This is a genomic window from Sphingopyxis witflariensis (genome assembly GCF_002205635.1).
Classification (GTDB): Bacteria; Pseudomonadota; Alphaproteobacteria; order Sphingomonadales; family Sphingomonadaceae; genus Sphingopyxis; species Sphingopyxis witflariensis.
Window position 1 is genome coordinate 1 of the sequence record NZ_NISJ01000009.1, and the last position, 56,525, is coordinate 56,525.

Annotated in this window: 51 protein-coding genes, 2 tRNA genes and 1 pseudogene (1 of these 54 running past the window's edge); 27 read left to right on the plus strand and 27 right to left on the minus strand. The window is 64.2% G+C overall.

Going from position 1 to position 56,525, the window contains the following annotated elements:
- Positions 1-303 precede the first annotated feature (303 nt).
- Positions 304-657 carry a hypothetical protein gene (locus tag CDQ91_RS15060; protein WP_088473562.1) on the minus strand — a complete coding sequence of 118 codons (354 nt, stop codon included), beginning with the start codon at positions 655-657 and terminating at the stop codon, positions 304-306.
- A 125-nt stretch (positions 658-782) separates the two neighbouring features.
- On the opposite strand from CDQ91_RS15060, the gene CDQ91_RS15065 reads away from it, so the two are divergent.
- The 4 genes from CDQ91_RS15065 (at position 783) to CDQ91_RS15080 (ending at position 6,676) form a co-directional block, all read left to right on the plus strand.
- Entirely contained in the window at positions 783-3,761 is a 2,979-nt protein-coding gene (locus CDQ91_RS15065) for a hypothetical protein (protein ID WP_144036789.1), read from the plus strand.
- On the plus strand, positions 3,758-4,198 hold the full coding sequence (locus CDQ91_RS15070) for a response regulator (RefSeq protein WP_144036790.1): 441 nt from the start codon (positions 3,758-3,760) through the stop codon (positions 4,196-4,198). The genes CDQ91_RS15065 and CDQ91_RS15070 overlap by 4 nt, the downstream gene beginning before the upstream one ends.
- Positions 4,156-5,343 (plus strand): phosphorylase family protein, encoded by a 1,188-nt coding sequence (locus CDQ91_RS15075; protein WP_088473565.1) that lies wholly within the window; start codon positions 4,156-4,158, stop codon positions 5,341-5,343. The genes CDQ91_RS15070 and CDQ91_RS15075 overlap by 43 nt, the downstream gene beginning before the upstream one ends.
- Positions 5,344-5,755: 412 nt before the next feature.
- The gene (locus CDQ91_RS15080; RefSeq protein WP_088473566.1) at positions 5,756-6,676 is read left to right on the plus strand and encodes a HEPN domain-containing protein; all 921 of its coding nucleotides are present in this window, start codon (positions 5,756-5,758) and stop codon (positions 6,674-6,676) included.
- 458 nt (positions 6,677-7,134) lie between these two features.
- Here the strand turns inward: CDQ91_RS15080 and CDQ91_RS15085 are convergent, their stop codons facing one another.
- Entirely contained in the window at positions 7,135-7,458 is a 324-nt protein-coding gene (locus CDQ91_RS15085; protein ID WP_088473567.1) for a DUF736 domain-containing protein, read from the minus strand.
- A 306-nt stretch (positions 7,459-7,764) separates the two neighbouring features.
- Between CDQ91_RS15085 and CDQ91_RS15090 the strand changes: the two genes are divergently transcribed.
- The 6 genes from CDQ91_RS15090 (at position 7,765) to CDQ91_RS21050 (ending at position 15,548) form a co-directional block, all read left to right on the plus strand.
- Positions 7,765-8,427 (plus strand): thermonuclease family protein, encoded by a 663-nt coding sequence (locus CDQ91_RS15090; protein ID WP_088473568.1) that lies wholly within the window; start codon positions 7,765-7,767, stop codon positions 8,425-8,427.
- A gap of 63 nt (positions 8,428-8,490) precedes the next feature.
- Positions 8,491-8,694, plus strand: coding sequence for a hypothetical protein (locus tag CDQ91_RS15095; protein ID WP_088473569.1), 204 nt, complete (start codon positions 8,491-8,493; stop codon positions 8,692-8,694).
- Positions 8,695-9,025: 331 nt separating this feature from the next.
- The gene (locus tag CDQ91_RS15100) at positions 9,026-9,607 is read left to right on the plus strand and encodes an RNA polymerase sigma factor (protein WP_158213691.1); all 582 of its coding nucleotides are present in this window, start codon (positions 9,026-9,028) and stop codon (positions 9,605-9,607) included.
- Entirely contained in the window at positions 9,604-10,560 is a 957-nt protein-coding gene (locus CDQ91_RS15105; protein ID WP_158213692.1) for a FecR family protein, read from the plus strand. Before CDQ91_RS15100 ends, CDQ91_RS15105 begins: the two co-directional genes overlap by 4 nt.
- Before the next feature lie 60 nt (positions 10,561-10,620).
- On the plus strand, positions 10,621-13,578 hold the full coding sequence (locus tag CDQ91_RS15110) for a TonB-dependent receptor (RefSeq protein ID WP_088473572.1): 2,958 nt from the start codon (positions 10,621-10,623) through the stop codon (positions 13,576-13,578).
- The gene (locus CDQ91_RS21050) at positions 13,572-15,548 is read left to right on the plus strand and encodes an Atxe2 family lasso peptide isopeptidase (RefSeq protein WP_144036791.1); all 1,977 of its coding nucleotides are present in this window, start codon (positions 13,572-13,574) and stop codon (positions 15,546-15,548) included. Before CDQ91_RS15110 ends, CDQ91_RS21050 begins: the two co-directional genes overlap by 7 nt.
- Before the next feature lie 29 nt (positions 15,549-15,577).
- On the opposite strand, the pseudogene CDQ91_RS21975 reads toward CDQ91_RS21050, so the two are convergent.
- From CDQ91_RS21975 to CDQ91_RS15160, 11 genes and pseudogenes are all read right to left on the minus strand, one after another.
- Positions 15,578-17,164, minus strand: a pseudogene (locus CDQ91_RS21975) (asparagine synthase-related protein); the annotation flags it as partial.
- Positions 17,161-17,811 (minus strand): lasso peptide biosynthesis B2 protein, encoded by a 651-nt coding sequence (locus CDQ91_RS15120; RefSeq protein ID WP_088473574.1) that lies wholly within the window; start codon positions 17,809-17,811, stop codon positions 17,161-17,163. The gene CDQ91_RS15120 and the pseudogene CDQ91_RS21975, both read right to left, overlap by 4 nt.
- A 57-nt stretch (positions 17,812-17,868) precedes the next feature.
- On the minus strand, positions 17,869-17,988 hold the full coding sequence (locus CDQ91_RS21055) for a benenodin family lasso peptide (protein WP_144036792.1): 120 nt from the start codon (positions 17,986-17,988) through the stop codon (positions 17,869-17,871).
- A gap of 96 nt (positions 17,989-18,084) precedes the next feature.
- Positions 18,085-18,690, minus strand: coding sequence for a GntR family transcriptional regulator (locus tag CDQ91_RS15125; protein WP_158213694.1), 606 nt, complete (start codon positions 18,688-18,690; stop codon positions 18,085-18,087).
- A gap of 14 nt (positions 18,691-18,704) precedes the next feature.
- Positions 18,705-19,613 (minus strand): phytanoyl-CoA dioxygenase family protein, encoded by a 909-nt coding sequence (locus CDQ91_RS15130; protein ID WP_237246006.1) that lies wholly within the window; start codon positions 19,611-19,613, stop codon positions 18,705-18,707.
- Positions 19,614-19,623: 10 nt separating this feature from the next.
- Positions 19,624-20,238, minus strand: coding sequence for an acyl-homoserine-lactone synthase (locus CDQ91_RS15135; RefSeq protein WP_336579984.1), 615 nt, complete (start codon positions 20,236-20,238; stop codon positions 19,624-19,626).
- A 90-nt stretch (positions 20,239-20,328) separates the two neighbouring features.
- A complete protein-coding gene (locus CDQ91_RS15140) occupies positions 20,329-21,072 on the minus strand; it encodes an autoinducer binding domain-containing protein (protein ID WP_088473576.1) in 744 nt (247 codons plus the stop codon).
- 234 nt (positions 21,073-21,306) lie between these two features.
- Positions 21,307-22,242: a DUF2493 domain-containing protein gene (locus tag CDQ91_RS15145; protein ID WP_088473577.1), complete on the minus strand. Its 936-nt coding sequence runs from the start codon at positions 22,240-22,242 to the stop codon at positions 21,307-21,309.
- A gap of 320 nt (positions 22,243-22,562) precedes the next feature.
- Positions 22,563-23,597, minus strand: coding sequence for a DUF7146 domain-containing protein (locus tag CDQ91_RS15150; RefSeq protein ID WP_088473578.1), 1,035 nt, complete (start codon positions 23,595-23,597; stop codon positions 22,563-22,565).
- Between the two features lie 184 nt (positions 23,598-23,781).
- Positions 23,782-25,875 carry a ParB/RepB/Spo0J family partition protein gene (locus CDQ91_RS15155; RefSeq protein WP_088473579.1) on the minus strand — a complete coding sequence of 698 codons (2,094 nt, stop codon included), beginning with the start codon at positions 25,873-25,875 and terminating at the stop codon, positions 23,782-23,784.
- A 119-nt stretch (positions 25,876-25,994) separates the two neighbouring features.
- Positions 25,995-27,188 carry a DUF932 domain-containing protein gene (locus CDQ91_RS15160; RefSeq protein ID WP_088473580.1) on the minus strand — a complete coding sequence of 398 codons (1,194 nt, stop codon included), beginning with the start codon at positions 27,186-27,188 and terminating at the stop codon, positions 25,995-25,997.
- Between the two features lie 309 nt (positions 27,189-27,497).
- Between CDQ91_RS15160 and CDQ91_RS15165 the strand changes: the two genes are divergently transcribed.
- On the plus strand, positions 27,498-28,040 hold the full coding sequence (locus tag CDQ91_RS15165) for a ComF family protein (protein WP_088473581.1): 543 nt from the start codon (positions 27,498-27,500) through the stop codon (positions 28,038-28,040).
- On the opposite strand, the gene CDQ91_RS15170 is transcribed toward CDQ91_RS15165, so the two are convergent.
- The 3 genes from CDQ91_RS15170 to CDQ91_RS15180 all read right to left on the minus strand — a co-directional run bounded on the left by CDQ91_RS15170 (position 28,030) and on the right by CDQ91_RS15180 (position 29,361).
- Positions 28,030-28,725 carry a DNA-processing protein DprA gene (locus CDQ91_RS15170; RefSeq protein ID WP_237246018.1) on the minus strand — a complete coding sequence of 232 codons (696 nt, stop codon included), beginning with the start codon at positions 28,723-28,725 and terminating at the stop codon, positions 28,030-28,032. The genes CDQ91_RS15165 and CDQ91_RS15170 overlap by 11 nt on opposite strands.
- 265 nt (positions 28,726-28,990) lie before the next feature.
- Positions 28,991-29,067, minus strand: a tRNA-Arg gene (locus CDQ91_RS15175).
- Between the two features lie 202 nt (positions 29,068-29,269).
- Positions 29,270-29,361, minus strand: a tRNA-Arg gene (locus tag CDQ91_RS15180).
- A 153-nt stretch (positions 29,362-29,514) separates the two neighbouring features.
- Between CDQ91_RS15180 and CDQ91_RS15185 the strand changes: the two genes are divergently transcribed.
- Positions 29,515-30,552 carry a YeiH family protein gene (locus tag CDQ91_RS15185; RefSeq protein WP_088473716.1) on the plus strand — a complete coding sequence of 346 codons (1,038 nt, stop codon included), beginning with the start codon at positions 29,515-29,517 and terminating at the stop codon, positions 30,550-30,552.
- 141 nt (positions 30,553-30,693) lie between these two features.
- Here the strand turns inward: CDQ91_RS15185 and CDQ91_RS21890 are convergent, their stop codons facing one another.
- Positions 30,694-31,485, minus strand: a complete 792-nt coding sequence (locus tag CDQ91_RS21890; protein WP_088473582.1) for a zinc-ribbon domain-containing protein — start codon at positions 31,483-31,485, stop codon at positions 30,694-30,696.
- A gap of 171 nt (positions 31,486-31,656) precedes the next feature.
- On the opposite strand from CDQ91_RS21890, the gene ftsE reads away from it, so the two are divergent.
- Genes ftsE through CDQ91_RS15210 form a run of 4 tightly spaced genes read left to right on the plus strand, consistent with a single transcriptional unit; the run spans position 31,657 to position 34,556 of the window.
- Entirely contained in the window at positions 31,657-32,388 is a 732-nt protein-coding gene (gene ftsE, locus CDQ91_RS15195) for a cell division ATP-binding protein FtsE (protein ID WP_088473583.1), read from the plus strand.
- A gap of 7 nt (positions 32,389-32,395) precedes the next feature.
- Positions 32,396-33,301, plus strand: coding sequence for a cell division protein FtsX (locus CDQ91_RS15200; RefSeq protein WP_088473717.1), 906 nt, complete (start codon positions 32,396-32,398; stop codon positions 33,299-33,301).
- Complete coding sequence (locus CDQ91_RS15205) at positions 33,298-33,828, plus strand: YdcF family protein (protein WP_088473584.1); 531 nt, start codon at positions 33,298-33,300, stop codon at positions 33,826-33,828. The genes CDQ91_RS15200 and CDQ91_RS15205 overlap by 4 nt, the downstream gene beginning before the upstream one ends.
- Positions 33,825-34,556, plus strand: coding sequence for a lysophospholipid acyltransferase family protein (locus tag CDQ91_RS15210; protein WP_088473718.1), 732 nt, complete (start codon positions 33,825-33,827; stop codon positions 34,554-34,556). The genes CDQ91_RS15205 and CDQ91_RS15210 overlap by 4 nt, the downstream gene beginning before the upstream one ends.
- 103 nt (positions 34,557-34,659) lie before the next feature.
- Here the strand turns inward: CDQ91_RS15210 and CDQ91_RS15215 are convergent, their stop codons facing one another.
- Together CDQ91_RS15215 and hisC are read right to left on the minus strand one after the other, a co-directional pair.
- On the minus strand, positions 34,660-35,568 hold the full coding sequence (locus CDQ91_RS15215; protein WP_088473585.1) for a prephenate/arogenate dehydrogenase family protein: 909 nt from the start codon (positions 35,566-35,568) through the stop codon (positions 34,660-34,662).
- 4 nt (positions 35,569-35,572) lie between these two features.
- Positions 35,573-36,679 carry a histidinol-phosphate transaminase gene (gene hisC, locus CDQ91_RS15220; RefSeq protein WP_088473586.1) on the minus strand — a complete coding sequence of 369 codons (1,107 nt, stop codon included), beginning with the start codon at positions 36,677-36,679 and terminating at the stop codon, positions 35,573-35,575.
- Between the two features lie 78 nt (positions 36,680-36,757).
- Here hisC and metX point away from each other — a divergent pair, with 78 nt between their 5' ends.
- Together metX and metW are read left to right on the plus strand one after the other, a co-directional pair.
- Complete coding sequence (metX, locus tag CDQ91_RS15225; protein ID WP_088473587.1) at positions 36,758-37,879, plus strand: homoserine O-acetyltransferase MetX; 1,122 nt, start codon at positions 36,758-36,760, stop codon at positions 37,877-37,879.
- Positions 37,880-37,881: 2 nt separating this feature from the next.
- Positions 37,882-38,475, plus strand: a complete 594-nt coding sequence (gene metW, locus CDQ91_RS15230; RefSeq protein ID WP_088473588.1) for a methionine biosynthesis protein MetW — start codon at positions 37,882-37,884, stop codon at positions 38,473-38,475.
- On the opposite strand, the gene CDQ91_RS15235 is transcribed toward metW, so the two are convergent.
- A complete protein-coding gene (locus CDQ91_RS15235) occupies positions 38,456-39,088 on the minus strand; it encodes a TetR/AcrR family transcriptional regulator (protein ID WP_088473589.1) in 633 nt (210 codons plus the stop codon). The two genes, metW and CDQ91_RS15235, sit on opposite strands and share 20 nt — an antisense overlap.
- 208 nt (positions 39,089-39,296) lie before the next feature.
- Between CDQ91_RS15235 and CDQ91_RS15240 the strand changes: the two genes are divergently transcribed.
- Positions 39,297-41,699: a TonB-dependent receptor gene (locus CDQ91_RS15240; RefSeq protein ID WP_088473590.1), complete on the plus strand. Its 2,403-nt coding sequence runs from the start codon at positions 39,297-39,299 to the stop codon at positions 41,697-41,699.
- Positions 41,700-41,813: 114 nt separating this feature from the next.
- Here the strand turns inward: CDQ91_RS15240 and CDQ91_RS15245 are convergent, their stop codons facing one another.
- Genes CDQ91_RS15245 through hemC form a run of 5 tightly spaced genes read right to left on the minus strand, consistent with a single transcriptional unit; the run spans position 41,814 to position 46,749 of the window.
- A complete protein-coding gene (locus tag CDQ91_RS15245) occupies positions 41,814-42,959 on the minus strand; it encodes a CaiB/BaiF CoA transferase family protein (protein ID WP_237246007.1) in 1,146 nt (381 codons plus the stop codon).
- Entirely contained in the window at positions 42,952-44,154 is a 1,203-nt protein-coding gene (locus CDQ91_RS15250) for an acyl-CoA dehydrogenase (protein WP_088473591.1), read from the minus strand. Before CDQ91_RS15250 ends, CDQ91_RS15245 begins: the two co-directional genes overlap by 8 nt.
- A 45-nt stretch (positions 44,155-44,199) precedes the next feature.
- Positions 44,200-45,096, minus strand: a complete 897-nt coding sequence (locus tag CDQ91_RS15255) for a mitofilin family membrane protein (protein WP_088473592.1) — start codon at positions 45,094-45,096, stop codon at positions 44,200-44,202.
- Between the two features lie 19 nt (positions 45,097-45,115).
- Positions 45,116-45,793, minus strand: a complete 678-nt coding sequence (locus CDQ91_RS15260) for a uroporphyrinogen-III synthase (protein ID WP_237246008.1) — start codon at positions 45,791-45,793, stop codon at positions 45,116-45,118.
- 8 nt (positions 45,794-45,801) lie between these two features.
- Complete coding sequence (gene hemC / locus CDQ91_RS15265) at positions 45,802-46,749, minus strand: hydroxymethylbilane synthase (RefSeq protein ID WP_088473594.1); 948 nt, start codon at positions 46,747-46,749, stop codon at positions 45,802-45,804.
- Positions 46,750-46,992: 243 nt separating this feature from the next.
- On the opposite strand from hemC, the gene tsaD reads away from it, so the two are divergent.
- The 3 genes from tsaD (at position 46,993) to CDQ91_RS15280 (ending at position 50,634) form a co-directional block, all read left to right on the plus strand.
- On the plus strand, positions 46,993-48,027 hold the full coding sequence (tsaD, locus tag CDQ91_RS15270; RefSeq protein ID WP_088473595.1) for a tRNA (adenosine(37)-N6)-threonylcarbamoyltransferase complex transferase subunit TsaD: 1,035 nt from the start codon (positions 46,993-46,995) through the stop codon (positions 48,025-48,027).
- A complete protein-coding gene (locus CDQ91_RS15275) occupies positions 48,024-49,019 on the plus strand; it encodes an NAD(P)H-dependent glycerol-3-phosphate dehydrogenase (RefSeq protein ID WP_088473596.1) in 996 nt (331 codons plus the stop codon). The genes tsaD and CDQ91_RS15275 overlap by 4 nt, the downstream gene beginning before the upstream one ends.
- 91 nt (positions 49,020-49,110) lie before the next feature.
- Positions 49,111-50,634: a lipopolysaccharide biosynthesis protein gene (locus CDQ91_RS15280; RefSeq protein WP_174688513.1), complete on the plus strand. Its 1,524-nt coding sequence runs from the start codon at positions 49,111-49,113 to the stop codon at positions 50,632-50,634.
- A gap of 37 nt (positions 50,635-50,671) precedes the next feature.
- Here the strand turns inward: CDQ91_RS15280 and CDQ91_RS15285 are convergent, their stop codons facing one another.
- Positions 50,672-51,670 (minus strand): adenosine kinase, encoded by a 999-nt coding sequence (locus CDQ91_RS15285; protein ID WP_088473597.1) that lies wholly within the window; start codon positions 51,668-51,670, stop codon positions 50,672-50,674.
- Between the two features lie 110 nt (positions 51,671-51,780).
- Here CDQ91_RS15285 and CDQ91_RS15290 point away from each other — a divergent pair, with 110 nt between their 5' ends.
- Entirely contained in the window at positions 51,781-52,473 is a 693-nt protein-coding gene (locus CDQ91_RS15290; protein ID WP_088473598.1) for an EI24 domain-containing protein, read from the plus strand.
- Positions 52,470-52,859 (plus strand): hypothetical protein, encoded by a 390-nt coding sequence (locus CDQ91_RS15295; protein WP_237246009.1) that lies wholly within the window; start codon positions 52,470-52,472, stop codon positions 52,857-52,859. Before CDQ91_RS15290 ends, CDQ91_RS15295 begins: the two co-directional genes overlap by 4 nt.
- A gap of 6 nt (positions 52,860-52,865) precedes the next feature.
- On the opposite strand, the gene queG is transcribed toward CDQ91_RS15295, so the two are convergent.
- Positions 52,866-53,933 (minus strand): tRNA epoxyqueuosine(34) reductase QueG, encoded by a 1,068-nt coding sequence (queG, locus tag CDQ91_RS15300; protein WP_088473599.1) that lies wholly within the window; start codon positions 53,931-53,933, stop codon positions 52,866-52,868.
- A gap of 49 nt (positions 53,934-53,982) precedes the next feature.
- Between queG and CDQ91_RS15305 the strand changes: the two genes are divergently transcribed.
- From CDQ91_RS15305 to CDQ91_RS15315, 3 genes are all read left to right on the plus strand, one after another.
- The gene (locus CDQ91_RS15305) at positions 53,983-54,957 is read left to right on the plus strand and encodes an ABC transporter ATP-binding protein (RefSeq protein ID WP_088473600.1); all 975 of its coding nucleotides are present in this window, start codon (positions 53,983-53,985) and stop codon (positions 54,955-54,957) included.
- Entirely contained in the window at positions 54,954-56,234 is a 1,281-nt protein-coding gene (locus tag CDQ91_RS15310) for an ABC transporter permease (protein WP_088473601.1), read from the plus strand. Before CDQ91_RS15305 ends, CDQ91_RS15310 begins: the two co-directional genes overlap by 4 nt.
- Before the next feature lie 87 nt (positions 56,235-56,321).
- Positions 56,322-56,525, plus strand: partial view of a cytochrome P450 gene (locus CDQ91_RS15315; RefSeq protein WP_088473602.1) — the beginning only. The gene runs 1,032 nt beyond the window's last position; the window shows 204 of its 1,236 coding nt (coding positions 1-204); it begins with the start codon at positions 56,322-56,324; its stop codon lies beyond the right edge, outside the window.

The following is a 56,525-nucleotide window of genomic DNA, read 5'->3' on the forward strand; positions in this document are numbered from 1 at the left end:
GGGCCACCCACGGCCTCGGCCGTGCATGGAGAGCCGGATGCAGGGAAACTCGCACGTCCGGTTCGGCGAGAGGCGCGAAGAAACCGGCCACCGCGAGGTGGCACGGCGCTTCGCGCCTACTCTACCTTGGGTTGTTCGGGGACCGTCCCCGATGGCGCCAAAAGGAGGGGCCGCGAGCCGCCGTCACCGAGCGGAACGCGAGGGCGAACCCCCGCAGGGGGTTGACGGCCAGAGGCGAGCCGAGACCCGTAATCAGGCAGCCAATGAGGGGCGGACATCCGCAACCGCGGGGTCAGGCCATCGTCAGCAAAAGCCCATGGTTCTGGACTCATAGCGGCAGGTCGCGCGAACCGGACCACCCTTGCCCCATTTCCCCGTTCCGGGCCAAAGGTCAGGTCGGTGCGACATATCCGGTTGCATCGCATCATGGCCGACGATCCGCTCGCCGATGCTGGGAATGATCTTGCTCTCCTTTTGGAGCCGACCGCGCAGGGAGATCGTCGTCTTCGCGGACGGGGGCAGATATCGAGGCGATTGGGCAAGAGGATATGATCGGCCTATCGCTGCGCAAACCAACATCGCATATTTGTCGTTCTGCAGCGGCAGGCGGCACAGAAGATTGTCGAGCTGACTGTCTTCGAGGATCTCGCCGATCACATGAACTCGCGCATTTCGGGTCCCGATATGCCTTTGCTGCAACCCTTGGGGCCAGCCTAAGCTTAAGGCAAAAGCTTTTGCAAATTGATCCAAACTGATTGCAATCGGCCATAGAGCATTGACCGATGGCACTTTTGTTGCGAGCGGTCTTCGGGGCCGAGGGAATTCTAAAGCGGATGATGCAAAAGGCAGCGGTGACAGTCTCTCTTCGAGACGTCGGCATTCGAGATGTTCGCAGCATGAAGACACGAGCTTTGCTTCGCGGACTTCTGAACCGACATCTGGAGACTGGCGAAGCGCGATCCACATTATTCAAGCTATTGGACGGCGTGAACCGTTCAGACATGCGCGTGGTCGATGAGCTGATCCGCAAGGACCGGCTCTTCCAGCATCTCGTGATCCCTGCCGAATTCCCCGTTGCCAGCCCGTTCGATGGCATGCGCGACTTCCCGATGGTGCCCCATGACGAGGTTGCGCTCGACTATATCGCGTTCCGGATCGACCAGAACAAGGCGGAGGTCTGCGAAGCGTTTAACGGCCTGAGTGAACTCAATCGGGCGCTTGCGACCGATGACGACGCGCGCATGGCGAATGCGATTGAATATCTCATGTTGCGATCGGGCCATTCGCTCGCTCTGGCGCGAAAAATGGCGTTCATTATCGGCTATGCACCGAAGGAGACGCTGTCCTACCGGCTTTGCCTCGAGCTGGTCGAGACATATGGCATCAACCAGAAAAATTTTGGTGTCATGGCCATGATCGATTCCATCGGAAGCGATTTCAATTATCTCGATCTGAAATATCGGTTTCGCAAATTCGCGACGATCGCGCGTGGCGCGGGCATCTCGCCGAAGATTTCCTACCTTTGTTTTTCACCGATCGCGTTTCAGGAAGACGATGTTCGCGCGCTCGTGTCGGCTTCCTATGATGTTAGCCTGGTCGATGCGGCGATTGCCCTTCTTGCCCATCGCGATCTCGGCCTTATTCCAGACTCCGTGCCGATCTCCCCCGCAATCGAGGCGAGTTGGGCGGCGTTTGGCGCCTCCTTGGGCGATCAATTCGACTATTTCGACGCAAAGTCCGGCTATGGGGATACGCAGGCTTTTCGGGCCGCTCCAGCTTTCCTCGAGGATAAGCGTTTCCGGCGACTGCGTGCAGCCTTTCAGCCGCTCTACGACATACCCGCTCTTAGGAGCCGGGCGGCCTTTGCCGCCGACAGCTTCGCTGCGTGCTTCTTCGAAGGCGTGGCTCGTCTCGACGATCTGGTTCCAGCCACAGCGGGGCGGGGCGACCCTCTACCGGACGCGTTCGATACCGATAAAGCTGAGGTCCTGGCACGGAGCTGCGGCATCGTATGGGTATGCGAGAGAGACCCCGACTTTTCGCAACTGACGGCCGCCTCGATGGCGCTCCTGATGGGAAGCAGCTTCGAGATCGACCGACTCTTGTCGACAGACACTTTGCGCAAAGCCGCGGGAAGCGCCACGGACCCCTTTGTGAAGCTCCTGCTGCACACACTGCTGCGGGCCCACAGCTCCGCGACACGCGACAGTTACAATTTCAAAGAACAGTTCCAGACCTATGTTAGGCAATTTCATAACGGCGATATTCTTGCCTTTATGGAGAGCGCGCGGACGCTCAGCCCAGAGATTATTTCCTATTTCGTCGAGCTTCTCGACGAAACAATGCTTAGCCAGATGGCGTTCCTCATGGCATCGTCCAACTTGATTTATGAGACGCGCGCATCACTTCTCGAATGGTACGGCAACGCGACCAATGATGAGGCACCGAAGGAAAATGCACGCCAGCTCAGGCTGGACAGGAAGATTGCGGCGGTCCGGGGCGCGATCAATGAGACGCGCTTGAACATCGATGCGGTTCGCTTTCGTCAGTGGATCGACCAGAACAAACTCAGCAGCTTTTCGAATTTCATCCGGCAGAAAGCACCTAATCTCCCGAGCCTCGAAGAACTGACGGACAAATCGAAATATCAGTCGATGATTCTGTCTGAGCACCGTGTGCCCACGACGCGCGCCCTGCTCGCGATTATCGAATGTTATGAGCAATTTTGCAAAAATGCCGATTTCGGGATCGCGTCCTTTCTCGGGCGCCGCATTCGCCATGGCACGCTCCGCGGTACCCTCCTGACAGGCATCCCCGAAGTTTCTAGCTCGGCCTTGCCGCACGGCATCCTCGCCCAATACCAGAGCTGGACGAAGGAATTTTCCGGTTCGGTCAATTCGCTAGCCGCGCGTCTGCATTTCATCGACAAGACGTCACACAAGAACGGGCTCATCAGCGCTGAGATCGATACGCCGCAGAAATGGCAGACGTGCGTGGTATGTCTCAATGCGATTTTCGAGCAGTCGCAGAAAGATCATGGCGCTCTCAGCATCCCGATGCAGATCGAGCAATATTGCTGGCTCATTTTCGAGCAGGAGTTGGTCAACGTCCAGGCGTCGATTAGCGATGCGAGGAACCGGTGGGGCATGCTGAAGCTTCGCCACAATCCCAATGATACCGAGGTGATCGCATTCGAAAAATCAGTCAATCTCACCCTGGCCGATCAGTTCAACACGGTAATATCATGGTTCAAGAAGCCGCCCAACGTGTCCGCAATCGCGGACCTCTCGCATGTGATCGAAGTCGTGCTGCGCGAAGCATGCGACGAATATCCGACTTTCTCGCCTGACATTCAATTTTCGGGCGAGGAAGATCTCAAGCTGAGCGGCTCGAACTATTCCTTCGTGTACGACGGGCTGACAATCGCCGTTCGCAATGCTGCAAAACACGGCACATGTCCGGGGCGGCTCGCCGTTGGCGCGAATGTACAGCCCCAGGGGGAAAGCAAAGTTCTGAGGCTGTCGGTTACCAGCGACGTTCGAGCAGGCGACTCTCCCGATGTTGCTCTCCGACGCATGCGGGACGCTGGCGACGTGGGGGCGCAGGACGCCGACATCGTCGAGGGATTGAGCGGGATGCGAAAGCTCAAGAAGATGGTGGTAGACAGGCGAATTCTCGATTTCGAGCTTGAGAGTGAGGAAGAACCGCGCGGCAAGGTGTCCGTTGTGATGCGGTTTCCCTTCGAGGGTGTGGTCGAATGAGAGTCCTCGTTGTTGAAGACGACGCCTTCAAAATGAACGCGATCGTGCGACTTATCGGATCGAGAGCGACGACCTTGTCGAAGGCGACATCGCTGCGCGGCGCGATGACCGCGCTAGAATGCGAGGCATTCGATTTCGTCGTCCTAGACATGGCGATACCAAGCCACACGAGTGAAGTCGGGGCGATCGATACCTATTCGCAGCCGGTGGGCGGGCTCGACGTGCTGCTCTTCCTCTCGTCCAACGACCGGACAGAGAAGATAGTCATTCTGACGCAATATCCGACGGTGGAATATGACCGCAAGCATGTGCGTCTGCGCGATTTCGTCGAGGTGTTGAGACGGGACGATATTTACAATGTCGTGGATGTTTTGCGCTTTGGCGATGACGAGCCATGGAGCGAGGCGCTCCTCGAGGCAATTGGGGGGATCGAGTGAAGATCTTATTGGTTGAAGATGATGATGCGAAGGCAAAGCTGATCGAGGTCGTAGTCAAAGAAGAACTTGGCGCTTCGGAGGTCGAAATCGTCCGCGCCGCGACAGTGAACGACAGTTTCGTCAAACTCGGCGAGCGCTTCGATCTAGTCATTGTCGACCTTGTGTTGCCTCAATTTCACAACGCGGAACCGGCTGACGCCACGCAGCAATGGTGCGAGGTGATCGAGAATCATCTCGCGGGGAAAACCTCCTCCTGGATCGTGATGACGAGCTTCCCCGAAGTTGCCAAGGACGCCCGCGACAGCTTCGCGCGTCACGGCGTGGCAGTTATCCACTTCGACGGATCCGAAAATTGGGAAAAGCTGCTCTCCGTGAAACTGCACGAGAATAATGTCACGCGGCCGCTCGATTTCTTAATCATCTGCGCGCTCGAAAAGGAGCGCGAAGGATATGGCCACACGGACTGCGTCGCGGGCGAGCATGAGAATGTCGCCGGTCTCGATTGCCAAAGAGTTGAAATAGGAAAGTATCGTGGGGTGATCGTGGTGCAACCGGGCCCGGGCATGATTTCCGCTGCGATCGTCACCACCAAAGCTCTGTCCATTTTTCGACCGCGCGCGGTCGCTATGTCGGGGATTTGCGGCGGAAGGGAAGGCGAAACCGAGCTCGGCGCTCTCATCGTGCCTGAAGTCAGCTGGAACTATCAGAGTGGGAAGTTCGTCAACGGCAAATTGACCCCCGACCTCGTCCAAGTCTGGATCCCGCCATTAGTTAAGCCGACGCTGGCGCGACTCCTCAAGAAAGAGCGGGTCAAGAAGCTACGCAAAGGCTTGTTGAATTCCGAACTGGCGGATGCGCCTGCCGAGATGCCGCCGATGGTATCGGGATCGCAAGTCGTCGCCGATGTCGATGTGGGCGAGCAGATTGGCGAGCAGGGACGGAAGGTCGCCGCGATCGACATGGAGGTCGCGTCCGTCCTCTTCGCCGCGCGCGACTTCTATAATGGCGCCGGGATATTTTTTGCCGCCAAGACCGTCGTCGATCTTGCGAATCCGCACAAGGATGACCGGTATCACGAATATGGCTGCGCCTTGTCCGCGCGCTTCGTGACGACCGCTCTTGCCGAACTGCTCGCGGAAAGTTGATCGGATGGACTGTAGAACTGCGTTGAAGCGGGACCCTGTTCTTTCATTACCTATGACATTGAATATCCTTACAAAATCGACTTTGACCGGGGGATCTCATAGACGCCATTCGACATCCCTGCATGCGCCAATTTAGGCATAAAAATCAATGCAATGGCTTCCGTAAGAGCGGGGCCCCACGCCGATGCCGGTCCACGCCGCCAAGCCAATCGAGCTCATTCTCACTGATCCCATAGTGCTTCGAAGATGCCGAGCGTCAGACCATGCCGTGCCCGCACGGGATGCCGCTGTTTTCCAGCAACTTGGGGAAAATGGGCTCGGCATAGTTTTATGCATCCGGCCTGGGCCAATCGACGCTGGCTGGTTGCAATGAGGTCTTGCCACCGGGCGTGAAGATGGCGAGAATCCGATAATGAGAAAAGATGTTGATCATCTTCCGCCAGCGCAGCAGGAAGAACTGGCGCGCGCCACGCGGATTTTGCTGGACGAGTTTGCCGTCGCGACCTCGCGCGCAACGCAGCCGTGGAAGAAGAATGGCAAGGTCCAAAAGATCATCCTCTTCGGCAGCTACGGTCGGGACGACTGGGTCGATGACCCGGAAAATGGTTATCAGTCCGACTATGATCTGCTGATCATCGTCAACCACGCTAATCTCACCGATATTGCCGAATATTGGTATGTTGCCGAGGACAAGATCCTGCGCGATGCGGAGATCGCGCGGCCCGTGAACATTATCGTCCACACGCTCGAGGAGGTGAACCGCGGACTCACACGCGGCGAATACTTCTGGGTCGACATCGCGCAGGACGGTGTCGCTCTCTACGAGTTGCACGGCACGGCACTCGCCACACCGCAGCCGCTGACCGCGACGGATGCCTATGAAATGGCCAGCGGATATTTTACCGAGTGGCTGCCGAGCATCGACCGGGCTTTGGCCACGGCAGAGGAACAGGCGCTCAAGGGGGAGAATGATGTTGGCTGGCGCAAAGACGCCGCTTTCACGCTGCACCAGGCGGCGGAGCGCGCCTACACCTGCTTCCTGCTCGTCCGCAGTCATTATGTCCCACGCTCGCATAATCTGAAATTTTTGCGCTCGCTGACCGAGGACCGAGAGGCGCGCTTTGTCGAGGCCTGGCCGCGGGAAACCCGACTCGATCGTCGGCGCTTCGAGCTGGCGAAACGCGCCTATGTCGAGGCCCGCTACTCGGCGAGCTACGAGATCGACATGGAGGACCTGCAGGCCATCAGGACGGCGGTCAGCACGCTGCGCAACATCGTGGAATCGGTGTCGCGCGAATGGCTCGACGGCCTCCGCCAGAAGGCCGACCTCTGATCGTCGCGGCAGCCCTGGCTACAGGGCATCAAGAAAAGCCAGAAGCCGATCCTCCAGTTCGAACGGCGCGTACGGCTGCGGGGATGCGGTTGGAGCTTGGCGAGCGCGGCCGTCTTGAGCGCGATATGGGCTTGATGATGGGCGATGCTCGCGGGCCGATCTTGTGTGTTTGGCGAGAAGATACTGGATGGCGTCGGGGCTGATCGAGGCTGCTGCGCTTCGGGGTCACCCTAACAAGATGGCGACACCCTTGCACCCCGATATTGATCCGGATGCGAGGATGCCGCCGCGCGGTCGGGCAGGTCGCGTGCCCAGCCGACAGGAGTCAGAAGAGGAGAGATGATTGGCCCCTGTCGCCAGCCGGAGCCCCCGAGCTGGCGACGCACCGATAGGAGCTAGCGAACCGTATGGGAAACAAAGAATATTCCGTCCCGTAAATAGCATCGCTTTGTCCCCGGCTAATCCGCTGGATTCCAAAGCAGTGCATAGACTGTCGGATCGTCCTGCCCCGCCGCCCGACCGAGATTCGCATAGATGCGCCGCGGCCCGAACTCGGGCGCCGCGAGGGTCAGCGACACATAAAGATTGCCCGTTGCTTCGCTCCGCCGAAGCCAGCCCGCGCCAACCTCGACGCCGTCGGACCAGACCCGGTAATCAGGCTGCACGTCGCCGCTCTTGCTCGCGTTGTGGCGGATTTCGATGGGGGCTCGGATCGAAAGCGTTCGAAGCTGGCCGGCAAAGCCCTTCTCGATCGTTCCGCTGACAAGACCGATTGCGGCCATGATATCTGCTCCTGCATTGCCCGGGGCCATCCCCGGGGCACCGGCGAACAGGGAATGGCGAATGAGCCCGTGCGCGCACCCGAAGGGCCGGAGCGCGAGCGGAGGATGGCAGCGTGCCGCCTTTTTGAGCGCATAAGCGCGCCCGCGAGGAGGCCGCAAGGCGGCCGGGGAAAAAGGCGGCGCGGCGCCGTTGCGCGCGCGGGCGCGCCATTCATCCCGCCGCCCTGCCCCGATGGCCCAGGCCGAAGATCGGCAGTGGTCATGGCATCAAGGATTTGCTCACCACGATACGTCATGTGACCGGACATGAAATTGAAGATCGCCGCCCTGCTCCTCATCATCGCCTCTCCCACTTTCGCGCAGGACGTCAGTGGACCCGCGCGCGCGGCCGACGGGGACTCGCTCGATTTCGGCGGAATTGCGGTGCGCCTCCACGGCATCGATGCGCCCGCGCTGGCTCAAAGCTGTGAGCGCGCCGCTACCTCGTGGCCGTGCGGGAAACAGGCGGCCGAAAAGCTTGCGAGCCTCGTTGGCCAAGGATCTGTCGTGTGCGAACAAAAGGATGTCGACGACTATGGCCGGACGGTCGCGGCCTGCCGCGTCGGCCAGGTCGACCTCAGCCAAGCGATGGTGGACGCCGGACTTGCCGTGGCCCTCCCGCGCTTCAGCGACCGCTATGTCGGGGCCGAAGCCCGTGCCCGCGATGCAAAACGCGGCCTGTGGAGCGGCACCTTTCAGACGCCGGCCGACTATCGCGCCGCGCATCCGCGCCCGAAGCGGCGTCCTACCGATTTACCCCGTCCTGCGCCGTCAGCCCACGCGCAGCCGCCGTTGGGTGTCTATTACAGGAATTGCAAAGCCGCACGCGCGGCCGGAGTCGCGCCGCTGTACCGCGGCCAGCCCGGCTATCGGCCCGAGATGGATGGCGACGGCGACGGGATTGCGTGCGAGCCCTATCGCGGCCGGTGAAATATTCTCGTCCCGGCCAAGCGGGACTGGACATCCGGGACTCCGTCTCGCTACCGGCGCCCGATGAGCATCACCGCAACGATCATGAACAGCGCCACCGGCCAGCCCATCCAGAAGATGAAATTCAACCGCATGCCCAAGCCGTGGGCAAGCTTCACGCTCGAGACCGGTGAGATGGTGACGGCCGAGCGGATCGATGTCGGAAAGCTCGCGCCGGGCAAATTTGCCGCGCCGATCGACATCTGGGTTACCCCTAAAACCCAGTAACAGGTGTTCGAATGAGCTCGGTGCGACTCCATGCTCACAGCCTCCCGGACATAGATCGAGCGAAATCATCAGACTCGACAGGGGGCATTCCCCATCCAGAAAGCTTGCCCTGACGTAACGTCAGGCTATGCTATACCGGCATCGGGCAGAAAGGCGCCGCGGTGCCGAGACGTAAGAATCTTGTTCGGAGCCTTTGTGATTCCCATCCTGGCCGGGTGGCCGTCGCGTATGTCCAAGCCCTCGGGCCAAAGGCGACGGCGCATATTTTCCGAGTATGTTCTTACCGCCCGGCTTCCATCGCCGTTTCCGTCCGACCGGAAGGCGAAAAGGCATGGACTTCGACGACGAACATACGAGCAGGCGTGAATTGGGACCGGATGTTTCGGTGCCGCCCGAGGATTGGACGGGCTTCACCCGCAATGCGGGTATGGAGGCAATCTACAGCGCGCATCAACCAGCGCTTACCCGCTATTTACGACGCCGCGCACCCCGCCAAGACATAGGCGATCTGGTACAGGAATGTTTCCGCCGTCTCTTCACCCGCAAAGGTCCAGCGTCTGAAACGATCGCCGAACCGGGCGCGTATCTGGTTCGCATCGCGCGCAACCTCCTTATCGATCGCGCCCGCACCGCCGAGGCGCGCCAGCATGCGGCGCACCATAGCTTCGATGAGCAGGACGTCGCCGGTCCGGATCCGCATGCCGCGCTCGAGGCACGCGATGCCATGCGACGGATCCAACAGGCTATCGCCCGCCTGAAACCCCAAACGCGGGGCATATTCCTGATGCATCGCTTCGATGATCTCAGCTATGAAGAGATTGCCGCAGCGAAAGGAATCAGCGTGAAGGGCGTCGAATGGCATATCGCTCAGGCGATGATCGCGATCCGCAAGGCACGGACCGACCGCAAGTGAGCGACCGAGACACCGAAGCCGGCTACTGGTTCGCGCGCATGCGCGCAAGCGACCCCGATCAGGATCAGGCGGCCTTCGACGAATGGTGCGCCGACCCCGAAAATGCCGCAACCTATGCCGCGTTCAAGGAAAACTGGCTGCTTACCGGCGGAATTCCACCCGAGCAGATCGGTACCCTCGGCGAAGAACCAACTGCAGCAGCGCCCAATCGCGCGCGCTGGGCGCTCGCGGCTGCCCTTATCCTTGCGCTCTCAATCGGGTTCACCTGGGTCTCGCTCAGCAACCGCGATGCCGCCCCGATCATCGCGGGGAATGAAAGCGGCGAGATCATTCTCGAGGATGGCACCCGCGCCCTGCTGATGGATGGCGCCTCCCTCAAACCAGACTTCTCCGCGACCGAACGCCGCGTGCGCCTTACCGGTGGCCGCGCTCGCTTCACCGTCGCGCACGATGCCGCCCGACCATTTCGCGTCGAAGCCGCCGGCTCCGAGACGACCGCGCTCGGCACGATATTCGAGGTCGATCTCACCGGAACGCGCCCGGTCATCCATCTGATACAAGGATCGGTCGAAGTGCACGCCAAGGCCAAGCCGCAGGCCCCGCTCCGCCTCCGTCCCGGCCAACGCGCCGAGGTCGCGGACGACACACCCAGGCTGATCGGCACCGGCGAAACCGACGCCCCGCTCACCATGACAAGCCCAATCGACGAACCCGCACCGACCAGCTTTCTCGTGGCAGAGCGTCTACCGCTGGGCGCCGTCATCGACCGGGCAAACCGCGTCAATGCAACGCAAATCCGGGTCGAGAACCCATCGCTCGCGAACCGTCTCGTTAGCGGACGGTTCGACGTCGCTGACGCGGGCGCGCTGGCGCGCAAGCTTGCCGCCGCGCTCGACCTCAGCGTCGAAATCCGGGCCGACGGCTTCCTCCTGACACCGAAAATAAACCACTAGGAGAGTTTTACACCAACACGTCCTGCCCCCTCAGACGGTCATGGAGGCCGCTGGGAGGGAATGATGCGAAAGACTTTACTAGTCACGATCTTGGCAACGGGCTGTGCGACCGGCGCGCTCTGTTCGACCGCAGCACACGCGCAAACCGAGCAGCGTAGCTATGATATTGCCGCACAACCGCTTGCCGATGCACTCCGAGAATATTCGGAAGCCTCAGGCCGCGAGGTCATGTTCGACGACGGACTGGCGCGCGGCCTGCGCTCGGCAGGCGTGTCCGGAACGCTTTCGGCGGACGCCGCCCTGTCGCGCCTGCTTACCGGAACCGGTCTCATCGCCGAACTGATCGGCGCCACGCTGGTGATCCGCGCGGGAAACGTCGATGCGGGGACCACTGGCTCGATTGAGGCGCCGGGCGATATCGCGCGCGACACCCCGGATGGGGCGATCATCGTCACCGGTTCGCGCATCCGCGGCGCCGGTCCCGTCGGCTCGCCTGTGACAACGCTCGACCGCACCGCGATCGAACGGAGTGGGATGAGTTCGGCGCAGCAATTGCTCCAGGCGCTGCCGCAGGCCTTCGGCGGCGGCCCCAATGAGACCACGCTCGGCGCGACAACCCGCAATGGCGCGGGAACCGACGGCACCTACGCATCTAGCGTCAATCTGCGCGGGCTCGGCCCGTCCTCGACGCTGGTGCTGGTCGACGGCAGCCGCCCCGCGCTCGGCGGCCTCGGCGGCGTCTTCGCCGACATCTCGCTCATTCCGGTGAGCGCGATCGACCGGATCGAGGTGCTGACCGACGGCGCCTCGGCGATCTACGGCGCCGACGCGGTTGCGGGGGTAGTGAACATCCGGCTGCGAAATGATTTCGAGGGCGCCGAGACGATGCTTCGCGCCGGCACCGCCGATGGAGATCTCGGCGAGATGCAGTTCGGACAGCTTTTCGGCAAGCACTGGAGCCGCGGACATGTTGTTCTCGCCTATCAATTCAGCCAGCGCGGCGCGCTGGCGGCGGCGGAGCGCGCCTATGCAACCGAGGATTTGCGACCTTTTGGCGGCCCCGACTATCGCTCGCTCTTTGCCGTCCCGGGCACGATCACCGCAGCGAACGGGCAGACATTCGCCATTCCGGCAGGCCAGGACGGCACCGCGCTGGGCGCCGATCAGCTCACGCCGGGCACGCGCAACCCCGGCGACCGCCGCGCCGCGAGCGATCTCCTGCCGCGCCAGCGTATTCACAGCCTCTATGCGGCAGGATCGTTCGATATCAGCGACAGCCTGACGTTCCGCGCGAGCCTCCTCGCCGCCCAGCGAAGCTATCGCAAAATCGGACTCGGCGAATATCTGAGCCCGGTCCGGGTTGCTTCCTCAAACCCCTATTATGTCGATCCGATCGGCACCGGCTCACCGGTGACGGTGCGCTATAATTTCGCGAACGATCTGGGGGCGCCGACCGACGCCGGCCGGGTTCGCGGATTCACCGCCGCGGGCGGCTTCGAGAAACAACTCGGGCGGTGGCGCGTGCAGCTCGGCGGCGCCTATGGCCGTCAGAAGGGCCGCAGCGACAGCCTCAACATCCCCAATCGCCCGCGGCTCGCGGCGGCAATCGCCAACACCGATCCGGCAACCGCCTTCAACGTCTTTGGCGATGGCAGCGCGAACAATCCGGCGACGATCGCAGAGGTCCGCGGCAGCATCGGATCGCGCGACGATTATCGGAGCTGGTCGGCGGCGCTGCGCGCAGATGGCCCGCTCGTAGGTCTCCCCGGCGGCGATGTTCGGCTGGCGATCGGTGCCGAATATCGGCGCGAGCGCTACTGGAACGCGACGGCGAACGATATCAGCTTCGCTACGCCGCGGATCACGCCGCTCACAGGTCTGCCGGGGCCGCGCCATGTCCGTTCCGCCTATGCCGAGCTGCTCGTGCCGATCGTCGGCGCGGCAAACGCCATGCCGGGGATTCAGCGACTCGACCTCTCGCTCGCGGGGCGGATCGAAGATTATAGCGACGTCGGCACAACCACTAATCCGAAGGTCGGCGTGCGCTGGGAGCCAATTTCCGGAATCGCGCTGCGCGCGAGCTACGGTACCTCCTTCCGCGCGCCCGCCTTCGACGAGCTTATCGGTCCATCGGTATCGCTCTATACGACGCTGGTCGTTCCCGATCCCGCCTCGCCGACCGGTACCGCGAATGTGGTCGCGCTGTTCGGCTATGGCCCGTGGATCAAGCCGGAGCGCGCAACCACTTGGACCGCAGGGTTCGATATCGCACTGCCGGCGATTCCCGGCCTCAAAGCGTCGATCACCTATTATGACATCGATTATCGCGATCGCATTGGATCGGCGAGCGAGGATTATGCCCGCTTCCTGACCGACCGCGATCAGTTCGGGGGCGTCGTCATCGACAATCCGTCGACGGCGCTGCTCGATTATTATTTCGCCTTTCCTACCTTCACCAACCCGCTGGGACTGGCTCCGGGCGATATCGACGCAATCCTCGACGGCCAGGTGCGCAATCTTTCGGCGGTGCGCCAGACGGGACTCGATATCGATATCGGCTATGCGCCGCATGTGGCGGGCGGCACGCTTGATCTCGGCCTCGCGGGGAGCCGCATTTTGAAGATCGATCGCCAGCTCACCCCGGGCACGGCGCCAAGCGACATCGTCGGCACTTTCGCCAATCCCGTTAAATGGCGACTGCGCGGGCGCACGGGCTGGTCGAAGGATGGCTTCGCCGCGACGGCCTTCATCAATTATACCGGCGGCTACCGCAACCAGATCCCTGCGGTCGCCGAACGGGTCGCATCGTGGACGACGGTCGACCTGACCTTCTCGCAGCGGATTGGGGAAGCGGAGGACGCCCGCGGACTTACGCTCGGCCTTTCCCTCCTCAATCTGTTCGACAAGGATCCGCCCTATGTAAACAACCGCACCAATACCTCGGCGCTCGGCTATGATCCCGAGAAGGCAAATCCGCTCGGCCGCATGGTCTCAGTGCAGGCGACGGTCCGGTGGTGAGACGATTGGCATGGGCGGCGGCCTTTCTCGCCGCCGCCCCGGCCTCCGGCCAGACCAGCCCGCGCGAGATTGTCGAAATGACGGATTTTTCGGCGCTGACGCCGTCGCCTGACGGGCGCTGGCTGCTCTATCGCCGCGAGCGCCCGTCGACCATCACCGGCCGGATCGATCTCGCCTGGTATCTGGTGCGATCTGACGGCAGCGAAGCGCCGGTCCGGATCGGCGATAGCGGCGCGGCCGGCTGGGACGGAACGGGAACCGTCGAGCCGGGAGAGGCCGGCTGGGCAGCCGACAGCCGCCGCTTCTATCTGATCGCGCGCGTCGACGGCGCTGCCGGGCTTTGGACGGGCACGCCCGAAGGGCGGACCCTCGCGCCGTTCCTGACGCTCGACAGTGACATCGAGCGCTTCGCACTCGGGGTCGATGGGACGGTCATCTATGAGATTGGTCCCTCGCGCGCCGAAATCGACCGCGCCGAAAATGACGAGCGCGATTCCGGAATCCTCGTCGACGCTCGCGTCGACCTGGCCCAATCGCTCTACCGCGGCGCGATGATCGCCGGACGACCCGCCAGCCAGCGCCTCAGCGGCTACTGGTTCGATCGCGAACCGCTGCTTGCCGGACGCGAGCGCCGGGTCATGGTTCGCAGCACGGCGGGTACAGCCGATCGTCCGGCGAACGTCGAAGAAGCCAAGCGGCTCACGCCAGCCGAACCCTCCCTTTCGGCCGACCTTCGCAGCGCACTCACCGCACGATCAATCTGCATCGACGAAGAGCCGTGCCGGGCGCCGGAAGGCGAACGACTCTGGACCAAAGTGGTGATCGGCGACGGGCGCCTCGCCCTCACGACGCGCGACCGCCGAATACGCCAACGCCTTTTCCTGTGGGACGCGGGGGCAGGCGATCTGCGTCTTCTTACCTCAAGCGAGGGCGTGCTGACCGGCGGCCACGACGAACGCACGTCCTGTGCCGTTTCGATCGACGCGCTCTTCTGTGTAGCCGAGAGTGCCGCGATCCCTCCCCACCTCATCCGCATCGCGCTCGCCGACGGCGCGCAGCAGATTCTCGACAGACCGAACCATCCTCCCGACCAGCCGCCGCTTCTCACCGAAGCGATCGACTGGCAGGTGGGCGGCAGCCGTGCGTCGGGCTGGCTCGTCCGCCCGAGGTTCCCCGGGCGGCTGCCGCTTTTCGTCACCTATTATCGCTGCGTCGGCTATATGCGCGGCGGCCTCGGCGACGAATGGCCGCTCCGCGCGCTCGCGGCGAGCGGCATTGCCACGCTTTGCATCAATTCGCTCCCGCATCCCGGCACCGCGCCCGAAGCGCGCTATGCGCTCGGGCTCGATGTCGTGCGCGCCGCGATCGCCGATCTCGACCGCAGAGGTATGATCGATGCCTCGCGCGTCGGCATGGGCGGGCTCAGTTTCGGCAGCGAGGTCACAATGTGGACCGCGATCCACAGCAATCTGCTCCGCGCGGCATCGATCTCGTCGATTCAGCTCGAGCCCGCCTATTATTGGTATAATGCGGGCGCCGGACGCGACATGTTTCGCGATAATCTGCGCCACTATTGGAATATCGGCCCGCCCGGCTCCGATCCGGCGCGCTGGCGCCTGCTTTCGCCCGCGCTGAATGTGGCGAAGATCGGAGCCCCGATCCTGTTGCAAATGCCCGAGATGGAAGCACGGCAGTCGCCCGAACTCATCGCGCGTCTCACGGCCGCGCATATGGGCGAAGCGCATGTCTTTCCTTTTGCCTCGCATCTCAAGACCGAACCGCGCCAGAAGCTCGCCGTCTACCAGCGCAATCTCGACTGGTTCCGCTACTGGCTGCAGGGCTATGTCGACCCCGATCCGGAAAAATCCGCACAATATGCGCGCTGGGCGAAGCTCGGTACCGAGCCGCTCGTCCAGGGCAGCGACGCGATCCAGCGTTCGAGGTCGACAAATTCAAGCAAACGGAAATAATCATAGTCGCCCTCGATACCATCGCGCGCGAGGTAGGTCTCGATCCTGTCTCGGTCGAGCAATCCCTCGCGCGCCATCCTGCCTTCGAGAAGCAATTCGGTCAGCGCATCGCGCTGCGCCAGAAAGAGCTGCGCGCACATCGTCTCGAGACGTCCCTTGTTTCGCCGCCACGCGACCTCGGCCGGAAGGCGATCCGCAAAGGCTGCACGCGCGACCGCCCGGTCGTGCCCGCCCGCGATCCACTCCCAGCTCGGGATCGACAGGCAGAGCTCGACGAGCGGTTGCGAGAGGAGAGGTGCGACGACGTCACGATCATACCAACGTGCCGGTCGGTCGAGAAAATCCATGATCCGCCGAATGGCCTGAACCTGGAGCCGCTTGCCATAGGGCACCTTATCTATCCCGGCATCCCAGGGATGCAGGAAAGCTTCGCGCGGGAGTGCGCCGGAAACGGCATAGCTTTCGTCGCGCGGCCAACGTGCCTCTGTCCCGCTGCGCCATTGCCGGCCGCTCAGCCGCAGAGCGCGCCACAGGCTGACATTGCCGACGCGCGCGAGATCCGCCAATGCGCGTAACGCCGTTACACCCGGCCCCCGCGCCCGAACCGCATCGAGAAGCGGAGCCACCGAACGCGTCAGTGCAAAGACATTATCGCCGCCGATCCCACTGAACAGGCTCGCGGTGCCTGCTGCCGACGCTGCGGCGCCGAGCGCCGCATCAATGCCGTCGAGAACAGCGAAGCTTGCGGGCCGCGGGCTCGGAAAAGCCGGTGGCCGCGTCAGATCGCAATTGTCGGCGGAGTAAAGCGTTTCGGCGAGCTCGATATCCAGACGTGCCGCAACCGCGCGGGCATAACGACGCTCATCGCCATCGGGGCTCGACGTCGCGACATTGACTGCCGCAACGCGCGACCCCCACTGCGACAACGACGCGGCCACGATCGAGCTATCGAGCCCGCCCGAGAGCTCGACCAATATGGTCGGGCGGCTGGAGGCCCAGGCGGCCACGCACAGGTCGACCATCCGTTCGACTTCGTGCGCCGCGGTGCCGCGCGGATGCGCCGTCGCCGCGAACGGCCAGGGCGACCAGTCGCAGCGGACATCGCAGCGAAAGAGGTCTCCAACGCACGATGACGAAAGGCTCGTGCCGGGCAGAAGTTCTTGAACGCCCGCGATACCGGTGCGTTCGGTCCGGAGGTTATTATATGCGAGGAGATGGCGAACAAAATCGACGTCCAGTCGCAGGCTGAGCCCGGCATCGAGAGCGAGCGCCAAGTGCGAAAAGAGCAGTAGACCATCGCCGCATCGCACCCAATAGAGGGGCAATCCGGTGAGCGCAGCCCGAGCGGCATGCAAGTGTCCGCGCGATGGCGCGGTGAAAGAGAGCCACGACCCCCAGTCGGGGCTCGAGCAGCGGTCGCAACCAGAGCCAGCGAAACGCTCTCCGACAATGATCCCATCCGTATCGCGCTGGTCGATCGCAAGCCCTCGTCCGGCGAACAAGTGAAAATCCCGAAACCCGGCGATACGCGCGAGCCCGTGCCGGGCGGCCGCGGCTGCCACCCTTGCCGCCAGAGCGGGACCGCCGAAGCTCCCAACAAGGCCGCGCTCCATCATAGCATGAATATGGGGGTGAAATTATGCGCGTCATCGACGCTGCCGGTCAGCACCCGCTCGGACGACTGGAGCCAGCAATGCGCCGCGAACGGCGCCGGCCGGACGCCGAACACCATCGTCGGCGCAAGGTTGCGGCGAAGTAAAAGGCGAAACAATGCCAATGAGTCGATGAGGCAACGCGGCGCGATGGGAATGAGCGTGCGGGCCAATGCATAGTCGGCGGCCATTTCGGCGATCGCGTCGGCGTCCGCACGGCCTGCTTCCGCCCGCTTCTGCCGGCTAAGGTTCGCCACCGTCGCGGCCAGACGATCGGGTGCCTGCGCCCGCCGCGCCCAATAAAGATATCGTGCGGCGGAAGCCGCCATCCGCATCGGGGGGCTACCCCGGCGGCGTTTCCCTAGATCAGCCGTCGGCACCGCTATATCGACCGGATTGAGCTGGTTTTCTTCATCGCTGCGCACAAAAAGACCGGTGGCGACAAGCCCGGTCATCGCATCGCTGTCGTTCGGCGCGCGCGCGCGAAGACGCTCGAAGGCCGCACGTTGGTCGCCGCGCAGTGCGAGATAGCGGTCGGCCCGCAAATCGAGGAAAATCAGTTCCTCGCCCGCGATGCAGAAACCGACGCCGGGTGCCAAAGTCCAAGCCATGAGACGTGCCCGATCCGGGCGCCGACCCTTAGTGGACCGACACCCGGACGCCTGGCTTCAATCGACGCTGATGCCGGCGGGCAGTTCATGGCCGCCGATCTCGACCGGCGGCCCGAAGTTGCCGAGGGTGTCGGTGCTGACCGAGCCGAGCTCGACGGTGTCGTTTTCGCGTTCCATCTTCATTTCCTTCCTGATTGCCGCGGAATTGCGGCACCAACAAAGCTACGCCTATGGAAAAGATAGAGTTTAAGTAGTTTTCGGATCAGCAAAATATCATTCGATTGTTTGCGACCGCGGTCGCAATTTGGCGACGACGCGCCCCGCGCGCGCGACTCTCCGCCGATGGAAAAGTGCATTCTTGCTACGAAGTTCGGTCCAATGCGCATTCCGGAAGGCTACCTCCATAGTGCTGAGAAGTTGCTCGGCTGATGGGTCGGTTCGTGCCTCCGCCGCCCGGAAAAACTCGCTTCGCTCGATCATATTGGAGATTGCGAAGCGAATTTCACGATTGCCGTTGAGGAGAGCGATCGCCCGGAACAAGCGCGCGACTCGTGCCGGATAGTCTTCGACCTCCATCCTCGGGAGCGAGGCTTCGGGTTCCGACAAATCAAGAGGTGGATCGCGGAGCGCCAGCCAGATAAGGGCGCTTGCCCAATGATAGAGATCGCAAAGATCTGCCTCGGCAAAGATCGGTTGACGGAAGCCTTCCTGATGCCAACTGTCGACGACACGTTCGCCCGACAGGCGATGGAGAGCCTCGCGAACGGGGGTTGGGCTCGCCGCCAGCCGCTTCGCGAGATGGAAAGGGTCAAGCCGCGTGCCGGGTGGATAGGCGCCGCCGACAATCCTCGCCTTCAGGTCGAGATAGACCCGCTCCATTGTCGATCCCGCGTTCATGCCGCGAGCACCCCGTCGTCGTCGCGACGCTGAGCGGCTACATAGTCCGCAAGCAACGCATCTTGGTCGGGCCGCAGCGCATCGACCGCCGCGATCGGTTCGGAAGGATAGCCGCCGAAAAGCACCGACGGGCATTGTCCCTCGAAATTTCCGAGATTGGGCCGGTGCTGCGCATAACCCGCGAGCGCGGCGAGTTCGGGCGGAAAATCCTTCGCAATCTCGGGCGGATAGGCGAGCCACTGATTTTCATAGGGTTTCAGCCAACCAAGACAGTAGCTGATAATGATACCCCGCCGCACGCCCACACTCCGGTTCGCGCCCGCCCCGTGGAGCGTCGAGCCGAGGAATATGATCGCATCGCCCGGCTCAGCCTCCGCGACGATGGGCGCCTCGGCCGGTTCTTCGACGAGGGCCTCCACCCCGTGGCTTCGCGGCCAGATGACCGTCGCGCCATTCGCTTCGGTGAAGGCGGTGAGCGGCCACATCACATTGAGGAGATATTCAACCTCGCCGATGGCGCCCTGCCACATATCTTGATCCCTATGCGGCAATTGCGCGAGCGCACCGGGGTGAAGCTCGATCGCCTGGGTCAGATTGAGCTGGATCCTATCGCACCATGGACCGAGTGCGGTCTCGGCGAGCGCCAATATGTCGGGGTGCATCACGAGGTCCGTCATATGGGGCGATCGAATCAGCAGCCGGCCAAAGCGCTTGGTGCGCGCGCCGTAAAAGCCGCCCTTGCAATAGGGCGTCTCGGAATAGCGCGGATCGAGGTCGTCCGCGATCTGCGTGATCAGCCCGGCGGGAACCGCAGAACGCATGATGGTATAACCGTCCTGCATCAGTTGGCATCCGGCGGTGGTCGTTTCCGACGCGGCGGCGAGCGAAGAGGGATTGGCGATCATATCACCCTCCTCAAGCCGCATGCGCCGCGGGCGCGGGACTTGCTTGGCTGACGATGCCGGCGGCAGCGAGCTTCGCGCTCGTTGAGCCATCGATATTGATCCGCAGTGCGGTCAGGGCCTGACCCGCGTGCAACATCGGTTCGCCGAGCGCCGTACACTCCCATCCGAAGGTCTGAATCTGGCGGAACCAGCGCAGTTCGGCGACGCCCGTATAGGTGGTCACGGCGTTCGCCAACGCGAAGTCGGCAAGCCCGACGAGAAGGGCATCGCGGGCGACCTTGCGCTGACACGCACCGATGCCGGGCGACAGGCAGAAACGGGTGATCTCCAGAACATTCGGCCCCTGCGGTAGATCGCCTGCGACGAGCGCCGGAAAAAGGCTGTCGAGCAGTGCGGGCTGGGTCGTGAGAAGCAGGCGGGCCGATGCGAGATGCTCGCCCATATCGTCGGTCACGATCAGATAGGTCGCGTCGACATCGTCGAACTGGTCAAGCTCGAACCGGCCCGCCAGCGCGGGCAGGTCCCATTTCAGCAGATCGATGAAGACGCGCTTGCGGGCCTCGAACATGGAGCGGAGCACTTGGTGCTCGCGAGCCCGGTTCTGATGGTCGATAATCAACATCATGGTTTTGCCTCCGTTTTTTAAGAGGCATTCCAATTGAACGGCTTTCCGCCGCCGCGCCATAGCATGATAGGGGGGTGTCGGCAGAAAAACTCAGAACTGCGCGATGTCCGAAAAATTGATGTCGCCACCTCGAAGCGCGCGCACGGTGAGGGGGATTCCACCATGGACGCCGTAGCGCAGCCGCGCATTGCGCAGATGCTCGCGCACCGTATCCGAACTAATGTCGAGTTTACGCGCCACCCGCCAGATCGGATTGCCTTTCGCGGTCCAGATCAGGCATTCACGCTGCCGGTCGGTCAACCGCGGACCGACACGGGCGAGTCCGGGATTGGCAATGAGCTGCGCGGCTTCAAAGGCAGGTCCGCCGATCATCCGTGCGAACAGCAGCGCGGCAGGGCTCGCGGCGCGGCCAGGCTTCCAGGCGAAAGATACGGATCCGAAGGGCTCGCCGGCCAGATGCGCCGGAATAGTGAGACCATCGCCGATATCATGCCGCCTGGCCTCGGTGAGGATCAGCTCATCACCGGGCCGCGCCGTTTCGCGATGGATCCTCTCGTGCCACAGAAAGCCAGCCATGCTGCGCTGGCTCTCCCGGTGTACGGGATCGGATAGTCCCAGCCGGCGCTCATCGAACCAAAGCGCCCAGTCTTCGGGATAATTATGGACGCGCACGCCTTTTCCCGATGCCGCGAGAAAATCTATATGATGGCTCAGCGCAAACCATGAGCAGCCGATGCAAGCACAGACCTCCTGGAGGAGGTCGGCGAGACCCGCCGCATTTTTAACCTGCGAAATCTCGAGCACAAAAGCATGCGCAGCGTCAATTGTCAGCATTGCGACCCGTGGCGCGCCGACCGCCCTTTTCCGAGCCGGTCGGTCCGCGTGCCCCTCGTCAGGGCCGGCAAATATGCTCTCTTACAAGGCTCGTTGCCGGCGACGATGCGATCGCCCTTGACCCAGGCGATTCTACAATGATGTCAAAATGCAGGATCAACGCCGGAATTTCAAATATATTCGAGAGATAGAACCAGATTGAGGACATCTCTTGTGAGATTTGATGGCTTGGCGTCACGCATGGCGCTTGCGGAAGTCCCATATCGCGATGCCCATTTTCATCGCCTTGTCGGCGAGATTATCCTGAATGCCGGTCCCGGGGAAGATGATGAGGCCCGCCGGAAGCGCCTCGAGCATCCGGTCATTGCGCTTGAAGGGTGCGGCCTTGCCGTGCCGGTTCCAGTCGGGCCGAAAGGCCACTTGTGCGACCTCGCGACTGTCGGCCCAGCATGCTGCCGCCCGTTCGGCCCCGGTCGGGGTCGCGCCGTGGAGAAGGATCATGTCGGGGTGCCGGGTTTTGGCTTTGTCGAGCGCATCCCAGATCATGCCATGATCGCCGCAGTCTGTGCCGCCCGAAAAGGCGATTCTTGTGCCTTCGGGCAACAGCGCCGCCGCTTTGGCGCGTAGCCGGGCATCGAGAAAGTCGCGGCTGTCGATCAGCGATGCGGTCATCGTCCGGTGCTGGACCCGCGATCCGGCGCGCGGCGCCCAGGCCTTGCGCATCAAGGTACGAAACTGATCGGCGGCCGCTTCGCGGAAATACTCCATCGCATCGCGCCGTTCGATCAGCGAAATGCCTTCCTGCGTCGCGCGCTCCAACTCGACCGACCGGACCTCGCTGCCATCTTGTTCCCGCTGAAGTCGGCGCTGAAGCTGCTCATTATCGTCGAGACTGCGCTCGACCCGTTCGCCGGCGCGGTGGAAGAGATTGACGAGGTTCCAGAGCAGATCGTCGAGGTCGGGCTCGATCCGCGTTTCGACAATGCACCCTGCGAGCGCATCGAACATGTCGGCGATCGCGCCGCCTGCGAGATGGGCATCGGGAAGGGGCCGCGGATCGGGTTCGTCTTCGAACGAGCGATGGCCGAAGAGTTGCATCTCCTGGAGGAGATGGGCGGTTGTGCCGGGTTCAGTGGCACGGTCGCGGGAAGCGCTGGTCGGATCGGTCATAGTCGGTCTCCATCTCTCGGTGCCGCGCCTCGCGCGGCCTTCGCGGCGACGACAGGCGGCAGGCGGTGTGGGACCGCACCCCGGCACGCCGGGGCCGGAGCGCCAGCGGAGGATGGCGGACCAAGGCTATTTTGCCTCGCGATGCAAAGGGGCCGCGGGCCCCGGCGGAAAATAGCCGCCGGTCCGCCATTGCGGCGCCCGCGCCGCCTGCCGCAGTCGCCCTCTCCCGAAGGCCGGGGCGAGGCTCCGTTCAGAATGGCCCCAAATCCGCCGCTGGCGAACTGTTCCCGCCCCGTCCTTTCCGGCCCATATCGCCGTCGTCAGAGGTAACGCAGTCGATCGGATATCGCGATCTGGCTCCGCAGCGATGAAACCAGCCCGTCTCGCCCGAGTCCGACAAGGTCATCGTTGAAATCACCGCGGCGGGGTTCGAGCGGCATGATCTCGATCCCGGCCCCTGCCGCGCGCTCGCCAAGGGTCGCCAGTGCGGCCGCGCCGGCTGGATCATCGTCGCGCGCGACATAGAACCGCTTCAAACATGCGGGGAACATAAGGGCAGCGAGATGTGCCGCTGAGAGCCCCGCTATCATCGGCATGGCGGGAAGTGCCTGTCGGAGCGAAAGCATGGTTTCGATGCCTTCACCCGCCGCCATGACGGGGCCGGCCGGTCCGAACCGCACTCCGTGCCCCAGAAGATGTCCCATGGCGCGGCGCGGATAAGCGATTGGCGCTTTCCGTTTCGTCGCCGGATCGAGCCAGGTACGGTGGACTCCCGTGATCGCGCCATTCAGGTCGGTCACAGCGGCGATCATCGCCGGCCAAGCCGGTGGGCCCCCGGGGGCATCGTCCTCGGATGGGCGATAAAAGCAGCGCGGATGAAATCGCAACCAGTCGCAGTCGGACGTTTGGGCGATAGACCGGGCCGCGAGATAGGCGTCGGCAAGGCTTCCGAGCAATGGTTTGGAGGCAGCCCAGAGTTTGCGCGCCGCTTCAGGCGTCCCCTGCGGAGCCGTCTTGGGTGCAGGATTCCTCGGCGCACCCTGCACCAGCGGCAAGCTCAGGAATCGGCGGGCCTCGTCCAAACTCTCCCGAAAGTTCACATGGCCACAACTTGCTGCGATGATGTCGAGGAGGTCACCATGGTCGCCGCTCGCAGCGTCGGTCCATTTGCCCGCGGTGCCGTTCCCGTCAACATGATCCGCGAGGCGAACATAGAGGCTCCGCCCAGGCGTATTATGGACGTCGCCGACCAACCAGTAATGGCCCTCACGGCGTCCGTTCGAAAGATAGCGGCGGCAAACGGCTTCGGCGTACTTGCCGAGACGGCGAGCGATATCGGCGGCAGGACCGGACATACACGGCTCCTTTGCTCCGCGGCCCTCCGCCGTCTTCGAGCGACGCGGCGCGAACCGTCCCAGCGGCCCCTGCCGGTGACGAAATCAGATGTTCGTGCAGGCATCCGAAGATTCAAGGCTAGGGCAGAAAAAAGGGAAGCCCGGCACGAAGCCGAACTTCCCAATCGATTGGCGGTGAAGAAATCTATTCAGCGGCCACCGCGCCGCGTCCATCGCTGTCCTCTACGCCGGCATCCGGCGCCTCGTCGTCATTTGCGGGCTGCAGGTCCGCAGCAACGACCGGATCGGGCGTACGGAGCGGCTTGGCAAGCCATCCCCTGCCCTGCATCAACTCTTCGGCCGCGCTCGCCATCGCCGGCTTCTTCATGCCGTCGAGCCGGCCAGCGACCTCGGCCCCGCAGGCTTCCTCGACCGCCGCGAGAATTTGCGGCTTGGTGACGCGGCCAAGATAGTTGGTCACTGTCGCCACCCAACCGACCGCGACCATATCGAGACCGGTCGCCCGGGCGAGGACATGCGAATGCTCGATGCGGGCTGCGACCGCACGCACCGACACACGGCCCTGATTATATTGGGTTGCGGGCTCCCAGGTCGCATCGACGCCGAACGAGACGCAATGCGCGAAGAGCGCCGCCTGCTCGTCGGCATCAAGGGCCGCAAGCACCTCCCAGACCGCATCGGTCCCGTCCGGAAGTCGCGCCGACCATGCTTCGTGCCGTTCGTTGATGGTCTTGGCAGACGACGTGTCATTGAGCCCGGTCCCATAACCAACGAGCCGATTGCTTCGCACGGCGATGCCAACACAACTCGCCGCCGAGGCATAGGTGTAGAAAGTTTCGAGAACGAGCGCGTGCAGCATGGCGGCGAAGGCGACCAACGGGCTCGACGCCACCGCGTCCCGCAACGCGAGAGTCCGGTGGGCGGTCAGATCCGTCACGAGTTTGTCGGGCAGCGGGCGAAGAAGATCGTCGGGATCCTCCTCGTCGGCGATTTCCGGAAGCGAGCTTTCCCCTTCCCGGTCGACACCTTCACCCATCTGCTCCGCACCGCCATCGTCCTGACCGGCCTCAACGTCGCTTTCGTCAACCGGCTCGATCGGCTCATCTTCGGGCCGGACAAAGCCGCGCTCGATATGGAGCGACCCGTCGACGTCGATGCTGACGAAAGCACCGGCGATGGCCATCTCAACTGGATCATAGACAAATGGCTTTGAGACCAAGGGCGCGATTTCCTCGTCGATCGCCTGGATGCGAGCGGCGACGTCGTCGGGGATTTCGTCCTCGCCAGCCCATTGGTCTTCGAGTCGATCCGCTTCCTCCCGAAGCGCTTCGAGCCGGGCATCGTCCTCCTCGCTCGACGGAGCGGCCTCGCCGTCGAGCCCGCGCAGGCCGTAAGTATGACCGTAGGGGAAGTCGACCGCGGCCTCGACCCACTTCCAGCCTTCCACCGCGATCGCCGCGACTTCGGCCTCGAACTTCTCGGTCTGAAGGCGATCAAGCAACGCGACATCTTCGAGCCAGCCGCCGTCATCGGATTCGAACAAATCACGAAGGACATGACCGCCGGCCGCGAGATAGGCATCGAGCGTGACGAACCGCACTCGCTTGTCCGATGCCCGCACCTTGTCTTCGGTGAGGCGGGCCCGGATGAACCAGGGCTGCTGATTGGAGCTCGTCTGGAGCATCTCCCAGACCTGCTCCTGGCGCGCATGATCGCTCGCGACCGAGAAGGCCATCAACTGCTCGAGGGTCATGCCATCTTCGGCATAGACATCGTGCAGCGCAGGCGAAATTTCGGCGAGCTTCAGCCGCTGCTTCACGACCGCCGGCGTCACCATGAAAGTCGCCGCGACGGTGTCGATGTCGCTGCCCTGTTCGACGAGTTTCTGCATCGCGCGGAACTGATCGAGCGGATGCAGCGGTTCGCGATGGACATTTTCGGCCAGCGAATCTTCCTCCGCCGACACGGTGTCATCGTCGCGCACGATGCAAGGCACCGGTTCGGTCTTGGCCATGCGGCGCTGCTTGACCAGTTGCTGCAGGGCCCGGAAGCGGCGGCCGCCCGCCGGTACTTCATAGCAGCCGGTCTCGTTACCGTCGCCGTCGCGTTGCGCACGAACGGTCAGGCTCTGAAGGAGGCCGCGCCGCTCGATATCGGCGGCAAGGCTGTCGATCGACACGCCCGCCTTGACCCGGCGGACATTCGCCTGGCTGAGGACAAGAGCGCTGAACGGGATGTCCCGCGCACCGCTGAGCGTGATCTTCGCATGTTTCGTCATGACTCATCTCCATGACGGGCCGCCGCGAGTCTCTCTCCCGGCTTCTGGCCCGTCATGGCTCCGGCGCAGCCCTCTTCCTCTGGGGAAGCGGACCACGCCGGACACATGCGCGGGCGGGACTAGCGCACCGAGGCAAGCAGTTTCGCACCCTTTCCTTCCAGTTCTAGGCGCGCGTCCTGATGCGGCCGGTCGCGTGCAACAGCGTTGATGCCCTGGACGAAGTCGAAGATCGACGATGGGGGATGACCTTCTTCCTGAAGGACCGTGGCAATGATCTTGTCGGTTTCGCCTTTCGAGAATCCGCGCTTGCGCAGGAAGCTCTGCCGTTCATCACCATCCTGTGCGACGATAGCGGCGCGCGCCGCCTTGATCCCGTTCAGGAAGGACCCGGGCGAAGAGGAAGCAAAGCGCTCCAGCGCCGGTGCTGCCTCTTGCGCGAAGCGCCCGGCTGCGAACTTGCTGTGACGGATACTGATTTCCTCGAAGCCCTCGGCGCCCCAGATGTTCCGGTTCATGCACACGGCTCGCAGGTAAAACGTCGCCATGCCGAGCGTTTTCGAGCCGACCTCGCTGTTCCAACAATAGAATCCGCGAAAAAAGAGATCGGGTTCGCCGTTCGGTAGTCGCCCCGCCTCGATCGGGTTCGCGTCGTCGACGAGGAAGAGAAAGACGTCCCGGTCACTCGCATAGAGCGTGGTACTATCCTTGGTCACCTCGACGAAGGGGTTGTGTCGCATCGTCGACCAGTCGAGCATGCCGGGAACTTTCCAGCGCGTGTCGCCCGTCCCGTTCCCCGCGATCTTCATGACCGCCGACACCAGTTCATGGTCCCAGATGCGACCATAGTCCGGGCCGGTGACGGCGCGCAGCTCGGTTCGGCCATCCCCGGTCTCGAGGGTCTTCACGAGTTCGCCGCGGTGCGCGATCAAGCCATGCTGCATATTGATCCCCGCCAGGGCCGCAGGCAGCTGGCGCAGATAACCCGACGGTGCGCCCACGAGGCTGCAAAGCTGGCCGAATGACCAGTGGGTCGGCGCCACCGGCTCGGCGCGATCGGGAAGCAAAAGGCTGAGCCGCTCTGGATTGTCGCTCGCAGCCTCGACCCGAATCGCGCGGGTTTCGACCGTGCGGGTGGTCGCAATCTCTGCGCGGGCCCGAACCGCCTCGAAAAGCGCGTTCAGCGAAAGATAGCGCTCATCATCGGGGCGCGAGAACCATTCCGACGAAACGCGGCCGATGCGCTGGCCGCGTGAAATATCGACCTTGTATCCCGGTGAGGGATCGGCGGTCGCCGGTTGGATAGGATAGGTCATGGCAAGTCTCCGCGACGAGCGCCTGGAGCCTCTCTCCAAGCCTTCACCCGTCACGGGCTCCTGGCCCCCTCTCACTCTGGCTGCGGATCGGCTCGGAGGCGGAACCCCTCCGGATTTCTGGCAAATCATTGAAAGCGAACGGGAAACGATATGTTGTCATGTTCTGATCGGCGCCGATTAGCGCCCCCGCAACATTCCTATTCCCCAAGTCATCTAAAATAGTTACACCGCACGGAGGCAGCGTCCGCTTCGGCGACGCCCCACATGCACGAACTTTCCAAAGCGAGCGAAATCTTATACGGTTCGTCGATGGATATCAGTCACGAGAGCTTGCACGGGCAAGACATCACGATCCTTGGGCCGTATCGGCCGTGGCGGTATCACAAAGAACAGGGTGGCGACGGCTCCAACTATCCCTCGCACAGCGGACGGATCCTCGATCTGAAGGATAGCAAGGCCGAAGGGATCGACTATTTCTGCACCTTCATCTCGCCGCGAATCGGCCGCTATTCGTTGGTTGCCGCGGTCCCATCACACGATCCGGCGAAGACTGTGTCAGGGATAAAGTCGCTTGCGGCAAAACTCGAAGCGGCAGTGAACTGCAAGAATGTGAGCTCGCTTGTCGTTCGGCATACGAAGATTCAGAAGCTCGCCGACGGCGGCAATCGCAGCGTCGACATCCATCTGGGCTCGATCGCAATCGAGAACGCCGAGCCGATTGCTGGGCATTCGATCCTTCTGCTGGATGATGTCATGACTACGGGCAATTCGCTGCTCGCGTGCCGCAAGCTGCTGCTCGACGCCGGCGCCGACCTCGTGAAGTGCGTTGCGCTCGGCCGAACTACTTACTGATGCGTTCCAAGACATCCTCGACGCGCTCGAGAATGACGCACTTCTCATAGGGGAGGAAACGCTTCGGCCATGAGAGCTGCGGATTCTCGACAACCGATTTGGCGATGAACAACCACCGTCCGAGGCGCTGACATTCCGCGCTCTGATGAAGCGTTCCCGAACTGTCGGACGCCTCGATGACAACGGTCGCGTCGGATACCGCCGCCATCAGTCGATTGCGCTCGGGGAAGTTGGACTTGAACGTGCGAGCGCCGACGGAAAACTGCGAGATCAGCAAATGATCACGATAGATGCGTTCCTGAAGCTGCGCATTCTTTGCCGGATAGACCTTGTTGATCGGGGTCCCGATCACGGCCGCAACACGTCCAGCCGCGCCAATCGCAGCGTTCAATGCTTCCGTATCGACGCCTTCCGCGAGCCCCGACACCACCGCAACGCCGGCGCTCACCAACCCCTTGGCGAGTTTACGGGCCCGCGCTGCGCCTTCCGGCGACACTTTTCGCGTCCCGACAATCGCGACGGCAGGCGTCGTCAAGCAATCGAGATTGCCGGCATAGAAAATGTCCTTGGACCGATCACGCTCGCCACCGAACATCAGGTCAAGCTGCTTGGATCCGAACGGCGAACCGCCCCGCCTCGCCAGAATGTCGGCAAGATCGACGCACTGGACGTCTTCGGGGGGCATATAGGACACCGACAATTCGCTCTGGGTATACCTCGTAGAGCCCCTATCCGTTCGCTGATGGAAGAGCGGCACGTTCATAGGTGGAGCCTACAAGATTCAGGCATTAGATTCAACCGCTTAGGTTCAAAACAAAATGACTCGAAATCAGCGGTTTAGCCGAGTTTCTACCAGATCGGCGTCACCGCCAGGAACCCGTCGGCAAGCGGACAAGCGATCGGCGACGAGCTGAGTTTCGTCGCCCACATAACAAGAATTTGGTGATTGATGGTGCACCCGACAGGATTCGAACCTGTGACCTTCGCCTTCGGAGGGCGACACTCTATCCAGCTGAGCTACGGGTGCTTCGGGGCGTTGCCTAGCCGCTTGAGTGGCGATCGGTCAACGGATTCGATTCAGTTTAGTCCGATCTGTGCCGACACTTTGCTCTGCAGCCGGCAACGCTGCCATATCCCTTCGTACTCTATGATACTACGTAGTATGCTTACGTCATGCTTACGCGAACGGGAATTACCAGAATGGTTCGTTACGACGGCGGACGAATTTCATAGAAAACCAATGCGTTAGAACGAGGTTTTATTTGAAATTGAGAGCTTGACCTCTGCCTTCGGAGGGCAGCGCTCTATCCAGCTGAGCTACGGGTGCCGGTAGAGCGCGGCCTCTAGCAAGCTCCGGGCGCGCCAGCAATGGCCTTATCGCACGATCATTGCGCAGACGCATCCGTGAGTGCAAAGCGGGGCCGCCGCCACGCCACAGGGAGCCGACGTGAAACCATCCGAAACGCGCTGGCCGATGGCCGCCGACCTTTATGGCGAGATGCAGCTTGAGGTGCATCCGCCTGCGCGGCATCGCTGGCGTGACTATCTGCCCGGCATTCTCGTCACCGGCATCGCCGCGCTCGCCGCCGCGTGGCTCGCCGACCATTATGCCGCGCCGCTGGTCCTGATGGGGCTGCTCATCGGTCTCTCCATGAGCTTTTTGTCGCAGGACAAACGCACCCACGCCGGGCTCGACCTGATGTCGCAGACTGCGCTGCGCATCGGCATCGTCCTCGTCGGCGCGCGGATCACCGCGCAGCAGTTCGCCGAACTTGGCCCGCTGCCCTTCGCCCTGCTGATCCTGATCATGCTCGCGGTGATCATCGTCACCGTCGCCAGCGCGCGACTGTTCCGGCAGGACAGCCATGCCGCGCTGCTCGCCGGCGGCGCGACCGCGATCTGCGGCGCGTCGGCGGCGCTCGCGCTCTATTCGCTGATCGGCGACAAGCGCGTCGATCAGGCGCGCTTCACCATGACTCTCGTCGGCATCACCGTCGCGAGCGCGCTCGCCATGTCGGCCTACCCCGTGCTCGCCGCCGAATTCGGGCTGACCGACGCGCAGGCTGGCTTCCTGATCGGCGCGTCGATCCACGACGTCGCGCAGGCGATCGGCGGCGGCTTTTCCTTCTCACCAGAGGCGGGCGAGGTGGCAACGATCGTCAAGCTGGCGCGTGTCGCGCTGCTCGCGCCAATGCTGATGCTCATCGCAATGTGGATCGGCCAAGCCGCCGACGGCGAAGGCGGCAAGATGCGCATCCCGCTGCGGCTGCCCTGGTTCATCACCGGCTTTCTGGCGGTCGCTGCGGTCAATTCGCTGATCGCTATCCCCGCGCCGATTCAAAACGCCGCAAACAGCGGTGCGCAGGCGCTGTTGCTGCTCGCGGTCGTCGCCACCGCGATGAAGGCGCAGCTCGCGCTACTGCTCGATCAGGGCTGGCGCAGCTTCGCGCCGATCATCGTCGCGACGCTGACCAGCTTTTTGCTGTCGCTGGCGGCGGCGCTCAGCCTGTGACGCCGTGACGCCACGGCCAAGACGGGCCTTCCCACCTCCGTTTGTGCTGAGCTTGTCGAAGCACTGCTCTTCTTTCCGAGGCCAAAAGAAAGAACGGCTCTTCGACATGCTCAGGGCGAACGGTGATGAAAACTTGCTCGCTTAGTTTTTTGGTAAGGCCCAGCTGACGGTCAGCTGCGTCGCGCGGCGCGGAATGTCGAGCTTCGCTTCGCTGAAATTGACCTTTTCATTCGGCGGCAGCATCCGCACCGGCGGCTTGATCGTCCAACTATAGACGATCGTCCCCTGCGCATCGCGCAGTTCGGCAAGGATCGGCGGCACACGCTGTTCGCGATCGGTCGGGTTGATGATCACCCCCGAAGCGGCGAAATAGATCGTCCCGTCGGCGAGTTCGCGGTGATCCTGATTGGGTGGAAGCTCGATCACCAGATCGGGCTCATCGGCGGCGCCCGGAAGCCCCAGCCCCTGCGCCCAACTCGGCAACCCGAACCAATAAAGCGCACCTGTTGCGCCCAGCATCAGCGCCGCGGCGCCAGCGGCGATGATCGTCCAGCGTTTCGCCGGGTTGCGGCGAGCGCGGCGGAAAGGCAGCGGCGCATCGTTCAGGGGCGTCCGGGTGGGACGCGGCGCGGGTTCCGCCGATGTCGGTGCCGCAAAAGTCTCAGGCGGCGGGGACGGAGCGGGGTCGGCCACCGTCGGCGGCGCAACATCGACCTGCGCAGCCGCTACGGGCGCGGGAGAAGTCGGAGCAGATGCCGGTTCCGGAACCGCTGCTGGGGCCGGGGCCAGCGGCGCGGCCGTGGCGGCACCCACCGCGGGTTCCTGAAACCAGCTGTGCCGACAGCTGGCGCAGCGCACCGTGCGACCGTTTGGACCGATCGCCGTATCGGGTACGACATAGCGGGTGTGGCAGGACGGACAGGCGAGGATCATGGGATCCCTCTAAACACGCTGAGTCGCGGTGTTGCAAGCGCCGCGTCATGTACCCGCGATTACTCGCCGCTTTACCTCGCCGAACAGCCGTGCAACAGGCGTCGGGATGAGCGCGGAGGCTCCCCTGCTGACCAAACAAGCAAAGGCGCGAAATCGCGCCGGGGTGACGCCATGACATTGACAACGCTCCCACGCCCCGGCGGCGCGATGGTTGAATTCGACGGCGTCGGGCTTCGCTATGGCCCCGACGCCGAAGTGCTCGCCGACATCAGCTTCAACCTGCAACCGGGCAGCTTCTATTTTCTGACCGGCGCATCGGGCGCGGGCAAGACCTCGCTGCTCAAATTACTCTATCTCGCGCAGCGCCCGAGCCGCGGCATCGTCCGCCTGTTCGGCGAGGATCTGGTATCGATGCCGCGCCATCGCCTGCCTGGCTTTCGCCGCCGCATCGGCGTCGTTTTTCAGGACTTCCGCCTGATCCCGCACCTGTCGGCGCGCGACAATATCGCCTTGCCGCTGCGCATAGCCGGGGTCAGCGAAGAGGATCTGTCGGGCCCGGTCGGCGAAATGTTGAGCTGGATCGGACTCAGCGAACGCGCCCATGCGCGCCCCGCCACGCTGTCGGGCGGCGAACAGCAGCGCGTCGCGATCGCACGCGCGGTGATCGCACGCCCGCAATTGCTGATCGCCGACGAACCGACGGGCAACGTCGACCCCGAAATGGCGATGCGGCTGCTCGGGCTGTTCGAGGCGCTCAATCGCCTCGGCACCACCGTCGTCGTCGCGACCCACGATATCCATCTGATCAGCCGGATCGAAAATGCCCAGATGATGCGGCTCGAGCGCGGCCGCCTCGCCGATCCGACCGGCGCACTACGCTATCCACCGGCGAACAGAGCATGATTTGCGCATGATCATCCCGCGCGTCCCCGTCCAGCACCGCCGCCTGCTTCCCGATCGCCGCCTGTCGGGGCCGACGCCATGGGTCATCGCGTTGTTGATGATGCTTACCCTGCTCGCTGCCGCCGCGGGGGTCGGGCTCGCACGGTCGGCGAACGCTATCGGCGATGCCATCGCCGGACGCGTCACGGTACAGATAGTCACCGCCAACCCGGTGACCCGCGCCGAGCAGGCGCGTGCCTTGCGCCGCCGTGCTGCTGCGCAAAGCTTCGTTCTTTCAGCACGCTCGGTTGAGCCGGAAGAATTGCAGGCAACGCTCGGCCAATGGTTCGGCAGCGCCGAGGGCGACGATCCGGTCCTGAAATCGCTGCCGCTGCCCGCGCTGATCGACATTGATTTTGTCGGCGAGAAGCATGCCAACCATGTGCGCGCACTGCAAAAGCTGGTCGCGGAGGAAGCGCCGGGCGCGCGGATCATCCCGCACGCCGAATGGCTGGGACCGGTCGCGCGGCTGATCCGGTCGCTTGCATGGGTCGCGGGCGGACTGGTGGTGCTGATGGCACTCGCCAGCGCCGCGGTGGTGATCATGACCGCACGCGCCGCGCTCGCCACGCATTTTCCGACGATAGAGATGCTCCACCTGATCGGCGCAACCGACCGCCAGATCACCCGCCTGTTCCAGCGCCGCATCGCGATCGACACCGCCTATGGCATCGCGCTCGGCACCACGGTCGCAGCAGCGATCCTGCTGTTGATCGGCCTGCAATGGACGGGAGTCACCTCGGGGCTCGCCGCGACCGCATCGCTTGGGGTCGCAGGCTGGCTGCTCTTGCTGGCGTTGCCGCTATTGGCTATCGCGCTTGCAGCCCTTACCGCGCGGCAGACCCTGCTCAGCGCGCTCAAGAAGATTTTATGATCAAGCGCCTGATTTCCTTGCTCTTCCTGGCCTGGGTACTCGGCTTCGCATGGTTTGCGCTGCTCTTGCCGCTGCCTGCCAAGGATCAGAAGACCGACGCCATCGTCGTCCTCACCGGCGGTCCCGGCCGCATCGACCGCGCGCTCGAACGGCTCGAGGCGGGCGACGCCAAGCGCCTGCTGATCAGCGGCGTCGCGCGAGAGGTCAAGCCGCGCGAACTCGCCGCAACCTATCACCGGCCGATGAAATTATTCGATTGCTGCATCGCGCTGGGGTTCGAGGCCGAAGATACGCGCTCGAACGCCACCGAAGTCGCGACCTGGGCCCAGCGACGCAACTATCAGAGCATCCGGCTGATCACCACCGACTGGCATATGCGCCGCGCCGAATATGAAATCGCCCGCGCAGTCGGCGACAAGGTGACGATCCTGCCCGACGCGGTGCGCAGCCAGCCGAGCTTCGCGACCTTGTTCCGCGAATATCATAAATATCTGGCTGGAATCGCCGGCGGATGGCTCGGCCTGTGAGATACACCATCGCCCTGATCCGTTCGATCCTGTTCTGGATCGCCTTTTTCGTGATGAGCAGCATCAGCTCGATCGGCGGGGTCATCGCGCTGCCGATTTCACATCGCGGCACCATTTTTTTCGTGCGCATCTGGGCCAATTCGCACCGCTATTTCTGCCGCTTTCTGCTCGGCCAGACGATCATCGTCGAGGGCGAGATGCCCGACATCCCGGTGCTCTATGTCTTCAAGCATGAATCGGCGTTCGAGACGGTCGAACAACCGATGCTGTTCAAGCATCCTGCGGTGTTCGCAAAAGAAGAGCTGTTCTCCATCCCCGTCTGGGGTCAGGCAGCGCGCTTCTATGGCCTGATCCCGGTCGACCGCGACGGCGGCGGCAAGGCGATGCGCGCAATGCTCGGCGCCGCAAAAGCTGCCCTCGCGGCGGGTCGGCCGCTCTGCCTGTTCGCTGAAGGGACACGCGTTCCGCATGGCGAGGCGCCAGAGCTTCGCGCGGGTTTCGCGGGCATGTACCGCCTGCTCGGGGTGCCGGTGATCCCCGTCGCCGTGAACAGCGGCCTCGCCTATCCCCCGAGGCGCTGGGTCAAATGGCCGGGTACGATCACCTACAAGGTCGGTGAGACGATCCCCGCCGGGCTGCCGCGCGAGGAAGCCGAAGCGCGGGTGCGCGTGGCGATCAATGCGTTGAATCCGCCGGAGGCGTTGCTAACGGCCAGCCCCCAAATCTAAACCCGTTCGCATCGAGCGAAGTCGAGATGCCCATCGTTCGTGCGCGCCTTCCGGGTGTCTCGACTTCGCTCGACATGAACGGAATTTGGCGGCTGCGCTGCCCTTAGTGCTTCCGCCCGAAATCGGGCGCCGGATCATCCTGCCCTTCGGCGATGATCGAGCGGCGGATCGCCCGCGTGCGGGTGAACCAATCCTCCAGCTTGTCGGCATCGCCGCGACGGATCGCCTGCTGCAACACCGTCAGATCCTCGTTGAAGCGCTGCAAGGTCGCGAGCACCGCATCCTTGTTTGCGAGGAACACGTCGCGCCACATCACCGGGTCGCTCGCGGCGATGCGGGTAAAATCGCGGAAACCGCCGGCCGAATATTTGATCACCTCGCTCTCGGTGACCTCCTCCAGCTCGCTCGCGGTGCCGACGATCGTATAGGCGATCAGATGCGGCAAATGGCTCGTCACCGCGAGCACCATGTCGTGATGCGCGGCGTCCATGACGTCAACCTTGGCGCCCAGCGCCTCCCACAGCGAAGACACCGCCTCAACCGCATCGGCGGGGGCGTCGGCGGCCGGGGTCAATATGCACCAGCGCCCATCGAACAAGGTCGAGAAGCCCGCCGCGGGGCCGCTATTCTCGGTCCCCGCGACCGGATGCGCAGGAATGACGATATGGTCGGGCAACGCCTTGGCGAGCGCTGCGGCGACCCCCGCCTTCGACGATCCGACGTCGGAGATGATTGCGTGCGGCGCCAGCCCGGGCGCAATCGCCTGCGCGGCATCGGCCATACCGCCGACGGGCACCGCGAGGATGATGATATCGGCGTTTTCGACCGCGGACGCAGGATCGTCCGAAAGATGGTCGCACAGGCCCAGCCCGCGCGCGATCTCGCGCACCGCGTCGCTCGCGTCATGGCCGGTCACGACGACCTGCGGCAGCCGTTCCTTGACCGCGCGCGCGATCGACGACCCTATCAGGCCGAGCCCGATAACCGCGACCCTCTCGACGCTGCGCGCCATTGACTCAGCCTTCCAGCGCGGCGCGGATCGCCGCCGCGAGCCCGCGCGTTTCATCCTCGGTGCCGATCGTCATGCGCAGCGCATGCGGCAGGCCCTGCGACGGCAACCAGCGCACGATATAGCCCGCCTCCATCAGCGCATTGTTCATAGCCTCGGCGGTGACCTTGCCCTCGAACAACACGAGCAGGAAATTGGTCGCCGACGGCACGACGCGGACGCCATGATTGCCGAGGCTTTCGAGCTCGGCCTTCAACCAGCTGCGCCATTCGGCGTTCTGCGCGCGGCTCTGATTGACGAAATCATCGTCGCCGATCGCCGCGATCGCGGCTTCCTGACCGCAGCGCGTTACGTTGAACGGCGCGCGAATCTTGTGGAGCGCCGAAATCACCTCGCTCGACGCATAGCCCCAGCCGATGCGTTCGGCAGCAAGCCCGTGGATCTTCGAAAAGGTGCGCGTGACAAACACATTGGCCGCGGTTTCGGCGAGCGCGAGCCCGTCGTCATCCTCGTCGGCTTCCAGATATTCGGCATAGGCCTGGTCAAGCACGAACAGCACATCGGCGGGCAGCCCGGCGTGGAGCCGCGCAATGTCGGCGCGCGACGACAGGGTGCCGGTCGGATTGTTCGGATTGGCAACGAAGACGACGCGCGTCTTGTCGGTTACCGCCGCGAGCAACGCATCGACATCGGTCGCGTAATCGCAATCGGGCGCCTCGACAGGCGTCGCGCCAACGCGGCGTGCAGCGATTTCATAGACGGCGAAGCCATAGCGCACGTACAGAACTTCATCGCCCGGCCCGGCATAGGCGCTCGTCGCGAGGTGGAGCAGTTCGTCCGAACCGGTGCCATAAATCACGCGCGCCGGATCAAGGTCATATTTCGCCGCGATCGCCTCGCGCAGCGCCGCCGCGCCCGGATCGGGATAGCGCGCCAGATCATCGGCGGCGGCGCGAAACGCTGCCCGCGCCTTCTCTCCGGTGCCGAGCGGATTCTCGTTCGCCGACAGTTTGACGAGCGGCCGGCCATCGGCGCCCGCCGATTTTCCGGGAACATAGGGAGCGATGCCGCTGATCCACGGCTTCGGCTGCAAGATACGGGTCGTTTCGGTCATGCGCGGCGTTTAACGCGTGACGGCGCTGAGTCCAGTCCGTTGACAGCCCGCGCCCGCCCGCTTAGCCCCCGCCGCATCATGGCGAGCATGCTCAACCAGATTCAGCACCAGAACGTGACGATCCGCGCAGCCCTGCCACTCGACAGCGGCCAGCGGCTCGACGCGGTCACCATCGCCTGGCAAAGCTATGGGACGCTGAACGCCGACAAATCCAACGCGGTGCTGATCTGCCACGCTCTGACCGGCGACCAATATGTCGCGAGCGACCATCCGGCGACGGGCAAGCCCGGCTGGTGGGCGCGCATGGTCGGTCCGGGCAAGCCGATCGACACCGACCGTTTCCACGTCATCTGCGCCAATGTGCTCGGCAGTTGCATGGGGTCGAGCGGCCCCGCCACCCCCGACGCCGCGACCGGCCAGCCGCTGGCGATGCATTTTCCCGTCATCACCATCGGCGACATGGTACGCGCGCAGGCGATGCTGCTCGACCATCTGGGTGTCGCGCGTCTGCACGCCGTCGTCGGCGGGTCGATGGGCGGGATGCAGGCGCTCGCCTGGACCGTCCATTATCCTGAGCGCATCGCGTCGGCGGTCGTCATCGCCAGCGCAGCGCGTCATTCGGCGCAAAATATCGCGTTTCACGAGGTCGGGCGACAGGCGATCATGGCCGACCCCGATTGGCAGGATGGTCAATATTACGCGAGCAACCGCGCCCCGACCAAGGGGCTCGCGGTCGCGCGCATGGCGGCGCACATTACCTATTTGTCCGAAGCCGGACTGACCGAGAAATTCGGCCGCCGCCTTCAGGCGCGCGACATAAAAAGCTTTGGCTTTGACGCCGATTTCCAGATCGAATCCTATTTGCGGCATCAGGGGCTGGCCTTCACCGACCGTTTCGACGCCAACGCCTATCTCTATATCACCCGCGCGATGGATTATTTCGACCTCGCCGACCCGCACGACGGGCGACTTGCCGGAGCGTTTGCGGCGGCGAAGGATGTGCGCTTCACCTTGGTCAGCTTCGACACCGACTGGCTCTATCCGACCAGTGAATCGCGCCGTATCGTCCAGGCGCTGCAAAGCGTCGGCGCGGCGGCGAGCTTCGTTGAACTGTCGGCGCCCTTCGGCCACGACAGCTTCCTGCTCGACGTCCCCGCACTCGACCGGATCATCGCCGGCGCATTAACGGCGGGCATCTGACCATGGCGCTGCGTCCCGACCTTGCGACGATCGCCAACGCCGTGCCCACCGGCGCGCGCGTTCTCGACGTCGGCTGCGGCGACGGCGAGTTAATGGCGGCGCTGCAAACCAAAAGCGTCGATGCCCGCGGGCTGGAGATTGATCCCGCCAATGTCACCGCGGCGATCGCGCGCGGGCAGTCGGTGGTTCAGGGCGACGCCAACCGCGACCTCGCCGATTATCCCGGCGACGCCTTCGACTACGCGATCCTGTCGCAGACGCTGCAAACGACCGAGCGCCCCGATCGCGTGATCGACGAGCTGCTGCGCATCGCGCCGCGCGCCTTCGTCAGCTTTCCCAATTTCGCGCATTGGCGCGTCCGGCTGGCATTATTGTGGGGCGGCCGCATGCCGGTGACGCGGCTGCTGCCCGTCGCTTGGTATGAAACTCCGAACATCCACCATGTCACGGTCAGCGATTTTCGCGACCTGCTGCGCGCCAAGGGCATCGCGGTCGAGGGGGCCTGGTATCTGTCGGGCGACAAGCCGACGAGCGACGCCGCCGCAAGCTGGCGCGCCGAGCACGCCATTTTCCTGATCAGCCGCGCGGCTTCCTGATCCCGTCGGCGATCAGCGCATTGGCGCGGCCGGCGACCCCGGCAATATCCTCGCGCCGGTCCCAGACGCCGTAGCGCAGCCCCAGAAACACGTTCATCCCCATGATCGCCCAGGCCTCCACCTCGCCGATCCCGCCCCGCAATTCGTCCGCATCCGCCCCGGCGGCCAGACGCGCGGCGATACGTTCGGCGGTCGTCGCATAATGGCCGCGGAAACTGTCGGGATCGACGAACTCGGCCTCGTCGATGATGCGATAAATTTCCTGATGCTCGCGCGCGAAGTGGAGGAAGGCGGCGAGCGCACGGCCTTCGGCATCGATCGCGCCTTGGGCGCCCTCCATCGCCGGGGCAACATGGTCACGCACCCGGCCCGACATGTCGGCGACAAGTGCGCGGAAGATGGCATCCTTCGAATCGAAATAGGTATAAAAACTGCCAAGCGCCGTACCGGCGCGGCGGGTGATGTCGCTGATCGAGGCATCGTGGAAACCACGCTCGCCAAATTCGATCGCCGCGGCGTCGAGCAATTTGCGCAGCGTTCGCCGCCCGCGCTCGGTGCGCGGCGCCTTTTCCGGGTTACCGGCATCTTCTGCTGCTGATCGCGGCTCGTCCATAGCTGCCCCTGCGTCCTTCCCGCTCCATTCGCCCGCACCGCCATCGTGGCTTTTCCGCACCACTGGCAAGCAAAAAACGTTCGGTACAACTTCCAAGTTGAAACTTGGTTCACCTTTCATTATTGGACGTGCCGCGGCTTGGCAAGCACCGGGCCCAAAAAGAATGACAAGGGTGGCGAGGGGTCACCCGTCCATTGGGAGACTCTTCATGCGTCCTTTCGCCCGCCAGCTTCGCCGTGCCGTCCTCGCCACGAGCGCGCTTTCGCTGCTCGCCTTCGCGCCGACCGCCGCTTTCGCACAGGACGAAGGCGCGAGCGCCGACGCCGACGATGGCGACATCATCGTCACCGCACGCCGTCGCGACGAGCGGCTGATCGACGTGCCGATCGCGGTCACCGCGATTTCAGGCGCCGCACTCGAAGCCGCAGGCGCGATCGACATCACCGATGTCCAGAATCAGGCGCCGAACGTCACGCTCGAAAATTCGCGCGGCACCAATTCGACCCTCACCGCCTTCATCCGCGGCGTCGGCCAGCAGGATCCGGTTCCGGGTTTTGAGGCCGGGGTCGGCATCTATCTCGACGATGTCTATCTCAACCGCCCGCAAGCCGCGGTGCTCGATATTTACGACGTCGAACGCATCGAAGTGCTGCGCGGGCCGCAGGGCACGCTTTACGGCCGCAACACCATCGGCGGCGCGATCAAATATGTCACCAGGCGCCTGCCTGCCGACTTCTCGCTCAAGCTGCGCGGCACCTATGGCAGCTATGATCAGGCCGACGGCGTCCTGACCGTCAGCGCGCCGGTCGGCGACATGCTGCGCGTCGGTGGTTCGGTCGCGCGGCTGTCGCGCGGCGGCTTCGGCGACAATCTCAACATTCCGGGTGTCGAAAATTACAACAAGGATGTCTGGGCGGCGCGCGGCACGGTCGAATTCGGTTCGCCCGACGACCGCTTCCTCGTTCGCCTGTCGGGCGATTACACCCGCGACAAGTCCGACCCGCGCAACGGCCACCGCCTCCTCCCCAGCCTGCTTACCGGGGCGCCTGTGCTGGGCGATGTCTACGACACCCGCGCCGGGCTCAACAATCCGAAGCAGGACGTCGAGGCCTATGGTTTCGCAATGAACGTCCGCGCCGCGCTGTCGGACGAACTGACACTGCGTAGCATCTCGTCATTCCGCAAGGACACGAGCTTCACTCCCATCGATTTCGACGCACTGCCGACGGTCGATGTCGATGTGCCGGCGGTTTATCGCAACGAACAGATCAGCCAGGAATTCCAGCTTCTCTATGAAAGCGACCGGCTGAGCGGGCTCCTCGGCTTCTATTATCTCGACGCCAAGGCCGCGACCGCGTTCGACGTCATCCTCGCGACCACCGGGCCGCTGCTGCCGTCGCCCGCCACGCTGCCGGTCTCCGCCGGCTTCGGACAGCTGACTGCAGGGGACGTACGGACCGAAACATGGTCGGTGTTCGGCGATTTCACCTTCGACATCAACGATTGGCTCAGCGTCTCGGCGGGCGGACGCTTCACGCGCGACACGCGCGAATCGACGATCCTGAAAGTGAACCGGTTCGGCGGCGCGTCGCCGCAATTCGGCGGCAACGGGGCCAATTTTGGCGCACCGCTCACTAATTTCCACGGCAAGGCAACCTTCGAGAAATTCACGCCGCGCGCCTCGGTATCGGTCAAACCCAGCGAGGATATGCTCGTCTATGCCTCTTACTCAAAGGGCTTCAAGGGCGGCGGCTTCGACCCGCGCGGCGACGCCAGCCGCACGCCGAACACCGATGGCGTCGCTGGCCCCCCGACCTATCAGGAAATCTACGACTTCTTCCTGTTCGAGCCTGAAACGGTCGACAGCTATGAAGTCGGGATCAAGGGTACCGTCCTCGACCGCGCGGTCACCTATGCGCTGACCGGTTTCTATGCCGACTATAAAAATGTCCAGATACCGGGATCGGTTGGGGTCGATGCCAATAATGACGGCGTGTTCGAAGGTTTCGCCGGTGTCACCACCAACGCCGCCGCCGCGAGCTTCAAGGGTGTCGAGGCCGAAGTGCAGGCGCGTTTCGCGCGTGACTTCGCAGGCGCCGGGTCACAGATCACGCTCGGCGGCACGCTCGGCTATATCGACGCACAATATGACGAGTTCAACACGATCATCGCCGGCGCGGCGGTCGATGTCTCCGATTTCCGCGCGATCCAGAACACGCCGAAATGGACAGCGGCAGGCACGCTGGGCGTCAGCCTTCCGATGATGGGCGGCATGATCGGCACCTCGACGACGCTCTCTTATCGCAGCAAGACCAACCAGTTCGAAACGCCGAGTCCGTTCCTCGACCAAAAGGGCTATACGCTGCTCGACGCGAGCATCGTGTGGACCGCTGAGGACGATCGTTTCAGCCTGGGCCTCCACGGCAAGAATCTGACCGACAAGCAATATATCACCTCGGGCTATCAGTTCGCGGCGGGCAATGCGATCACCGGCCAGCCGATCCTGAGCCCCACGGGCAACATCACCCCGACGCTCGGCCGCGAGGGCGTGGTCACCGCCTTCTACGGCAACCCGCGCCAGATCTTCGTCACCGGCACGGTGAAGTTCTGACAGTCACTCGACGTCATTGCGAGGAGCGAAGCGACGCGGCAATCCAGAGTGTGTACAAGCCGCCCTGGATTGCTTCGCTTCGCTCGCAATGACGGAAACTACGACCAAGTGCGATCAACCCGCCAGCGGCGGTGCGCCCGTCGGCGCCACCATCCGCTCGCCGTCGATGACGATCGGGCTCGCGAGCCCGTCGACGAATGCACCATCGGGGCGGAAACGCATCCCGCGCGCCTGAACCTGCGGATTGGCAAACACCCCGGCGAGGTCATTGATCGGTCCCGCGGGGACGTCCTCGGCTTCCAGCGCATCCGACAAGGGCTGTGCGTCCCACCCCGCGATCTTCGCCGCCAGCATCGGAATCAATTCGCGCCGATTCGCGAGCCGCGCCGAATTATTCGCAAAGCGTGCGTCCTCGGCCCAGCCGGGCTCGCCCAATATCGTGCACAGCTTGTGAAACTGGCGATCATTGCCGACCGCGATCACCAACTGGCCGTCGGCGGTCGCGAACGCCTGATAGGGCACGACATTGGCGTGGCCATTGCCCATGCGTGACGGCGACACCCCGCTCGCCAGATAATTGGCCGCCTGATTGGCGAGTACCCCGACCTGACAATCGAGCAGCGCCATGTCGATATGCGCGCCCTTTCCGGTGACGTCACGGCGTCGCAAGGCGGCAAGAATCGCGACAGTCGAATACATGCCGGTGAAGACATCGGCATAGGCGATTCCGGCCTTTTGCGGCGCACCATCGGGTTCGCCGGTCAGCGACATCGCGCCGCCCATCGCCTGGATGATGAAATCATAGCCCGCGCGGTGGGCATAGGGGCCGGTCTGTCCGAAGCCGGTGATCGAACAGACAATCAGCTGCGGAAAATCGGCGCAAAGCGTCGCCGGGTCGAGCCCATATTTGGCGAGCCCGCCCAGCTTGTAGTTTTCGATGACGACATCGGCATCGGCGATCAGCGCACGGACCTCAGCCTGCCCCTCGGCGGTCGCAATGTCGATCGCAACCCCCGACTTGCCGCGATTGGTGCTGTGATAATAGGCCGCACCCAGATTCGCGCCATCGTCGCCCATGATGAAGGGCGGGCCCCAGCTACGCGTGTCGTCGCCGACGCCGGGGCGCTCGACCTTGACCACCTCGGCGCCCAGGTCGGCGAGCAATTGCCCGCACCATGGCCCCGCGAGAACCCGCGCCAGTTCGACGACGCGGATTCCCGCCAGCGGCGTGGGCCCGAAGCCCGCCGGTGCCTCAGCCAAAAGCGGGGATGCCGGTGATTGCGCGGCCGAGGATCAGCGCATGGACGTCATGCGTCCCTTCATAGGTGTTCACCGTCTCGAGATTCACCGCATGGCGGATCACATGATAGTCGGCCGAAATGCCGTTGCCGCCGTGCATATCGCGCGCGACGCGGGCGATATCGAGCGCCTTGCCGCAATTGTTGCGCTTGAGCAGGCTGATCGCGTCGGGAATGAGCCGACCTTCGTCGATCAACCGGCCGACGCGCAGCGCCGTTTGCAGCCCCAATGCAATTTCGGTGAGCATGTTGGCGAGCTTGAGCTGGACGATCTGGTTCGCCGCGAGCGGACGCCCGAACTGCTTGCGGTCGAGCGTATATTGGCGCGACGCCTCATAGCAGAATTCGGCGGCGCCCATCGCGCCCCAGCCAATGCCGTAACGCGCGCGGTTGAGACAGCCGAAGGGGCCTTTGAGCCCCGACACTTCGGGAAGCAGCGCATCTTCGCCGACTTCGACCCCGTCCATCACAATCTCGCCGGTGATCGATGCGCGAAGGCTCACCTTGCCCTCGATCTTCGGCGCCGACAGACCCTTCATGCCCTTTTCGAGCAGGAAGCCGCGAATCGCGCCGTCGTGCGCGTCGGACTTCGCCCAGACGACGAAAACATCGGCGATCGGCGAGTTGGTGATCCACATTTTCGCGCCCTTGAGGCGGTATCCGCCCGCAATCTTCTCGGCGCGGGTGCGCATGCCGCTCGGGTCGCTGCCCGCATCGGGTTCGGTCAGGCCGAAGCAGCCGATAAGTTCGCCCGACGCGAGCCCGGGCAGGAAGCGCTGCTTCTGCTCTTCGCTGCCATAGGCGTTGATCGGGTGCATCACGAGCGAGCTTTGCACCGAACAGGCCGAACGATAGCCCGAATCGACGCGCTCGACTTCGCGCGCGATAAGCCCGTAGCTGACATAATTGAGCCCCGCGCCGCCATATTTCGGGTCGATCGTCGCGCCAAGCAGCCCGAGTGCGCCCATTTCGCGCATGATCTCGCGATCGAAACGCTCGTCGAGAAAGGCCGAGGTGACGCGCGGCAGCAGTTCGGCTTCGGCGTAGCTGCGCGCGGTATCGCGCACCATCCGCTCTTCTTCGCTGAGTTCGGCATCGAGTTGCAACGGGTCGAACGGATCGAGCGCCTCGATGCGCTGTTCATCGGCGTGGGCCATATCGGTGAGCTTTCTCTGCGGCGAGCAGCCCTCCCGGGACGCACGCTATGGTGTCGGTTCGGCCTCTTTGCGGGCCATTGCGGCAGCGGGACTGTCGCGTGGCTCCAATATCGCCGCGGTCTCGATCAGGTCAAGCGCGCGCCGCGCTTCATGATAGCGGCGCGCATCGATCAGCCAGTCATTCGCAGCAGCCGCGCCCGGCATCGCCTGTACCTCTTCGATCGCCTTGTCGACCTGCCCGCCCGCCAGATAGCGGCGTGCTCGCTCAAGTCGTTCCGATGCGCGCGGCGATTGCGTTCCCGCAGGCCGCACGACAAACAATTCGGACAATTCGCGGCGCAGACCGGTCCACAGGCTACCGCTGCCCTCGCTCCGTCCGACCAGATGGGGCGACAGTGCGTCGAGTTCGGCGCGCAATTGTTCAAGCGTTACGGGCTCGCGCGAGGTTTCGATAATCGTCTTGACCGCATTGGGCTGATCGTCGCCGAAGCGCAGCCGCAATTGCGCCTCAAGATAGCCAAGCGACAACCCGCGATCGATCGCACGGCGCACCGCAAAGGCGACCAGCAGCCCTTCGGCGCGCGAGGCATTGCCCGACGCCGATGCTGCCTCGAGGGTGATGCGCGACAATCTTTGTTCGAGGTCGGCCACCCGCGCCGCGAGCGCGTCGGCGCCATCGACCGGCGTGACAACCAGCGGGACCTGACCGCCACTCGCCGGATCGCCCGCCACCACCACCGCGCCGCCGCTGGACGCGTCGGCGACTTTCGTTGCCGTCTCTGCATTCTTATCGGTGAGCCAGCGGTTCATCGCCCAGCCGCCGCCGGCAATGCCGATCAGCACCAGGATGAAGGCACCGATGGCGAGGGCGCGGAAGGAAAGCCCCCGTCTCGGGGCCACACCATCCGCTGGCGAGGACGTGTCGATAGTATCGATTGCCATATGTCTCTTTCGAACGACCCTATTTTTGGCCCTTGTGGCACAAAGCATGCGCCTCTGCCAACAATGCCGCATCGTCGGGGCGCTCGGCAACCCCTATGGCAGCCCAGCCCGCACCCGCCGCCGCCGCGACCTTCGGGCTGATCGCGGCGAGCCGTAAATGCGCACGAGATCCGCCGACAAGCTCGGAAATCCGTGCCGCGCCGCGCGTCGAATGCGCGAGCAGCACCGCCGGCGCAGCGATCATCTGCCCCCACTCCGGTGCGGGATCGATCGGATCGACCGCATAGCAGGGGAGCGGCACCAGCGTCGCGCCCAGCGTATCGAATATCGACCGGTCGCGCGCGCAAAGCCATAATATATTGTGGATATTTCGCGACGTCATGGTGCCAAGAAGGTCTTGCCCGTCGGTGGATCCAGTCATTTCAACGGGCAACCCCGCAGCCTCCAGCGCAGCCGCGGTCGCCGACCCGACAGCATAGACGGGCAGCGACGCCAGTCGCGCAAGATCGGGGCCCGCGAGGCGGGCCGCCTGCGCGCTGGTCACAAGCAAAGCGTCGAAACATTCTATCGCAGGAGCTGTCCAGGCCAGGGGCGCCGCCGTAAACAGCGGCAAATAATGGGCATCAAGCCCCAGCGCTTTTGCCCGCCCGACCGTCGCCGCGCCGCCCGGATCGGGGCGGGTGACGATCAGCGGCAAGCCAGCTCTCATGCCGAAAACAGGCGCCGCACCGCTTCGGGCGCCTCATCGAGCAGGCGGTGCGCCAGCGCCCCGGCGTCGCCCGCGCCGGTCACCAGCACATGCCCCGCGGCATGTTCGGCGCCATCGTCCGAAAAAATCTCGGCATCGAGGCGCAGCGATCCGTCGGCACGAAAATGCGCATAGGCCGCAACCGGCGAGCGGCAATCGCCACCCAACGCCGCCAGAAAAGCGCGCTCAGCAGCGACGGCGACATGGGTCGGCGTATGATCGATCGCCGCGATCAGCGCGCGCACTTTATCGTCGTCGGACCGACATTCGATCCCGATCGCGCCCTGCGATGCCGCGGGCAGCAACAGGTCGGCGCCCTGCACCGCGCCGATGTCGAACATTTCCAGCCGGTCTAGCCCGGCGGCGGCGAGGAGGGTCGCATCGACATCACCCGCCGCGAGCTTGCCCAGCCGCGTCGCGACATTGCCGCGCAGCAGCGTGGTGACGATATCGGGGCGCAGCCGCTTCACCTGCGCGGCGCGACGCGGGCTGCTCGTCCCCAGTCGCGCGCCATGGGGCAGGTCGGCGATGCTCACGGCATCCACGCCTTCGCGCACGACCAGCCGGTCACGCGGATCGGCGCGCTCGAGCATCGCGACGAGCGCGAAACGCGGATCGCGAAGCGTTTCGACGTCCTTCAGCGAATGAACCGCGATGTCGATTTCATCGGCGTCGAGCGCCGCGTCGAGCTCGCGCGTCCACAATGCCTTGCCGCCAACCTCGGCCAGCGCGCGGTCCTGGATACGGTCGCCGGTCGCGGTCATCGGGACGATTTGCAGCGTGTCGGGCGCGATACCATGCACCGCAATCAGCGCCGAAGCCGCCATATTCGCCTGTGCCAGCGCGAGCGGCGACGCGCGCGTGCCGATGCGCAGCGGGTTTTCAGCAGTAGGAAGATCGGTCATGCGATGCTGCTAGGGCTTGCGCGCGCGAAAAGAAAGACAGGGGATTCTGGGAACCGCCGCAGACATACCCGTCGCCCCCGCGAAAGCGGGGGCCGCTGGCAGCCTTGCCCAGCCCGCGCTGCGTAGGCCGATGACGGCCCCCGCTTTCGCGAGGGCGACGGATATAGCGCCTCTGCGCGCAGCTTCTCATTCATCCGCCGCTTGCCCCCGTGCGCTCTACGCGCGTAAGGAACCCGCAACATTATGACCATCATCCTTGGCCTGGAATCGAGCTGCGACGAAACCGCGGCGGCGCTCGTCGATAGCGATCGGCGCGTCCTCGCGCACCGCGTCGCGGGGCAAGAGGCCGAACATAGCCCCTATGGCGGCGTCGTTCCCGAGATCGCCGCGCGCGCGCATGTCGACCGCCTCGCGCCGATTGTCGAAGGCGTGCTCCAGGACGCCGGTCTCACGCTCGCCGATGTCGATGCGATCGCCGCGACCGCCGGTCCCGGCCTGATCGGCGGCGTCATGGTCGGGCTCGTCACCGGCAAAGCGCTCGCGCACGCGGCGAACAAGCCGCTGATCGCGGTCAATCATCTCGAGGGTCACGCGCTGTCGCCGCGGCTGGTCGCGCCCGAGCTGCAATTTCCCTATCTGCTGCTGCTCGTCTCGGGCGGCCATTGCCAGCTGCTGCTCGTCAAGGGCGTCGGCGACTATCGCCGCCTTGCCACCACGATCGACGACGCCGCGGGCGAAGCCTTCGACAAGACCGCCAAGCTGCTCGGTCTCGGCTATCCCGGCGGCCCCGCGGTCGAACGCATCGCACAGCAGGGCGACCCGCGCGCCGTGCCGCTTCCGCGTCCGCTGATCGGCAGCGCCGAACCGCATTTCTCCTTCGCCGGACTCAAAAGCGCTGTCGCGCGCGCATCGGTGTCGGGCGCGCATAGCGTCCCCGACCTCGCCGCCTCATTCCAGCAGGCGGTCGTCGACTGCCTCGTCGATCGCAGCCGCATCGCACTGACCGCCTGCCCCGAAGCCACCGCCTTCGTCGTCGCGGGCGGAGTCGCCGCCAATGGCGCGATTCGCGGCGCGCTCACCGAACTCGCGGCGCGCTTCGACAAGCCGTTTGTCGCGCCGCCCTTGTGGCTGTGCACCGACAATGGTGCGATGATCGCCTGGGCGGGCGCCGAGCGTTTCGCCGCCGGGCTCACCGATCCGCTGTCGGTCGCTGCCCGCCCGCGCTGGCCGCTCGACCCCGAAGCCGAAGCCGTGCGCGGCGCCGGAGTGAAAGCATGACGTCACATTATTCGCGTTTCGGCGTCGTCGGCGGCGGCGCCTGGGGCACCGCGCTCGCGCAGCTTCTAGCCGCCGAGGGCGCCCCCGTCCGCCTTTGGGCGCGCGAGCAAGAGGTCGTCGCGGCGATCAACGCCGAACATCGCAATCCCCTGTTCTTGCCGAACAGCGCGCTGTCGCCCTCGCTGACCGCCACCGCCGACCTTGCCGACCTCGCGCCATGCGACGCGCTGCTCATCGTCGTCCCCGTCCCCTATTTGCGCGCGGTCCTCGCCGATCTTCCTGCGGGCGACGCGCCGCTGATCTTCTGCAGCAAGGGGATGGAGGCGGGCAGCTTCGCTTTCCCGATCGACATCGCGCGCGACATCGCGACATCACGGCCGCATGCCGTGCTGTCGGGACCGACCTTCGCGCATGAGGTCGCCGCCGGGCTCCCAACCGCAATCACGCTGGCCGCCGCCAACCCCGATATCGCCACCGCAATCGCGGGCTCGCTCGCGCGGCCGCATTTCCGCCCCTATGTCTCAACCGACGTCATCGGCGCCGAGATCGGCGGCGCGGTCAAGAATATCCTCGCGATCGCCTGCGGCATCGTCGACGGCGCCGGGCTCGGGCTCAACGCCCGCGCCGCGCTGATCAGCCGCGGCTTTGCCGAAATGACGCGCTTTGGCCTGTCGCGCGGCGCGCAGGCCGAAACCCTCGCCGGGCTCGCCGGGCTCGGCGATCTCGTCCTCACCTGCACCTCATCCAATTCGCGCAACTTCTCGCTCGGCCAGGGCCTGGGTCGCGGCGAAGCCGCCGCAACGCTGATGGCCGACCGCCGCACCGTCGCCGAGGGGGCATTCAGCGCGCCCGTCGTTGCAGCTGCCGCGCGCGCCGATGGCATCGACATGCCAATCACCGACGCCGTCGCCCGCCTCGTCGCGGGAGAGATCCGCGTGAGCGATGCCGTTCAGGCGCTGCTCAGCCGCCCGCTGCGACCCGAGGGCCGGTGACGATGCTTATTCAGACGATACACATTCAATTGCCTGCCCCCACACGCCAAGCTAGACTGCCCTTCCGGGTGCAGCAGCAGGGGCGCAAGGCTTGAGCCAGACGGACAGCGCAGCCGCGCCCTCATCACCCGACACCCCGCCGCGCGACGCCGACACCGCGGCGCTGGCAAAGGGCGGACGCACCAATTTCTTCGGATTCATCCTGCGCCTCATCGCGCGCCTGCCCTTTCTCTATGTTGCCGGCCGCTGGTACGGGCCTGAGGCGGTCGGGCGCTTCGCCTTTGCCGTGCTCGTCATCGAACTGGTCGCGCAGCTCGCGACACTCGGCCTCAAACGCGGCCTCGCCGAACAGCTGAGCGCCCCCGGGGCCGATCATCGCATCGTCGTATGGGACGGCATATTCGTAGCCTTCCTCGCTTCGGCGTTCGGATCGCTGATCCTCTTCTTCCTGCCGGAACTCATGTACCCTGCGGGCGGGATCGACAGCACCGACCGCTGGATGGCGTTCCTCGTCTTTGCCATCGCGGGCGCCGAAGTCGCGCTCGCCGCCTGCGCCTATCGCTTCGATATCGGCGCGACGGTGCGCGCGCGGGCGATCGTCGAACCGTGGGTGATCAGCATCGCCGCCGCCGGATTCTGGTTCGTGTCGGTCCGCGACGGGCTGATGCTATCCTATGCCGCCGCGATGGTCGGCGCCTTCCTGACCGCGCTCTGGCCGATGATCCGCCATTATGGCGGCCCCGGCGTGTGGCGGCCGCACCCCGCGCATCTGATCGCAGTCGCACGGCGGAACGCCCCGCTGGCCGCCGCCGATGCGATCGAATGGGGGACGCGCCGGCTCGATCTGTTCATCCTCGGCCAGTTCACCTCGCCGACGATCTACGGCATTTATTATATGGCGCAGCAGGTCGCGTCGCTGCCGCAGAAGCTCAAGACCAGCTTCGAGCCGATCCTTGGCCCCGTCATCACCCGCAACCTCGCCGAAAATCGTCTCGACGCCGTAGCCGCCCAAGTGAGTCAGGTCGGTTTCTGGATTATCGCTGCGCAAACCGGCGTCGCGCTCGCGCTTGGTATCCCGGGCGAAGCGGTGATGGGCCTCGTCGGCCCCGAATTCGTCAGCGGCACCGCAGCGCTCGCCTTCCTGCTCGCCGCCGAGGTCGTCGCGGCGACCGCAGTCGTCAGCGAAGCCGCGCTCGTCTATGTCGCGCGCCATCGCAATCTGCTGATCAGCCTCGCGACGCTCGCGCTGCAGGCGATTTTCAGCGTTGCGCTGATCCTGATCGCCAAATCGATGGGATGGCCGCCCATCACCTATGCCGCCGCGGTCGCGCTGGCGCTGATGCTCGCGCTGGGTTTCGCTTCCGTCACCAAGGCGTGGCTGCTCGGCCGCCTGCTCGGCACCCCGGTCAACAGCCTGCGCTGGGCGCTCGTCTGGGCCACCGCGGGCGCCGCAGTGCTCGGCTGGGGAGCCACCCAGCTTCCCGAATGGGCCGAACTGTTGATCGGCGTTCCGGTGATCCTCGGCATCTATGCCTGGCTGATCTGGACCCGCGGTTTCGGCCCCGCCGACCGCGCGCTGTTCAAGAAACATCCTGAAGAGGCTGCGGCGGATTAGCTAGTCATCCCGGTATCGCCGGGATGACTATAGAATCTTACGCCAGACGCGCGGCAATCTTCGCCTTGAGATCGGTCTGCGCCCGCGGACCGACCTGCGCGATAATTTCGCGCGCGCATACCGCGCCCATCGTCAGGCAATCGGTCATCGAGCGCCCCTGAGCATGACCCGACAGGAAACCCGCCGCGAACAAATCGCCTGCGCCGGTGGTGTCGACGACCTCGTCGATCGGCTCGGCGCCGACTTCGGTCCGCACGCCGCCGGTTAGCGCGATTGCGCCATGCGCACCGCGTGTTACGACGAGCAGCGGCACCTGCGCCGCGACACTCGCCACGGCGGCTTCGAAATCTTCGGTTTCAGCGAGCGCGCAAATCTCGACCTCGTTCGCGAACAGGATGTCGAACAGTCCCTCGGCGATCAGCGCGCGAAAATCGGCGCCGTGGCGATCGATGATAAAGGCGTCGGACAGGGTGAAGGCGACCTTGCGCCCCGCTGCGCGCGACACGTCGATCGCACGGCGCATCGCTGCGCGCGACAGTTCGGGATCCCACAAATAGCCCTCGAGATAGAGAATTTCCGAATCGGCGATCCACGCCTCGTCGATCATCGCCTGTTCGAGCAGATGGCTCGCGCCGAGGAAGGTGTTCATCGTCCGCTGTCCGTCGGGGGTGACGAGGATCAGGCAGCGCGCGGTCGGCGCGCCTTCGGCCAGCGGCGGGGTTTCATAGGCGACACCCAACGCGCGCAGATCGTGAGTGAACACATGCCCAAGCTGATCGTCAGCGACCTGCCCGATAAAGCTGCAGCGCTGGCCCAGCACAGCCATGCCCGCGAGGGTATTCGCTGCGGAACCGCCCGACATTTCAATCGCCGGGCCCATCGCGCTATATAGACGCTCCGCCTCTTCGGCATCGATCAGCCGCATCGACCCTTTGGTCAGGCCTTCGGATGTGATGAGCGCATCATCGGCGCGGGCAATGACATCGACGATCGCATTGCCGATGGCAACAACGTCGAAACGGGCGGTGGAGGCCATGAAAATTCCTGTCGGTGAGGGAAAAGATTGCGCGCGGCTTTAGGGATGGCGGCGCATCAAGGCAAGCGCGGCGCTTGACGCAGGCCGTCCCCCCGCGCCATCCCCTGTAAATGACCCGCACCGTCCACGCTTTTCTCCTCGCGCTCAAGGATTTGCCGCACCCGCGCGTGCTTCGTATTCTCGCGCTGAGCCTCGCGCTTACCTTGCTGCTTCTCGCCGCCAGCGGCGCCGCAATCTTCTTCGCCGCGCGATGGGGGCTCGAACAGGGCCGATGGCTGGATGGCAGCGGCCTCGACATGGCGGGCATCCTTATCGCGCTGGGGTTGATCGCGGGTGGCTGGCTGCTCTTTCGTACCGTCGCAATCGTCGTCGTCGGCCTCTTCGCCGATGCAATCGTCGCCGATATCGAAGAGCGCCACTATCCGGGCGCCGCGCAGAGCGCGGTCGAGGTCGGATGGCGTCAAAACATCATGCTGGCGCTGGCATCCCTCGCACGCGTGATCGTCGGCAACCTGATCGCGATGCCCTTTTATATCCTGTTGCTCGTAACCGGAGTCGGCACGGTATTGCTCGCGCTGGCGGTCAACGCCGTCCTACTGGGCCGCGATCTTGAGGCGATGATTGGCGCGCGACACCCCGCCCGGCCGCGACTCGACCGGTCGGCGCGTTGGTCGCTCGGCCTGCTGTCTGCCGCAAGCTTCCTGGTCCCCGTCGCCAATTTGTTGGCGCCCATCCTCAGCGCCGCTATGGCCGTCCACCTGTTCCATCTGCGTAGCGACAACGAAAAGCGGGGCCTATCATGATTCGAAACCCGATAACGCAAGACTGGCGCCTGAAGGCGAGTGTCGGGCTCGCCTTCCTACTCGCGGGCTGCTCGGGCGCCGCGATCCCGCGTGCAACCCCGCCGCGCGCCACCGCGCCGCCGCCGACGATCGTCAAGCCGGTACAGAATAACAATCTGATCGGCAACAGCGCCGACGCGATCGGTCAGATGTTCGGCAAACCGCGCCTCGACGTCGCCGAGGGTGCCGGCCGCAAGCTGCAATTCGCCGGCACCGCCTGCACCCTCGACATTTATTTCTATGCCGCGCGCGCCGGCGCCGCCCCGGTAGCCACCCATGTCGACGCCCGCACCCCCGACGGTCGCGATGCCGAAGTCAACGGCTGCGCCAACACGCTGCGACGCTAGCTGGCGTCATAGCGCCAGTTCGGCGAGCGCCCATCGCGCGGCGTCGGCGACCATATCCGATTCATCCGCAGCCAGCCGCTCAAGCACCGGCAGGAAGCGCGCATCGCCGCTGTTGCCTGCTGCGATCGCGGCATTGCGCACCATCCGGTTCCGCCCGATCCGCTTGATCGGTGATCCCGAGAATATTGCGCGAAACTCGGTGTCATCAAGCGCCAGCAAATCGCCCAGCGACGGCGCCACCAGCTCGGCCCGCGGCAGGAAGGCGCGGTGTCGCGCCGCCGTGTCGGCGAATTTGTTCCACGGGCACACCGCGAGGCAATCGTCGCAGCCATAGATGCGGTTGCCGATCGCACGGCGAAACTCGACCGGAATCGGCCCGTCATGCTCGATGGTGAGGTAAGAGATGCAGCGCCGCGCATCGACGCGGTACGGTGCGGGAAACGCCTGCGTCGGGCACGCATCCTGGCACGCCGAACAACTGCCGCAACGATCGCGCCCCGGCTGGCTCGATGCCAGATCGAGCGTCGTGTAAATCGCCCCCAGAAACAGCCAGCTGCCATGGTCGCGACTGACCAAATTGCTATGCTTGCCCTGCCAGCCGAGCCCCGCAGCCTCCGATAGTGGCTTTTCCATCACCGGCGCGGTGTCGACGAACACCTTGACCTGGGCATCCTTCACTTCAGCGACCAGCCAGCGCGCGACCGCCTTCAACGCCTTTTTGACGACGTCATGATAATCGGCGCCCTGCGCATAGACCGAGATTCGCCCATGTGTCGCATGCTCCGCCAGCGCCAGCGGGTCGTGCGTCGGCGCGTAGCTCATGCCCAAAGCGATCACCGACCGCACTTCAGGCCACAGCCCCTTGGGCGAGCCGCGCTGCGCCGCGCGGCTTTCCATCCAGATCATGTCGCCATGGCACCCATCGGCGAGCCATTCGCCCAACCGCGCCGCAGTCTGCGGCGCTGCATCGGCATCGGCGATGCCGAACGCGACAAAGCCGTGCGTGCGCGCGACATCGGCAAGCCGCTGTTCCAGCGATGACGTTTCCGGCGAGGGCAAGGGGTTCGCAACCATTGGCGCTCTATACGCCAAGCGCTTGTCCGTGCCATAGTTTGCACGTGCAATGATCGGGGACCGGGGTTTGAGCGATTATAGCGTCGAGGCGACAGGCCTCACCAAATATTTCGGCGCCTTCAAGGCGGTCGACAATGTGTCGCTCGAAGTGCCGACGGGCAGCATCTACGGCGTCCTCGGCCCCAATGGTGCAGGCAAGACGACGACGCTGCGCATGATGTTGGGAATCATCGACCCCGACGCAGGCAGCAGCCGCCTCTTCGGCGATCAGCGGCCGCAGGCGGTGCGCCACCGCATCGGCTATCTGCCCGAAGAACGTGGACTGTATCCCGGCATGAAAGCACGCGAAGCGATCGCCTTCATGGGCGCGCTGCGCGGCCTCGACTGGCGCGAGGGACGCCGCCGCGCCGCGACCTTCATGACCGAACTTGGTCTCGAACGCGTGATCGACGAGAAAATCCGCAAAATGTCGAAGGGCATGGCGCAGATGGTCCAGCTGATCGGATCAATCGTTCATGCCCCCGACCTGATCGTCCTCGATGAACCTTTCTCGGGGCTCGACCCGGTCAATCAGGAACGGCTCGAACTGCTGGTGAAGCGCGAGCGCGACCGTGGCGCAACGATTCTCTTCTCCACCCATGTCATGGCGCACGCCGAGCGCCTGTGCGACCGGATCGCGATCATCGCGCGGTCGCAGCGCCGCTTCGAAGGCACGGTCGATGAAGCCCGCGCGCTATTGCCGATGCAGGTGCGCTATACCCCGCGCGACAGCCGCGATGCTGCGGGAATCGCCGCAATCCTGCCGGCTACCGCCGAACGGCACGGCGACGCTTGGCATTTCGCGATTGAAGACGCCGATGTCGAACCCCTGCTCTCGCGAATCACCGCCAGCGGCCATGGCGTCACCGGCCTGTCGATCACCCGCCCCGCACTCCACGACGCCTTCGTCCATATCGTCCGTCAGGTGGATGCGGGCTTCGCCGCCGATGCGACCTGCGACGCGGTGCAGGAGGCGCTGGCATGACCCCTTTTCTGCGCAGCATGTTCGTCGTCGCGCGCCGTGACCTGATCTCGATCGTCGCGACGCCGACCTTCCTCCTCTTCCTCTTCGCGCCCTTGTTCATGCTCGCGGTCGGCGCGCTTGGCGGCATGGGCGCGTCGCAGCTCGCCGACAGCGCGCGGGGCGCGGGCCGGATCGTCGCGGTGATCGATGCGTCCGACATCGAGGCGGCGCGCGACGCCGATGCACGGCTGCGCACCGCCTTCGGTCGCCCACCCGCAACGCTCGAGCTGCGCGTTGCCGGGCCGGTCCCCGCCGACCCCGTCGCCATCGCGCGCGAAAAGGGCAGCGACACTTATGCGGTGCTGAGCGGCCCGCTCGCCACCCCGCGCATCGTCGAACGCGAGCCGGACAGCAGCGCCGGCCGTTATCTCGCCCTGCTCGCGAGCGAGGTTTTGCGGACTCGCACCACCGGCGCAGCCCCACCGATCACCCCGCGCTTTGAGAATCTTGCGAGCGGCGGAACCAGCATCGCGGCGCAGCAGTCGATGGGCTTCGCCGCAGTCTTTGCAATCTTCCTCCTTACCCTCCTCCTCGCCGGCCAGACCGTCGGCTCGCTCGCCGAGGAAAAGGGCAATAAGGTCATCGAAATCCTCGCCGCGGCGGTTCCGCTCGAAAGCGTGTTTCTTGGCAAGCTGCTCGGTATGCTCGGGGTCGCGATTCTCTTCATCGCCTTTTGGGGCGGTGTTGCGGTCGCGGGCGGGTTCGCCTTCGCGACACAGATCGATCCCGCGGCCATCGCCGCCGCCGGAGCGGCGAGCAAGCCCGCGATCGCCCTGACCGCCGCACCGGCCAGCGGCTGGGCCTTTTTTCTCGGCGTCGGATTTTGCTATTTCCTCCTCGCCTTCCTGTTGCTCGGCGCGGTCTTCCTGGGTGTCGGCGCCCAAGCGGCGACGGTGCGCGAGATTCAGATGCTCAGCCTGCCGATCACCATTTTCCAGGTCGGAATGTTCAGCCTGTCGGCCGCAGCGGCAGGCGCGCCGGGCAGCAATCTTGCACGCTTTGCGCAAATTTTCCCTTTCTCCTCGCCCTTTGCGATGGCGGCACGCGCGGCGACCGACGAAGCTAGGGCGGTGCATCTTCTCGCGCTCGGCTGGCAGGCGATCTGGGTCGCAATCGTCATCTTCCTGTCGGTACGGCTGTTCCGCGCCGGGGTGCTGAACAGCGGCGGCGGCTGGAAATTCTGGCGGCGGTCGCGCGCGGCGGCGGACGGAGAGGCCAGCTTGTCCCAGCGTCATTGACAAAGCTGTCAACAGTGGCATTCTGCAACTGATCGAGCCGACGGCGGCAAACGCTGCGGCGAGTCTAGCAGAGAGAGGATGTCCCCGATGGCGACCGCAGCCAAGCCCCAAGTGACCACCGACCCCTATGATATGAGCCCCGCCGCGATCTATTCCGAGGATCGCTGGCAACAGCCTTTTGCCGAGCTGCGCGCGATGGGCGGCATTTACAAGGTCGAGGACAGCGTCCACGGTCCCCATTGGAACATATCGAGTCACCAGGCGATCCAGCATGTCGAGGCGCTGCCCGAC

Bases quoted from the DNA above. Each gene is read 5' to 3' on its own strand.
- CDQ91_RS15065 (WP_144036789.1), top strand. From the start codon at position 783: ATGGCACTTTTGTTGCGAGCGGTCTTCGGGGCCGAGGGAATTCTAAAG.
- CDQ91_RS15070 (WP_144036790.1), top strand. From the start codon at position 3,758: ATGAGAGTCCTCGTTGTTGAAGACGACGCCTTCAAAATGAACGCGATC.
- CDQ91_RS15075 (WP_088473565.1), top strand. From the start codon at position 4,156: ATGGAGCGAGGCGCTCCTCGAGGCAATTGGGGGGATCGAGTGAAGATC.
- CDQ91_RS15080 (WP_088473566.1), top strand. From the start codon at position 5,756: ATGAGAAAAGATGTTGATCATCTTCCGCCAGCGCAGCAGGAAGAACTG.
- CDQ91_RS15085 (WP_088473567.1), bottom strand. From the start codon at position 7,458: ATGGCCGCAATCGGTCTTGTCAGCGGAACGATCGAGAAGGGCTTTGCC.
- CDQ91_RS15090 (WP_088473568.1), top strand. From the start codon at position 7,765: ATGAAATTGAAGATCGCCGCCCTGCTCCTCATCATCGCCTCTCCCACT.
- CDQ91_RS15095 (WP_088473569.1), top strand. From the start codon at position 8,491: ATGAGCATCACCGCAACGATCATGAACAGCGCCACCGGCCAGCCCATC.
- CDQ91_RS15100 (WP_158213691.1), top strand. From the start codon at position 9,026: ATGGACTTCGACGACGAACATACGAGCAGGCGTGAATTGGGACCGGAT.
- CDQ91_RS15110 (WP_088473572.1), top strand. From the start codon at position 10,621: ATGATGCGAAAGACTTTACTAGTCACGATCTTGGCAACGGGCTGTGCG.
- CDQ91_RS15120 (WP_088473574.1), bottom strand. From the start codon at position 17,811: ATGGCTTGGACTTTGGCACCCGGCGTCGGTTTCTGCATCGCGGGCGAG.
- CDQ91_RS21055 (WP_144036792.1), bottom strand. From the start codon at position 17,988: ATGGAACGCGAAAACGACACCGTCGAGCTCGGCTCGGTCAGCACCGAC.
- CDQ91_RS15125 (WP_158213694.1), bottom strand. From the start codon at position 18,690: ATGGAGCGGGTCTATCTCGACCTGAAGGCGAGGATTGTCGGCGGCGCC.
- CDQ91_RS15130 (WP_237246006.1), bottom strand. From the start codon at position 19,613: ATGATCGCCAATCCCTCTTCGCTCGCCGCCGCGTCGGAAACGACCACC.
- CDQ91_RS15135 (WP_336579984.1), bottom strand. From the start codon at position 20,238: ATGATGTTGATTATCGACCATCAGAACCGGGCTCGCGAGCACCAAGTG.
- CDQ91_RS15140 (WP_088473576.1), bottom strand. From the start codon at position 21,072: ATGCTGACAATTGACGCTGCGCATGCTTTTGTGCTCGAGATTTCGCAG.
- CDQ91_RS15145 (WP_088473577.1), bottom strand. From the start codon at position 22,242: ATGACCGATCCGACCAGCGCTTCCCGCGACCGTGCCACTGAACCCGGC.
- CDQ91_RS15150 (WP_088473578.1), bottom strand. From the start codon at position 23,597: ATGTCCGGTCCTGCCGCCGATATCGCTCGCCGTCTCGGCAAGTACGCC.
- CDQ91_RS15155 (WP_088473579.1), bottom strand. From the start codon at position 25,875: ATGACGAAACATGCGAAGATCACGCTCAGCGGTGCGCGGGACATCCCG.
- CDQ91_RS15160 (WP_088473580.1), bottom strand. From the start codon at position 27,188: ATGACCTATCCTATCCAACCGGCGACCGCCGATCCCTCACCGGGATAC.
- CDQ91_RS15165 (WP_088473581.1), top strand. From the start codon at position 27,498: ATGGATATCAGTCACGAGAGCTTGCACGGGCAAGACATCACGATCCTT.
- CDQ91_RS15170 (WP_237246018.1), bottom strand. From the start codon at position 28,725: ATGCCCCCCGAAGACGTCCAGTGCGTCGATCTTGCCGACATTCTGGCG.
- CDQ91_RS15185 (WP_088473716.1), top strand. From the start codon at position 29,515: ATGGCCGCCGACCTTTATGGCGAGATGCAGCTTGAGGTGCATCCGCCT.
- CDQ91_RS21890 (WP_088473582.1), bottom strand. From the start codon at position 31,485: ATGATCCTCGCCTGTCCGTCCTGCCACACCCGCTATGTCGTACCCGAT.
- ftsE (WP_088473583.1), top strand. From the start codon at position 31,657: ATGACATTGACAACGCTCCCACGCCCCGGCGGCGCGATGGTTGAATTC.
- CDQ91_RS15200 (WP_088473717.1), top strand. From the start codon at position 32,396: ATGATCATCCCGCGCGTCCCCGTCCAGCACCGCCGCCTGCTTCCCGAT.
- CDQ91_RS15205 (WP_088473584.1), top strand. From the start codon at position 33,298: ATGATCAAGCGCCTGATTTCCTTGCTCTTCCTGGCCTGGGTACTCGGC.
- CDQ91_RS15215 (WP_088473585.1), bottom strand. From the start codon at position 35,568: ATGGCGCGCAGCGTCGAGAGGGTCGCGGTTATCGGGCTCGGCCTGATA.
- hisC (WP_088473586.1), bottom strand. From the start codon at position 36,679: ATGACCGAAACGACCCGTATCTTGCAGCCGAAGCCGTGGATCAGCGGC.
- metX (WP_088473587.1), top strand. From the start codon at position 36,758: ATGGCGAGCATGCTCAACCAGATTCAGCACCAGAACGTGACGATCCGC.
- metW (WP_088473588.1), top strand. From the start codon at position 37,882: ATGGCGCTGCGTCCCGACCTTGCGACGATCGCCAACGCCGTGCCCACC.
- CDQ91_RS15235 (WP_088473589.1), bottom strand. From the start codon at position 39,088: ATGGACGAGCCGCGATCAGCAGCAGAAGATGCCGGTAACCCGGAAAAG.
- CDQ91_RS15240 (WP_088473590.1), top strand. From the start codon at position 39,297: ATGCGTCCTTTCGCCCGCCAGCTTCGCCGTGCCGTCCTCGCCACGAGC.
- CDQ91_RS15250 (WP_088473591.1), bottom strand. From the start codon at position 44,154: ATGGCCCACGCCGATGAACAGCGCATCGAGGCGCTCGATCCGTTCGAC.
- CDQ91_RS15255 (WP_088473592.1), bottom strand. From the start codon at position 45,096: ATGGCAATCGATACTATCGACACGTCCTCGCCAGCGGATGGTGTGGCC.
- hemC (WP_088473594.1), bottom strand. From the start codon at position 46,749: ATGACCGATCTTCCTACTGCTGAAAACCCGCTGCGCATCGGCACGCGC.
- tsaD (WP_088473595.1), top strand. From the start codon at position 46,993: ATGACCATCATCCTTGGCCTGGAATCGAGCTGCGACGAAACCGCGGCG.
- CDQ91_RS15275 (WP_088473596.1), top strand. From the start codon at position 48,024: ATGACGTCACATTATTCGCGTTTCGGCGTCGTCGGCGGCGGCGCCTGG.
- CDQ91_RS15285 (WP_088473597.1), bottom strand. From the start codon at position 51,670: ATGGCCTCCACCGCCCGTTTCGACGTTGTTGCCATCGGCAATGCGATC.
- CDQ91_RS15290 (WP_088473598.1), top strand. From the start codon at position 51,781: ATGACCCGCACCGTCCACGCTTTTCTCCTCGCGCTCAAGGATTTGCCG.
- CDQ91_RS15295 (WP_237246009.1), top strand. From the start codon at position 52,470: ATGATTCGAAACCCGATAACGCAAGACTGGCGCCTGAAGGCGAGTGTC.
- queG (WP_088473599.1), bottom strand. From the start codon at position 53,933: ATGGTTGCGAACCCCTTGCCCTCGCCGGAAACGTCATCGCTGGAACAG.
- CDQ91_RS15305 (WP_088473600.1), top strand. From the start codon at position 53,983: ATGATCGGGGACCGGGGTTTGAGCGATTATAGCGTCGAGGCGACAGGC.
- CDQ91_RS15310 (WP_088473601.1), top strand. From the start codon at position 54,954: ATGACCCCTTTTCTGCGCAGCATGTTCGTCGTCGCGCGCCGTGACCTG.